General features: G+C 41.6%; 42 protein-coding genes. 21 read left to right on the forward strand and 21 right to left on the reverse strand.

Going from position 1 to position 51,384, the window contains the following annotated elements; genetic code table 11:
• Nucleotides 1-234 precede the first annotated feature (234 nt).
• The gene (locus ACT3QP_RS05850) at nucleotides 235-540 is read left to right on the forward strand and encodes a hypothetical protein (protein ID WP_444524811.1); all 306 of its coding nucleotides are present in this window, start codon (nucleotides 235-237) and stop codon (nucleotides 538-540) included.
• A gap of 346 nt (nucleotides 541-886) precedes the next feature.
• Here ACT3QP_RS05850 and ACT3QP_RS05855 read toward each other — a convergent pair whose 3' ends face one another.
• Nucleotides 887-1,291, reverse strand: a complete 405-nt coding sequence (locus ACT3QP_RS05855) for a YkvA family protein (RefSeq protein ID WP_444524812.1) — start codon at nucleotides 1,289-1,291, stop codon at nucleotides 887-889.
• Between the two features lie 244 nt (nucleotides 1,292-1,535).
• Between ACT3QP_RS05855 and ACT3QP_RS05860 the strand changes: the two genes are divergently transcribed.
• Nucleotides 1,536-2,834 carry an LD-carboxypeptidase gene (locus ACT3QP_RS05860; RefSeq protein ID WP_444524813.1) on the forward strand — a complete coding sequence of 433 codons (1,299 nt, stop codon included), beginning with the start codon at nucleotides 1,536-1,538 and terminating at the stop codon, nucleotides 2,832-2,834.
• Between the two features lie 33 nt (nucleotides 2,835-2,867).
• Here the strand turns inward: ACT3QP_RS05860 and ACT3QP_RS05865 are convergent, their stop codons facing one another.
• On the reverse strand, nucleotides 2,868-3,890 hold the full coding sequence (locus tag ACT3QP_RS05865; RefSeq protein ID WP_444524814.1) for a GlxA family transcriptional regulator: 1,023 nt from the start codon (nucleotides 3,888-3,890) through the stop codon (nucleotides 2,868-2,870).
• Between the two features lie 173 nt (nucleotides 3,891-4,063).
• Between ACT3QP_RS05865 and ACT3QP_RS05870 the strand changes: the two genes are divergently transcribed.
• The 8 genes from ACT3QP_RS05870 to ACT3QP_RS05905 all read left to right on the forward strand — a co-directional run bounded on the left by ACT3QP_RS05870 (nucleotide 4,064) and on the right by ACT3QP_RS05905 (nucleotide 13,248).
• Nucleotides 4,064-5,869, forward strand: a complete 1,806-nt coding sequence (locus ACT3QP_RS05870) for an acyl-CoA dehydrogenase (protein WP_444524815.1) — start codon at nucleotides 4,064-4,066, stop codon at nucleotides 5,867-5,869.
• Nucleotides 5,870-5,903: 34 nt separating this feature from the next.
• On the forward strand, nucleotides 5,904-6,911 hold the full coding sequence (locus tag ACT3QP_RS05875; protein ID WP_444524816.1) for an NADP-dependent oxidoreductase: 1,008 nt from the start codon (nucleotides 5,904-5,906) through the stop codon (nucleotides 6,909-6,911).
• Nucleotides 6,912-6,914: 3 nt separating this feature from the next.
• Entirely contained in the window at nucleotides 6,915-7,697 is a 783-nt protein-coding gene (locus ACT3QP_RS05880) for an SDR family NAD(P)-dependent oxidoreductase (RefSeq protein ID WP_444524817.1), read from the forward strand.
• Nucleotides 7,698-7,909: 212 nt separating this feature from the next.
• A complete protein-coding gene (locus tag ACT3QP_RS05885) occupies nucleotides 7,910-8,674 on the forward strand; it encodes an SDR family oxidoreductase (protein ID WP_444524818.1) in 765 nt (254 codons plus the stop codon).
• Between the two features lie 265 nt (nucleotides 8,675-8,939).
• Nucleotides 8,940-9,800 carry an HpcH/HpaI aldolase/citrate lyase family protein gene (locus ACT3QP_RS05890; protein ID WP_444524819.1) on the forward strand — a complete coding sequence of 287 codons (861 nt, stop codon included), beginning with the start codon at nucleotides 8,940-8,942 and terminating at the stop codon, nucleotides 9,798-9,800.
• A 205-nt stretch (nucleotides 9,801-10,005) separates the two neighbouring features.
• Entirely contained in the window at nucleotides 10,006-11,310 is a 1,305-nt protein-coding gene (locus ACT3QP_RS05895; protein ID WP_444524820.1) for an efflux RND transporter periplasmic adaptor subunit, read from the forward strand.
• A complete protein-coding gene (locus ACT3QP_RS05900) occupies nucleotides 11,307-12,530 on the forward strand; it encodes an ABC transporter permease (RefSeq protein WP_192518963.1) in 1,224 nt (407 codons plus the stop codon). The genes ACT3QP_RS05895 and ACT3QP_RS05900 overlap by 4 nt, the downstream gene beginning before the upstream one ends.
• The gene (locus ACT3QP_RS05905) at nucleotides 12,523-13,248 is read left to right on the forward strand and encodes an ABC transporter ATP-binding protein (protein ID WP_192518964.1); all 726 of its coding nucleotides are present in this window, start codon (nucleotides 12,523-12,525) and stop codon (nucleotides 13,246-13,248) included. Before ACT3QP_RS05900 ends, ACT3QP_RS05905 begins: the two co-directional genes overlap by 8 nt.
• Before the next feature lie 15 nt (nucleotides 13,249-13,263).
• On the opposite strand, the gene ACT3QP_RS05910 is transcribed toward ACT3QP_RS05905, so the two are convergent.
• The 7 genes from ACT3QP_RS05910 to ACT3QP_RS05940 form a co-directional block, all read right to left on the reverse strand.
• Nucleotides 13,264-13,848, reverse strand: a complete 585-nt coding sequence (locus ACT3QP_RS05910; RefSeq protein ID WP_192518965.1) for a TetR/AcrR family transcriptional regulator — start codon at nucleotides 13,846-13,848, stop codon at nucleotides 13,264-13,266.
• Nucleotides 13,849-14,128: 280 nt separating this feature from the next.
• On the reverse strand, nucleotides 14,129-14,986 hold the full coding sequence (yghU, locus tag ACT3QP_RS05915) for a glutathione-dependent disulfide-bond oxidoreductase (RefSeq protein WP_442069844.1): 858 nt from the start codon (nucleotides 14,984-14,986) through the stop codon (nucleotides 14,129-14,131).
• 20 nt (nucleotides 14,987-15,006) lie between these two features.
• On the reverse strand, nucleotides 15,007-15,687 hold the full coding sequence (locus ACT3QP_RS05920; protein WP_192518967.1) for a glutathione S-transferase family protein: 681 nt from the start codon (nucleotides 15,685-15,687) through the stop codon (nucleotides 15,007-15,009).
• Nucleotides 15,688-15,876: 189 nt separating this feature from the next.
• A complete protein-coding gene (locus ACT3QP_RS05925; RefSeq protein ID WP_444524821.1) occupies nucleotides 15,877-17,076 on the reverse strand; it encodes a sugar transporter in 1,200 nt (399 codons plus the stop codon).
• A 215-nt stretch (nucleotides 17,077-17,291) separates the two neighbouring features.
• Nucleotides 17,292-19,964 (reverse strand): DUF2357 domain-containing protein, encoded by a 2,673-nt coding sequence (locus tag ACT3QP_RS05930; RefSeq protein ID WP_444524822.1) that lies wholly within the window; start codon nucleotides 19,962-19,964, stop codon nucleotides 17,292-17,294.
• A 30-nt stretch (nucleotides 19,965-19,994) separates the two neighbouring features.
• Nucleotides 19,995-22,139 (reverse strand): McrB family protein, encoded by a 2,145-nt coding sequence (locus ACT3QP_RS05935; protein WP_444524823.1) that lies wholly within the window; start codon nucleotides 22,137-22,139, stop codon nucleotides 19,995-19,997.
• Nucleotides 22,140-22,144: 5 nt separating this feature from the next.
• On the reverse strand, nucleotides 22,145-23,398 hold the full coding sequence (locus ACT3QP_RS05940) for a DNA cytosine methyltransferase (protein WP_444524824.1): 1,254 nt from the start codon (nucleotides 23,396-23,398) through the stop codon (nucleotides 22,145-22,147).
• A gap of 441 nt (nucleotides 23,399-23,839) precedes the next feature.
• Between ACT3QP_RS05940 and ACT3QP_RS05945 the strand changes: the two genes are divergently transcribed.
• The 4 genes from ACT3QP_RS05945 (at nucleotide 23,840) to ACT3QP_RS05960 (ending at nucleotide 28,425) form a co-directional block, all read left to right on the forward strand.
• A complete protein-coding gene (locus ACT3QP_RS05945) occupies nucleotides 23,840-24,442 on the forward strand; it encodes a hypothetical protein (RefSeq protein ID WP_444524825.1) in 603 nt (200 codons plus the stop codon).
• Between the two features lie 544 nt (nucleotides 24,443-24,986).
• A complete protein-coding gene (locus tag ACT3QP_RS05950; protein WP_444524826.1) occupies nucleotides 24,987-25,901 on the forward strand; it encodes a hypothetical protein in 915 nt (304 codons plus the stop codon).
• A gap of 57 nt (nucleotides 25,902-25,958) precedes the next feature.
• A complete protein-coding gene (locus tag ACT3QP_RS05955) occupies nucleotides 25,959-26,543 on the forward strand; it encodes a YqiA/YcfP family alpha/beta fold hydrolase (protein WP_444524827.1) in 585 nt (194 codons plus the stop codon).
• A gap of 976 nt (nucleotides 26,544-27,519) precedes the next feature.
• Nucleotides 27,520-28,425, forward strand: coding sequence for a tetratricopeptide repeat protein (locus ACT3QP_RS05960; protein WP_444524828.1), 906 nt, complete (start codon nucleotides 27,520-27,522; stop codon nucleotides 28,423-28,425).
• A gap of 178 nt (nucleotides 28,426-28,603) precedes the next feature.
• Here ACT3QP_RS05960 and ACT3QP_RS05965 read toward each other — a convergent pair whose 3' ends face one another.
• The 6 genes from ACT3QP_RS05965 to ppsA form a co-directional block, all read right to left on the reverse strand.
• Nucleotides 28,604-29,740, reverse strand: a complete 1,137-nt coding sequence (locus ACT3QP_RS05965) for a glycerate kinase (protein WP_444524829.1) — start codon at nucleotides 29,738-29,740, stop codon at nucleotides 28,604-28,606.
• A 201-nt stretch (nucleotides 29,741-29,941) separates the two neighbouring features.
• The gene (rplI, locus tag ACT3QP_RS05970) at nucleotides 29,942-30,448 is read right to left on the reverse strand and encodes a 50S ribosomal protein L9 (RefSeq protein ID WP_444524830.1); all 507 of its coding nucleotides are present in this window, start codon (nucleotides 30,446-30,448) and stop codon (nucleotides 29,942-29,944) included.
• A 24-nt stretch (nucleotides 30,449-30,472) separates the two neighbouring features.
• Nucleotides 30,473-30,703, reverse strand: a complete 231-nt coding sequence (gene rpsR / locus ACT3QP_RS05975; protein ID WP_010198808.1) for a 30S ribosomal protein S18 — start codon at nucleotides 30,701-30,703, stop codon at nucleotides 30,473-30,475.
• Between the two features lie 16 nt (nucleotides 30,704-30,719).
• Nucleotides 30,720-31,124, reverse strand: a complete 405-nt coding sequence (gene rpsF / locus ACT3QP_RS05980; protein WP_057759380.1) for a 30S ribosomal protein S6 — start codon at nucleotides 31,122-31,124, stop codon at nucleotides 30,720-30,722.
• A gap of 294 nt (nucleotides 31,125-31,418) precedes the next feature.
• On the reverse strand, nucleotides 31,419-32,381 hold the full coding sequence (locus ACT3QP_RS05985; RefSeq protein ID WP_444524831.1) for an RDD family protein: 963 nt from the start codon (nucleotides 32,379-32,381) through the stop codon (nucleotides 31,419-31,421).
• 141 nt (nucleotides 32,382-32,522) lie between these two features.
• Entirely contained in the window at nucleotides 32,523-34,907 is a 2,385-nt protein-coding gene (gene ppsA / locus ACT3QP_RS05990; RefSeq protein WP_444524832.1) for a phosphoenolpyruvate synthase, read from the reverse strand.
• 910 nt (nucleotides 34,908-35,817) lie between these two features.
• Between ppsA and ppsR the strand changes: the two genes are divergently transcribed.
• From ppsR to sthA, 3 genes are all read left to right on the forward strand, one after another.
• Nucleotides 35,818-36,714: a posphoenolpyruvate synthetase regulatory kinase/phosphorylase PpsR gene (gene ppsR, locus ACT3QP_RS05995; RefSeq protein WP_225739221.1), complete on the forward strand. Its 897-nt coding sequence runs from the start codon at nucleotides 35,818-35,820 to the stop codon at nucleotides 36,712-36,714.
• Nucleotides 36,715-36,821: 107 nt separating this feature from the next.
• Nucleotides 36,822-37,217: a DUF4377 domain-containing protein gene (locus ACT3QP_RS06000; protein ID WP_444524833.1), complete on the forward strand. Its 396-nt coding sequence runs from the start codon at nucleotides 36,822-36,824 to the stop codon at nucleotides 37,215-37,217.
• An 81-nt stretch (nucleotides 37,218-37,298) separates the two neighbouring features.
• On the forward strand, nucleotides 37,299-38,948 hold the full coding sequence (gene sthA / locus ACT3QP_RS06005; RefSeq protein ID WP_192519843.1) for a Si-specific NAD(P)(+) transhydrogenase: 1,650 nt from the start codon (nucleotides 37,299-37,301) through the stop codon (nucleotides 38,946-38,948).
• Nucleotides 38,949-39,063: 115 nt separating this feature from the next.
• Here sthA and ACT3QP_RS06010 read toward each other — a convergent pair whose 3' ends face one another.
• The 5 genes from ACT3QP_RS06010 to ACT3QP_RS06030 all read right to left on the reverse strand — a co-directional run bounded on the left by ACT3QP_RS06010 (nucleotide 39,064) and on the right by ACT3QP_RS06030 (nucleotide 45,389).
• Nucleotides 39,064-40,266: an ABC transporter permease gene (locus ACT3QP_RS06010; protein WP_444524834.1), complete on the reverse strand. Its 1,203-nt coding sequence runs from the start codon at nucleotides 40,264-40,266 to the stop codon at nucleotides 39,064-39,066.
• A complete protein-coding gene (locus tag ACT3QP_RS06015; RefSeq protein ID WP_444524835.1) occupies nucleotides 40,266-41,504 on the reverse strand; it encodes an ABC transporter permease in 1,239 nt (412 codons plus the stop codon). The genes ACT3QP_RS06010 and ACT3QP_RS06015 overlap by 1 nt, the downstream gene beginning before the upstream one ends.
• Before the next feature lie 3 nt (nucleotides 41,505-41,507).
• Complete coding sequence (locus tag ACT3QP_RS06020; RefSeq protein ID WP_444524836.1) at nucleotides 41,508-42,719, reverse strand: HlyD family secretion protein; 1,212 nt, start codon at nucleotides 42,717-42,719, stop codon at nucleotides 41,508-41,510.
• A 66-nt stretch (nucleotides 42,720-42,785) separates the two neighbouring features.
• Entirely contained in the window at nucleotides 42,786-43,652 is an 867-nt protein-coding gene (locus ACT3QP_RS06025; protein WP_444524837.1) for a YihY/virulence factor BrkB family protein, read from the reverse strand.
• A gap of 99 nt (nucleotides 43,653-43,751) precedes the next feature.
• The gene (locus tag ACT3QP_RS06030; protein ID WP_192519849.1) at nucleotides 43,752-45,389 is read right to left on the reverse strand and encodes a TolC family protein; all 1,638 of its coding nucleotides are present in this window, start codon (nucleotides 45,387-45,389) and stop codon (nucleotides 43,752-43,754) included.
• 425 nt (nucleotides 45,390-45,814) lie between these two features.
• On the opposite strand from ACT3QP_RS06030, the gene glpK reads away from it, so the two are divergent.
• The 4 genes from glpK (at nucleotide 45,815) to ACT3QP_RS06050 (ending at nucleotide 50,410) form a co-directional block, all read left to right on the forward strand.
• Nucleotides 45,815-47,398, forward strand: a complete 1,584-nt coding sequence (gene glpK / locus ACT3QP_RS06035) for a glycerol kinase GlpK (protein WP_444524838.1) — start codon at nucleotides 45,815-45,817, stop codon at nucleotides 47,396-47,398.
• Nucleotides 47,399-47,649: 251 nt separating this feature from the next.
• Entirely contained in the window at nucleotides 47,650-48,162 is a 513-nt protein-coding gene (locus ACT3QP_RS06040; protein WP_444524839.1) for a hypothetical protein, read from the forward strand.
• 269 nt (nucleotides 48,163-48,431) lie between these two features.
• Nucleotides 48,432-49,451, forward strand: coding sequence for an endonuclease/exonuclease/phosphatase family protein (locus ACT3QP_RS06045; RefSeq protein ID WP_444524840.1), 1,020 nt, complete (start codon nucleotides 48,432-48,434; stop codon nucleotides 49,449-49,451).
• 260 nt (nucleotides 49,452-49,711) lie between these two features.
• A complete protein-coding gene (locus ACT3QP_RS06050) occupies nucleotides 49,712-50,410 on the forward strand; it encodes a TetR/AcrR family transcriptional regulator (RefSeq protein ID WP_192520790.1) in 699 nt (232 codons plus the stop codon).
• Nucleotides 50,411-50,644: 234 nt separating this feature from the next.
• On the opposite strand, the gene ACT3QP_RS06055 is transcribed toward ACT3QP_RS06050, so the two are convergent.
• Nucleotides 50,645-51,109 carry a hypothetical protein gene (locus tag ACT3QP_RS06055; RefSeq protein WP_444524841.1) on the reverse strand — a complete coding sequence of 155 codons (465 nt, stop codon included), beginning with the start codon at nucleotides 51,107-51,109 and terminating at the stop codon, nucleotides 50,645-50,647.
• Nucleotides 51,110-51,384 lie beyond the last annotated feature (275 nt).

Below are 51,384 nucleotides of genomic sequence, written 5' to 3' on the forward strand. Positions count from 1 at the left end.
ATTGATAATGTAAATGAGAGCCGCTAAGGTGTGCTATTAACCATTAATCAGATTTTCCGTCGTAAAAGTCAATAACAAGCGATTTGTTATAGTCGGTTCAACATGATTTTGGGACAAGGAAGCCGAGTGAAAGTACTACAAACAGTAGACTAAGCGAGACTGACACCGTACCCAATTTATAGAGGATTGACTATATAAACAGTCATGTGATCCATGTCATTAGAGTTAGGAAATATGAATTTTTTTAGTTATGTGGTGTTGGGTGGGTTTTCTTATGCAGCAGGCTGGGCGATAAGGACATATGTACTCGAAAAAAAGGCTCAACCTGAGCAAAGCTATAATTTAAAGCATCCAACTATTTTAGCGTATTTAGGCGGGTTTTTTATTATCATGCTGATGGTCTCATGGCTTATCGGTCGTTATGCATTGGGACACGCCACTATAGATTTGCCTTTTATTATTATCAATAGCCTGGTTGCCACCTTTGTCTGCTCGTTTGGTCTTAACCCAGAAAAAGCCAATTATGACGTACCTGATTGAAGTCTATTAGGGCGTGTTGAACATTCAAATGTGGTGCTGGCAGCAACTATTTTTCAGACAATATGCAGTGAAATTTTTGATGCCTAGTCATTCTAGGTGAAACAATTTCGCCATATATTGGCAAAAAAGAGTACTGCCCCGAAGGGCTGATGCTAAAATCACCCCAAACGTCGTTACAAGCCTAGTTAAGGTCTCGACATTATCGTCGGCTTGCGCCTAGTTTGGTGCAATTTTAGCAATCAGCAGCCCTAATATTTGAATGTTCAACACGCCCTAATCAGCTCCCCCGAAAAAAAAGCCACGACTGATGACTCATTTCTTCAGTCGTGGCTTTTTTGATTGTGGTTTATTTTTTCACATTAGCATTGGTTTTGGTGGTTGACTGGCTGGCTTTCCACACTTGATATTTTTGCAAATCTTTTTCGACCAGCTTTAAGCAAAAAGCCAGTACCAATGCATCATCGATGTGGCCAATGAAAGGTATAAAGTCTGGAATTAGGTCAATAGGGTTGAGTGTATAGAGTAAGCCGACGATGCCTGCTGATAAGGTTTTGTACGGAATTTTGCGATAGTTACCCTTATAATAGTCTTTGATAAGACTCATGAATAACAGTAAATCTTTAGCAAAGCGTTCAAGATGGCTACTGTCTTTTACCTTTGCTTTAAGTTTATCTTCATCACGGAGGATATGCTTGATATCAGCATCCAATACATCTTCTTTTTTCTGTTTGCTAGTCGCTTTGTCAGCCATTATTGTTGTCCTTATTTAACCAAAATAGAAGTTTCCATACTATAGCAAAGTCATGGTATCTGTACCAATATAGCAACATAGTGATTTGTGAATACCAAATAGTTGCGAGTACTTTTTCGCATGACGATAGCGAAAAAGTAAATATCGGGCAACTATCATTGTTATGAAACAGTTTACAATGTCATTCTGAAAATTAATTCGTGAATATATAGTAAAAATAAAAACGATAAGGTAGTAGCGAGATATGAGCGCCAAAATACAGTCACTAACAGATGATGACAATAAAAATAATCATACGGCGATTGAAACGAAATCTGGATTGAACCGTCGCCAGTTTTTACGTCAAGCTGGCGTGAGTACAGGGGTGGGGTTGTTAGCGACTCATAGTATCACTCAGGCACTGGCCTCTAGTGCTATGTCTTCTAGTACTAGGGTTGCAAGTAGTACACAGCTCACTAAAGATGATCTGCCCACTGCGCTGATGGATGAAAGTTCATTATCACCAACGCCACAGGCATCATTAACGCAGACCACTTGTATCATGCCTACGATTGAGACACGCCTGTTTGCCAGCTCAAACGTCGGTGGTAGTGAAGACCGTATCCAATTGGCTTTAGAACGTATGGCGTGTGCAGGATTTAAAGTCAATAATCCAGCGATTACCAATCGTCAGTACTTGCGTTTTGCTGGTACGGATTCGCAGCGAGCCAGTGATCTGCAAAACATCGCGACTGGTGCTATTGCGGCACCTAAGCTACTACTGGGCGTCCGTGGTGGCTATGGTGCCATGCGCATATTACCCATGGTAGATTGGTCGACACTTGGGCGTATCATGTCGGAGCGCGGTACGATACTCGCAGGCTTTAGTGATGTGACCGCTATTCAATGCGCATTATTGGCAAAGGGAAACATGAGTTCGCTTGCGGCACCGATGCTCTATAGCGAGTTTGGCAAGACCAAACCTGACCAAGTCAGCTGTCGACAATTTGTTGAAGCGCTCACCAATCCCAAGCTAACTATCAATATATCAGACGCGTCTCTAACCAGTCAGCAACTCCCTAGCATTTTGACAAGTACTGAACCAAAAATCACAACTGGCAAGATTTGGGGTGGCAATCTAAGTGTGGTGTCAGCACTGGCAGGTAGTGAATATTTGCCGCGTATTGATGGCGGTATCGTATTTTTAGAAGACGTAGGCGAGCAGGCCTATCGTATTGAGCGCATGCTATATGATTTGTATTTGGCTGGCGTGTTTGAAAACCAACAAGCGATTGTGTTTGGTGCATTATCGGGTACAGGGGAAGATAGCTATGACAAGCGCTATGATGCTGCCACTGTGGTTCGTCAGCTGCATAAGTTAACAGGATTGCCTATTTATAGCGGTATGAGCTTTGGTCATATTGGACAAAAGAGTAGCTTTCCATTGGGAGTAACTTGTCAGTTAATACCTAAGACCGATGGTGGCTATAAGTTGGTATTTACCAATTATCCAACCATTAAGGCTGATGCTATCCATGTCGAAGGGTTATGGCAAAATGCTTAAATGCTAATCTCTAACTACTATGCATTGCCATGACTAAATTGCCAACCGAGAAAACTTTTCTTGATATTCTTTTGGTGTCAGCTCAGTTGCGCGCTTAAATAAGCGGGTGAATGAAGAGATATCATCGTAGCCGACTTGGTCAGCCAGTGATTTTATCGTCACATCCCCCAACTCTAGTAAGCGTTTTGCTTGTTCAATTCTGACGGCTTGAATATATTCAATGGGTCTCATGGTGACAGCAGACTGAAAGCGCCGGTTCAATGTGCGTGGCGTGATATTAGCCATTGCCGCTAAGCTACTGATTTGAAGCGGCTGCTGGAAGTTTTGCTCAATGAATTCTTGTACCTGCTTAACCAGTTGATCTGAATGTGGTTTGTGTAACGTCACATTGGTATAACTGTTTTGATTGCCTCTTTTGCTATCGATAATCTGAGTCTTTGCTACTTGAGTAGACACCTCACGCCCACAGTATCGTTCAATCAATAACAATGCTAAATCATAAAAAGCGCTACCGCCTGCCGCACAAAATATATTGCCTGATTGGTCTGCTGACTGGCCTTTTGATTGGGTGACAAACTGATTTTCCTGCAAATCAACCAACGGAAAGTCTGCCTTAAATTTACTCGCATAGCCCCAGTGAGTGGTCGCTACCTTATTATCTAATAACCCAGCAGCAGCTAGAAAAAAAGCACCGCTACAGTTGCTAGCAATATCTGACTTAGTGTCTGCCAATCGTTTTAAATGCGGTATTAACGTTGCATTTCGGCTCAATACTTTATCGATTGAATCACCAATAGTCGGAATTAATAATAAATCGCATTCAGTTATGTTTTGAATGTCGCAATGTGCTTGCATGATTAAGCGATTACTACACCTGATATCAGCACCCCCTAAGCTTGCAATCTGCACATCAAATCTGGGCTCTACAGGTTCATCCAAGAATCGCTGCCAACTGACTCCAGTAAATGAAAAGATATCTAAGGCACCTGTCAAGGCGCTGCCAAGCACACCATCAAATCCAATAATGATGACTTTAAATGGTTTGAAGTAAGGCATGGGCGTTTGCGACTCCTGTGATGGGTTTTGTCCAAAAAAGGTGTTTGTCTGCTAAATATTTCTAGTTGTATGTCTTATTTGGCCATAATTATGTCATAAATGACAATACGGTAAGGCGTTAAATTAGATTAATATCGATTGATAACCAAATTTAATCAGTTAATGAGAATATTATGGCCGCAGATACCCTCCTCAATGATTTTGAATTACCCTTTCAGTTGTATGATGTACTAGGCACAGAATCACTCACTGAGCATGCAAAGTTTTCAGAGCACAACCGCGAGACATTTGATGCTGTGCTAGAAACAGCAAACAAGATAGCAACTGATTTGTTTTTGCCACACAACCATGTTGCTGATAAAAACGAGCCACAGTTTGACGGCAAAAAGGTCAGCATGATAGATGATGTCAAAGTCGCTTTTGATGCGTTCCGTGAGTCTGGTTTTATCGCTGGTCGTTATCGCTTTGAAGATGGCGGCATGCAGCTACCTGAAACAGTAATGACGGCAGTGGCAGGCTACTTTATGGCAGCCAACCCATCAACCACTGCTTATCCATTCTTGACCACTGCTGCGATTAATGTCATTTCACACTTTGCCAGTGATGAGATTAAAACTGCTTTTATGCCGCGTATGTTGATAGGTGAGTTTACGGGCACGATGGCATTAACAGAGCCGCACGCTGGCTCATCGCTTGCTGATATCAAAACCACGGCGGTAAAACAAGACGATGGTACATACCGCGTAAAAGGCAGCAAGATTTATATCTCAGGTGGCGATCACGAGCTGTCTGATAATATCGTCCACTTAGTATTGGCCAAGATTCCGGGTGGTCCTGGCGGTGTTAAAGGCATCTCTTTATTTGCCGTCCCAAAGTATCGTTTAAACGAAGATGCATCAGTCGGCGAACGCAACGATGTACATCTAACAGGGCTGATTCATAAGCTAGGCTATAGAGGTACGACCTCTACGGCACTGAGCTTTGGTGACGAAGGTGACTGCCATGGTTACCTGATCGGAGAAGCACATTTCGGCTTGCGCTATATGTTTAAAATGATGAACGAGGCACGTATCGCAGTTGGTTTTGGCGCGTCGATGGTTGGCTATCGTGGTTATCAGTACTCACTTGATTATGCTAAAGACAGAACTCAAGGTCGAATTGCCCCGAACAATAAACCTGAAGATGCGGCCACCGCCATCATCAATCATGGTGATGTAAAGCGCATGCTATTGGCGCAAAAAGCCTACTCTGAAGGTGGTATCTCATTGTGCTTATACGGCTCAAACCTAATTGACCGTATCAATACTTGTGAAGACGAAACACTAAAAAATGAGCTAACTGAACTATTAGATTTGCTAACCCCAGTATTAAAGGCGTGGCCATCTGAGTATGGTCCAAAAGCCAATGACTTAGGTATTCAAGTATTGGGCGGCGCGGGCTATACGCGTGAATATCACGCCGAGCAGTTTTGGCGCGACAATCGCCTAAACCCTATCCATGAAGGCACAAACGGTGTGCAGGCATTAGATTTGTCATTTCGTAAATTATGGCAAAAAGGTGGTCTTGGTATTCAAATTCTAAAACGTGAGATTACGCAAGATTTAGAACGTATCACTACGCCTGAGAGCGCACAGCTTGCAGGTAAGCTGATGCCTTATATGGATCAGTTACATGAAGTGCTCGTGCATTTAGGCAAAGTTCTACAGACAGAAGAAGCTCTAACTTTAACTGGTAATGCTCAAGCGCTGATGAACATTTTTGCTTCAATTGTACTGAGCTGGATTTGGATTCGCCAAGCCAGTAAAGCTGAACAGCTATTAAGTACGACGCAAGATATTGAGCAGCAGAATTTTTATAAAGGCAAAATACAAGCGGCTAAATACTTCATCGATTGGGAACTACCGTTAGTTAAACGTGACATTGAAATTTTAACCAACACCAACTCGGTTTGCACTGATATGCAAACAGATTGGTTCTAAAGACGACTCTAAAAGCAACTCTAAGGAAAGAGACATGACAATGATAAATAAACAATGGCGACTCAAAGCAAGACCTGTTGGCGCGCCAAGCGCTGAAACTTGGGACTATACCGAGACGGAAATACCGACGATTACCGATGGTCAGCTACTGATCAAGGTCGAATACATCTCTATCGATCCGGCGATGCGTGGTTGGCTAAACGATGCCAAATCTTATATCGCACCGGTACAGATTGGTGACGTCATGCGCGCTGGTACTGTGGGCGAAGTGATTGAAAGTAAGCATGAGAAATTTGCCGTGGGTGACTATGTCGCAGGTCACGATGGCGTGCAGTCCTATGCCGTCAGTGATGGTGCTAATCTGTATAAAGTTGATCCAAAACTGGCGCCTTTGCCTTATTACTTGGGCGTACTCGGTATGCCAGGTATGACAGGATATTTCGGTCTGCTAAAAACAGGTCAGCCAAAAGCAGGCGAGACCGTGGTCGTCTCTGGCGCTGCTGGTGCGGTGGGTAGTTTGGTCGGTCAGATTGCCAAAATTAAAGGCTGCCGAGTCATTGGTATCGCGGGCGGCGCTGAGAAATGCAAATTTTTAGTCGATGAGCTTGGGTTTGATGCGACGATTGATTACAAAAATGAAGATGTCAAAAAAGCATTGAAGAAAACCTGTCCAGACGGCGTCGATGTGTATTTCGACAATGTAGGCGGTGATATCCTAAATGACGTACTGACTCAGATTAATCTGCATGCACGTATCGTTATTTGCGGTGCGATTAGTCAGTATAACAACACCTCAGAAGTAAAAGGCCCATCGAATTATTTATCATTACTCGTAAACCGTGCCCGTATGGAAGGCATTGTTGTCTTTGATAATATCAAAGAATATCCAATCGCTATGAAAGACATCGCTGGCTGGATTCAATCAGGTGATATGAAAGTGAAAGATCATATCGTTGAAGGTATCGAGAGGTTCCCTGATACTCTAATGATGCTCTTTAACGGTGAAAATTTTGGCAAACTGGTACTTAAGGTAGAGGGATAGATCATGACACTGAATACAAATGGAATTGCATCAGATGTGGCGGGCAAACGAATTTTAATCACGGGCGGCGCCTCGGGTATCGGCGCAGCAAGCGCGTTATTACTAGCCAGTCGCGGCGCACAAGTCGTGATCGGTGATATGGCAGAAAAGATGGGAGAGGCGGTTGCCAAACAAGGCCAAGACGCTGGCAATAGTGTCGTCTTCAAAAAGGTAGACGTGACCTGTGGTGATGAAGTGCGTGCGCTGTTCGACTATGCAGTAGAAACGCTTGGCGGTCTGGATGTGGTGGTGAACAACGCTGGTATCGATCACAAGCCATCCCCAATGCATGAGCTGAGTGAAGAAGAGTTTGATCGCAATATCGCTGTGAATTTAAAAGGTGTTTGGCATTGTATGCGTGCCGCCGTCAATTGTATGCTACCTAATGGTGGTGGTCATGTGATCAATGTGGCGTCTATTGCAGGTCTGCGTTCAGCGCCGATGATTTCAGCTTATAGTGCGGCCAAACATGGGGTGATGGGTCTTACTAAATCTGCTGCCCATGAATATGCCCGCGCCAATATCCGTTTCAATGCGGTATGCCCAAGCTTTATCGATACCCCTATGGTACGCAATACGATGGCAACGATGGATGAGCGTACGCAGCAAGCAACGATCAAAGCCAGCCCGTTACGCCGATTAGGAAATGTCAATGAGATCTCTAATGCGATTGCATGGCTTGCTAGCGATGAGAGCAGCTTTATGAACGGTCATGCCTTTACCTTAGATGGTGGTATGTTGGCCTAATAGTCAGTCATGAGTTATTTACTTATGAGCGTAGGTAATCATTGTGGTATATCATAATGATTACCTATGTTTAAACCTAAATAGTTGAGACCTAAACAGATTTTATCTTTTATACATATTGTTTCTGCATAATAGGTGATGCGTATCAAAGATAAAAATCCGAACTTCACACTTGAATCGTATACAAGCCGTTTTTTAAAACATAAGGAATGATGATGAAAGATTTATTTGATTTAACTGGTAAGATTGCTCTAGTGACTGGTGCTAGCCGTGGTATTGGTGAGTCGATTGCACGTTTGCTTGCCTCAAGAGGTGCGCATGTGATTGTCTCTAGTCGTAAGATTCACGCCTGTCAAGCAGTAGCTGATAGCATCATTGCTGAGGGTCATAAAGCCAGCGCCTTTGCTTGCCATGTGGGTGATATGGATCAGATTGACGCTGTTTTTGAGCATATCAAAAGCGAGTTTGGTCAAATCGATATCCTAGTGAATAATGCCGCTGCAAATCCTTATTACGGCCATATCTTAGATACGGATTTAGCCGCTTTTGATAAGACTGTGGAAGTAAATATTCGCGGTTATTTCTTTATGTCGACTGCTGCTGGCAAAATGATGCGCGAGCAGGGTGGTGGGGTGATCTTGAATACCGCATCGGTTAACGGTTTGGTCGCAGGTGACAAGCAAGGTATTTATTCAATTACCAAAGCAGCCGTCATCAGTATGACCAAAGCCTTTGCAAAAGAATGCGGCCCATTAAACATTCGAGTCAATGCGCTCTTACCAGGATTAACCGATACTAAGTTTGCCTCAGCTTTGACCACCAATGATACCGTGTTAAAAATGGCATTACATGCGATACCTCTAGGGCGTGTGGCTGACCCAGATGAAATGGCTGGTACGGTATTGTATTTAGTCTCTGATGCTTCGAGTTATACCACAGGTGCAACAATCGTTGTGGATGGCGGTATGCTGGCTTAATCAGTCAGCTATCGAAGATAAGCTTAAAAAAAAGTTGCTGTTAAAAACCGCAAGTAACAACCGAATATAAGAGCCGCATATAAAAACTGCAAGTAAGAACCGCATAAGATTAGTTTCTATGCGGTTTTTTTATTTAGTTTTGTGATGAGGTATCTCAGTAATTTTGGTTTTGCACTAATAAATGGCTAATTTTAAATGAGCATCAGCTCTATAGTGGCATAATAAATATGCTAGTAGCTATTTGGACAATATAATGGAGTGACGCATGGACTCAGTGATTAATAATAAAATAAATACAATTTCTCAAAATAAAACTTGGCTATTCGTGCCAGCAACTCGCATTGATAGAGTCGTAAAAGCATTTAACAGCGGTGCAGATGCGGTTATCGTCGATTTAGAAGATGCTGTGGCAGCAGAAGATAAAGTACAAGCTCGCAAAGCATTGCAACAATATCATGACAGTGCTGACTATCAGCCAGTTTGGCTACGTATTAATAAAACAGGCAGTGATGCATTTATACAAGATATTCAGCTTTGCCAACAGCTGCCTAATCTTGCAGGGATTGTGCTTGCAAAATGTGAGACTCCATTAGATATTGAGCAAGCCCATCAGGGTACTGGGTTACCTGTGATCGCACTAATAGAAAGCGCGCGTGGTCTGTATCAGATCGATGCAATGGCCAAAATATCAGGATTAGCCGCGTTTAGTTATGGGTTTTTGGACTTGTGCAATGATTTGCGAGTACAAGTAGATACCCCTGCCGCCGATATCGTCGCCAATCAGATTCGCTATCAGTTGGTACTGACCTCTAAAGTGCATCAGCTAGCACCACCGATCGATACGGTCTATCCTGACTTTCATGACGATGAAGGCCTGAACGATCGAGTACAGTTATGGTCACAGATGGGTATGTCGGGGATGCTTTGTATCCACCCTAAACAGGTGGTGGTTGTGCAACAAACGTTACGACCAACAGATGAAGCAGTGTTATTTGCTCAGCAAGTGGTAACGGAGTACGAGCGTAGCGGACAGGCTGTATTTAAAATAGATGGTCAAATGGTAGACGCCCCCGTTATTCAGCGTTGCCTACAATTATTGAGTAAGAATGAGCAGGATAAGTACTAAAAATTAAGTACTAAAAATAGTGCGATAGCACGCCTTTTATTTATAAAAGTATCTGAAAGGTATATTATATAAATATTAATATTGTTGGTACAATGATTTTTATATTTGCATTGTGGTTGTCTTTAATAGGCTACCGCTGGGCGTAAAATATTTTATACTTGATTCCTCATTATAAGACGCTGTTCATCAAAATCGGAGAAGTTCATTGCGCGCTATCAACTATAAGTATTTGATTGTGATCTTACTGCTGATAGTTGCAGTGGGCTTTGTTGTATTTCGTACATGGCGAGGCCCACTATTACCTAGCTATACCATCACCCCTATGCCGCTCGTGCAAACAGTGGTTGCAACTGGACGTGTCGTGACGACATCACGCACGCAAATCGGTAGTGAGGTGAGCGGAGTGGTGCTTGAGCGCTTGGTACAAGAAGGTGATCAAGTAGCAAAAGGGGACTTATTATTGCTACTCAGCTCGGATGATGTGGCTGCACAAGTACGTCAAGTAGAGGCCGAACTGACTGAGCTAGTGAGCAGTAGACGCCCACAGGCCGCGGTAGAGCTATCCAAAGCTGAAGTACAGCTGGCACAAGCGACTCGTGATGTGGCACGTCGCCGTGAGTTGGCAGCGATTTCAGCCATCTCGGATGAAGAGTTGGAGCAAGCAGAACAGGCACAAAGCCAAGCAGGTAACGACCTAAAAGCTGCGCGTCTAAGAGTTAAGGCATTAGCCGCTGGCGGTGTTGAAGAAGTGCTAATACGTGAGCGTATCGCGGTATTGCAAGCTCAGCTCGATAAGACTGAAGTACGCAGCAAGGTCGCTGGCACGGTACTCACACGTGATGTCGAACCAGGTGACTTGGTACAGCCAGGCAAAACATTATTTACCATCGCGCTTGCTGGCAATACAGAAATTCATGTGCCGCTTGATGAGCGCAACTTATCACGTTTGGCATTAGAGCAAGAGGCAGTCGCTCTTGCCGATGCTTATCCGGATCAGCCTTTTCCTACCCGTATTGATTTTATAGCGCCAAGTATTGATTCTGAGCGTGGTACGGTTGAAGTTAGACTGTCAGTTGATCCAGTGCCTGAGTTCTTACGGCAAGACATGACCGTTTCTGTGAATATCGAAACAGGTCGACGCGCACAAGCGTTGGTCATTCCGAATGATGCTTTAACAAATATTCAAAAAGATACAGCTCAAGTACGATTACTACGTGATGGTAAAGTACAGCGTCAAAAAATAACGTTAGGGCTACGCGGCTTGGCAATGTCCGAAGTGGTTTCAGGATTAAGTGAGGGCGATCAAGTATTGGCTGATGCGACCTCGTCATTAGCCGATGGTGAGCGAGTACGCACGGAATCGAAAGAGATGCCGCTTGTTAGTAGTAGCAATCTGACTAGCAGCGATTCGTCTAACAATCCTTCAAACAGCAATGCTTCTAAAGATAAGGCTTCGAACAACCATGACGACTCAGCGGCTAGCGATAAAGCATCGGTGGCCACAACGTGAAAATATTTTTTGGGCGACTATGGATCAACGCGGTCATTGCGCTCAGTTTTTTGCGTGAAGGGCGGGTACAGTCACTGATGATCACTGTGGGTGTGGCCATTGGTGTGGCTGTTATTGTGTTTATCACAGCCTTGATTCAAGGTTTACAGACCAATCTGATTGATAGCACGCTTGGTAGTCAATCCCACATTCAATTGGTATCGCCAGATGAAACCAACTTAATGGCACCAGTAGCAGCGGGTACCGTACAGCTGGTGCAAGAAGACAAACGTCCTCAGCGGTTACGATCTATCAATAACTGGCAGCAGATTACCGATACTCTTGATCAACTGCCATTTTTGACGGCAGTTTCACCTGTGGTATCAGGGCCTGCGTTTGTTCGGCGAGGAGAAGCCTTAGAGTCGGTGGTATTGATCGGTACTGAGCTTGAGCGTTACCAAAAAATCATACCGCTTGATGAGTATCTAATCAGTGGCGATCTGCGAATCGGTGCTGATAATGTGCTCATCGGTAGCGAGCTTGCCAAAAACCTCGGTGTGCAAGTGGGTAGCAAGCTGCGATTAGATACAGGTCAGCAGGACAATACTGTGGTAAATGTGGCTGGTATATTTGAATTGGGTGTTCGAGAGCTAGACGCGCGTTATGTCTATTTAGATTTAAAACAAGCACAATCATTATTAAGCCTACCAGGCGGCGTTACGGTGATAGATTTGACGGTTGCAGATATTTTTGAGGCAGACAATATCGCTGAACAAGTAGGGCGATTGACATCGTTACAGGCAGAGAGTTGGATCGAGACCAACGCCCAATTAATGAGTGGTCTTTCAGCGCAAAGCTTGTCTACCAATATGATTATTGTGTTTGTGGGTATTTCGGTCGCCTTTGGCATTGCGAGCGTACTATCCGTCAGTGTGGTACAGCGTACTCGAGAAATTGGGATTTTGCGTGCAACTGGTGCCACTCGTCAGCAGATATTATGGATATTTTTGATTCAGGGCGCTGTGTTTGGTTTGCTAGGGTCTGTTTTGGGTAGTGCGGTGAGTTATGTGCTGGTGTGGGCATTTAACACTTTTGGCCCAAGTTTGTTTTATATTCCAGTGTCTATAGAGCTTGTCTTGCTGGCTATGTTGCTAGCGACGTTAACCGGTATATTGGCAGCGGCGATACCAGCGCGCCGAGCTGCCGCATTGGATCCAGTAGTGGCTATTCGTTATGTCTAATAATAACTCTCATGAAGTGCTGCGTTTAGAGGCACTAAAAAAATCTTATAATATCGGTCAGCCCAATGAGATTGAGGTGCTACATGGTATCGATTTACGTATCGATAATGATGATTTTGCGGCGCTAATTGGGCCTTCGGGCTCTGGCAAAAGCACCTTGTTGAATGTGCTTGGCTTGCTAGATACGCCTACTAGTGGTGAGCTGTATCTGCTCGGGCAGCCGACGAGCAAGATGGATGATGCTGGTCGTACGGCACTACGAGGTAATAGTATTGGCTTTGTCTTTCAGTTTCATCACCTTATTCAGGCATTTACGGCGTTGGACAATATATTAATGCCATTAATGCTGACCAAGGGTCGCCCAAATCATTCTGCAATACAGAAGGCACGCGAGTTACTGGAGGCGGTGGGTTTGGAGAAGTTTGCCGACACTAAGCCAAATGAGCTTTCAGGTGGTCAACAGCAACGAGTGGCTATTGCTCGCGCACTGATAACTGAGCCTGCATTATTATTAGCGGATGAACCGACTGGCAATCTAGATACGGTAACCGCTGCTGAGGTGTTTGAACTGTTTCGTCAGGTCAACCGTGAGCGTGATTGTGGGGTATTGCTAGTGACTCATGACCCACGTCTATCAGCATCCTGTGATCGTACCATTAATCTGGTAGACGGTCTTATCGAAAGTGATGCGCTAAATGTTAAAAGATTTGAGTCCTAATATCACAAAGTAGTTTTACAAAAACGTCTCGAACATTCTGTCAATATACTGTTCGACCGCTTGTTTATCATCGGTTACTTGCGCATAGGTTCTCAAGCCCATCATCTGAATTTGGAAATAGCGCCCCAGCTCAGTGGCGTCCTTACTAGCATCAATCTCACCATTATCAATGGCTTGTTGAAAAACTTTGACAAAAGAGGCTTCGACATTTTCCAAAATACTTGTCGCATGGTCGAGCAGGTCGGGGCTGTCGTTTTTCGTTAGCTCACTGACTGTTTTGACAATCATGCACATGCCACTCGGAGACGTACTTTTATTACAGACAGTCACGCTATGGATGAAGCGTTTTAGACCCTCAAGCTTGGTTTTTTCTTGTGCAATACTATTGGCAAGGTTTGTAGCGCCTTGCTCAGCATAGCGATTTAACGCCTCTTTAAACAGGCTGTCTTTATTGCCAAAAGCGGCATAAATGCTGCCAGGACGCATATCGACTACGTCTTGTAGGTTTCTCATAGACGTGGCGTGATAGCCTTTTTCCCAGTACAGGTCTTTGGCTTTTTCGATGACCTCATCACGGTCAAACTTGGCATGTGCACTCATCATTTTCACCTTAAAAGCAGTTATAGCCAATCCGTTATAAATTGGATACGGTGGCAGTCTCGTTCAGTCTACTATTCGTAGCACTTTTACTCGGCTTCCTTGTATTCCAACTATATTGCACCGACTATGTTTTAAAACTATCTGATTAATAATCAGAAAACAATAATCAGAAAACCAAGTAACACTATTATCGTTTGCATTGATAATGATGTCACTTGGTTTTTATGTGTTATCCGTATTCAAACGGATGTTTTAGTCAGAATAAATTTAGTAGGTAAGTCTACTCTGGTTTTAATGCTAATACATCATCGATATCTTGGGCACTATGGCGGTTTGCTAACTGTTCCCACGCTTCGCCCCAAGTGCGGTTGACGATACGACCACGTTGTACGGCTGGTCTTGCCAAAATAGCGTTTGCCCAACGTTGTACATGAGGGTAGTCATCAACCTGCAAAAACTCTTGTGCGTCGTACTGAGTGCCCACGACCAAGTTGCCGTACCATGGCCAAGTCGCGATATCGGCAATACTGTACTCATCACCAGCCAGAAACTCATTGTTTGCCAACTGCTTATCTAATACATCTAATTGGCGCTTGGTTTCCATGGTAAAGCGATTGATCGCATATTCGAATTTTTCGGGCGCATAAGCATAAAAATGACCGAAACCGCCACCTAAGTAAGGTGCAGAACCGTGTAACCAAAATAACCAGTTAAATACTTGGGTCCGCGCGCTACCTTTTTCAGGCAGTAGTACTCCAAATTTTTCAGCAAGATGTACCAAAATAGAGGCAGATTCAAATACAGACTCATTATCTTCGCCACTTCGATCAACCAAAGCGGGAATTTTTGAGTTGGGATTGACATCTACAAACCCTGATCCGAACTGGTCGCCTTCACCAATCTGGATCATATGCGCATCATATTCTGCCGCTTTGCCCAGTGCCAGTAACTCTTCTAACATGATCGTTACTTTTTGGCCATTAGGCGTGGCGATAGAGTAAAGCTGTAAGTCATGTTCACCTACTGGTAGCGCTTGCTCATGAGTAGCGCCTGAAACAGGGCGATTGACACTGGCCCATCTGCCGCCACTCTCTGCATCATGCGTCCAGACTTTTGGTGGTACGTATTGGTCCGTCATTTTTATAACTCCTCGCGCGATTATGCGTCTTTTGCGAAGTTTTGTGGATATAGAGCACGTGCAGCAACTTCATCAAACTCAGACTTAAACTCGATATCTTTGGCAATGTTACGCGCTTTCTCTACTGCAGGGCGATTATTAATGCTAGTAAACCAACGCTTTAGGTTAGGATAGTTATCTAAACCTGGCTCGCCTAATATAAACGCCGCCTTATCAATCCAGCCCCAAGCTGAGATATCAGCGATAGAGTAGTCATCACCAACCAAGTACTCACGGCCTTCCATATGCTTGTCTAGCACTTCGTAATGACGCTCTGCTTCACGAAGGTAGCGATTAATAGCGTAAGGAATTTTTTCTGGTGCTTTATGACTAAAGTGTACTGATTGACCAGAAAAAGGTCCTAGACCAGTCGCTATAAACATGAGCCATGACAGCATTTCACCACGATCTTCAGGCTTGCCTGCTAGTTGACCTGTTTTTTCGGCCAAGTACATCAGGATAGCAGTCGAATCAAAGACGCGCTTACCATCGTCTTCAATCGCTGGCGTTTTACCATTAGGGTTGATAGCACGGTATTCAGGAGTATGCTGTTCACCCTTCATCGTATCCACTGCGACTAACTCATATGGTAGGCCTGTCTCCATTAAATAGAGTGCTACTTTCATCGGGTTAGGGGTTTGGTGAAAATAAAACTTTAACATTATAATATCCTTATGCGTTTTAGATATTGATCTGAACGGATTGAACAGCCTGTGAACTATATTTTGTAGAACCACTATAAACAAAAATGAACGACCGTTCAAGTGTATTTTGAGCAGTCGTTCATTTTATTACCAAATATAAGGATAAAATAACGCATGAGGGCGCATCGTTATTTTGAAAATAGTCAGTTAACCGAGTCTTTCGCTCAATTCAGAAAAGCGTTTTATCATAAAAATCAGTAATAGCAAGGCAACACCAGCGATAACTGCACCGACATACCCGACACTAGATAGTGAAATATGCATCACCGCATAACCACCAAATAGCGCACCTGTACCAATACCTAAATTAATAATGCCTGAGAACATCGACATCAGCATGTCTTGTGCATTGACATCGATCATAATCACTTTGGCTTGCATAGAGATAATGAGTAGCATTAGTGCTGCGCCCCAGAGCATCGCAATCAAGCTGAGCGCCCATACCGAGGTGACCGCTAGCGACAGAACAAGCATCGATACCAGCATCAATATAGTAGATATCAGCATCAACCTAGTGTTGAATTTATCGCCCCAACGACTGAATATAACACTACCGACAATCCCTGCGATACCGAATAAAAGTAACACGAAAGTCGCTGCATTTTCACTGACTGCGCCGACCTGTCGCATGAATGGCTCGATATAAGAGTAAGCGGTATAGTGAGCGGTGAAGACAAGCAGAATCAGGAGATAAAGACAGACCAATAATGGGTTTTTGAGTAATTCTGGTACTTTTCTAAAAGAACCTTGAAACATACTGGGCAGGATAGGCAAGAGCCTCGCTTGTAATATAAATACAATTGAGGCGACCACACCAATACTGCCAAATGTCGCGCGCCACCCAAACCATTGCCCGATCAAACGCCCCAAAGGCACACCTAATACCATCGCCAATGAAGTACCTGTCGCCAGCACACTGAGCGCCAATGCTTTTTTGCCTTCAGGTGCTATGCGTATGGCTATAGCCGCTGTGATGGACCAAAATATCGAATGCGATAAGGCAATACCAACGCGGCTGATGAGTAGCACATCAAAGCTCCATGCAAACACTGATAGCGCATGACTGGCGATAAATACCGCAAAGATTCCCAAGAGCAAACGTTTGCGTTCAAACTGGCTGGTTAGTAGCATCAGCGGCAATGACATAGCAGCGACAATCCATGCATACAATGTCAGCATCCAGCCAGTCTCTGCCGTCGTGATAGAGAAGTCTTGGGCGATGTCACTTAATAATGCGACGGGTACAAACTCTGTAGTATTCATGATAAAGGCACTAACACCCATCAAAAATACTTGAAAATACTGAGTTCGGCGAGCATCTGAGCTCACCTTAAGGTTGTGTTTCATAATATCCAATATAAAGCAGATGTTAATACTACGGGCGATAGGTCACAGTGGGGCAGACTTTCTTAGAATACAAGGGCCGCGAGGCAAGATAACAAGTGAAAATAAGTCGTGGAAGGTGCTTTTTACTAAAGATTGTTAATGAGCTATTTATTTAAAATTTTTGAAAGACATAGTATGAGTCGTTATAGCCTGTCTATAAGCAAGTCTAAGGCTGGTTAGATTAATGCTTGTTGATAGACTGTCTGTAGCTCATCAAAACTGGCTGCTTGTTGTAAGTGCTCTAGGGTGGTGAGCTTCATTGAGTTTTTGAAATCACGCAAGGGCACATTATCAACCGTGTCTCTTATAGTTAGGGGCTTGCCTAGTCTAAATAAGTAGTATGGTTTCGTATCTTTAGAGCTCTTACCAGATTGTTCAGCAGTTATTGATCTTCTAGGGACAAGAGTAACACTTTCAATTGGCCATAATTTGCTTATTTGTTTACTCGTTAGTTGAGCGTCATTGGTCGTAGCAATAGCTAAATAGCGTATTTCATTGACGATATGTTGTTTGTATTTATCTAAAAATGTAGTTTGAGGTAAGTGATACCACTGAGCGGTACTGTGTTTGAAGCCATCTATATACTCTTTATGACGTCCCGCTTTTGGTGCTAGTGCAATGGTCAAGGTCAAATCTGGATAGAGGATTTGCTCCATGCCTGAGTATGGTATACGTGTTGCTTCTTGCAAATACAAACGCTCTTCGAGTTGATGGTTATGTTTAGCAACTTTATCAACCTGATGGCTATTAGCTTGATAAGCGACAGCCTTGCTGTTCACCTCATTGTTTCTTATTGTATTATTGGTCAACGCGATAGTGCTTGATTGTGTATCATTAGATTGAGAGTTGATGCCATTACCAAGCTGTTGGCGCAGAAAACTTAATAGCCAGTAATGTCCAGCATTGCTTTTTGAATTCGTTTTTAGGGCGTTTGGCAATAGTGCAAATGCACCAATACTGACCTCGTCAATGGAATTGAGATAAGGGTTTTTAGTATCTAACTGGTTGAAATAACCTGGGTATAGCGCAAATGCGCCAAATATCGGACGGCTTTTTTGCGTTTTGGCTGTTTCTTTATTGCTACCTTTTTCATTAAGAGAGTTTTTATCTCGTTCAATACGAATCAAGGCATCACGATAACGGTGCATTTGATTGATGGCATCATCCGGTACAAAATCCATAGTATCAATGTTTTGTTCAGGATCATCATAGCGACTTTTAAGTGTCTTGATACGGTATTTAGCATCGAACAACCAAATAAAGCGTTTGTTATTGGGTAGAGTAACTTCTAAGACGATATCAGGTTTTTGGCTAACTGAATAAGTTCGAATATCTTTGGTTGTTTTATTAAATGGTGGTTCATGTGCTAACCTTGCTGTAATACCATCATTACGTTCAAACTCAAATGCACCAGCGAAGCCATCTTGGAGCTGATATTCAAAAAAGTCTTTAAGTTTTAACGCTTGCTTACTGGCAGATACTTCCTTAAAGCCCAACTCATCTATCAAGATGTTTCTAATGGTCAAAAAACACCAGACTTCGTAGATTTCCGCGACTGACTTCATAGAGATGCTAGATTGGTTGTCAAAGACATCTAGATAAAATTTTAACTCTTGCCAAATTCGATATACAGAGCTATAGCCGGCTTTTTGCTGCAATACTAATGATTCACGGTTACGACCATTATAATCGCCCACATCGGTCATAAAACCTTGTCTCAGCGTTTTCTGTAGGGGCTGTTGCCACTGATGCAGCTCATCTAAAAAGGTATCAGATAGCCGTTGCTTATCTGGTGCTGCATTGCTTTGCCTAAGTTTATATTCAAAGTCAGCCAGTCGTTTCTTAGAGGTAGCTACTACCATTTTGATAAATCGGTTTTCTGGTGTATCGACACTTAGCCGCTTTTTGGTGACTTGATAACGCTGATCATACAGACCATTCGCGAAGTCCTCTTTTATTTTTGCTCCCAGTCGTGCAGGGATATTACCTTTTAGCCGTGTTGCTTTGTTATAAGAGATATGAGCCTGCAAACGGCTATGCGGTGCTTGATTAATGACTTTTAGTGCATACGCTAGTTGGCTGCGTAAATGACTAAAGTTAGCAAGCCAAAGCAAGGGAAACTGATGTCGCTGTTTGGTTTGTGCGCTATCCAGTTCGGTTTTCTCTACCAGACTAAAGCGCCAAAGAGGAAAGACGGTATCAATCACTTGATACATCGCTGGCAAGTCATCGTGCAGACTCATCTTGGTGGGCAAAACTTCAAAGGCGATGTTGCTTTGATAGGTGTGGTTTGATTTGACGTAATTGAGAGGCAGGCGCAGCCAACCGACATCGTTTGCGGTATTGATAGTACCTGTTAGATGCGCAGGCATTCGAGAGCGAGACTGACTAAACCGAAAACTCTCATTAATTAAATGACTACGATGAGTTAGATAAGCTCGCTCAACGTCAATAACATCACTAATATTATTGATATTGTCTGTAGCTCGGCTTTTAATGGCTTGATTAGACTCATCTATACTTGTTTCATTAATGCGCTTATTATTCAAAAAAATCCATTCAAAGTGATATTGGATATTTTCAAAGAAAATAAAATTATCTAACTCAAGTGCTTCTACTAATCCAGAATGAGTGACGACGCCTTTTATGTCTATGGGCTGATCCATAAAGGTAGCTTCAGTAATCGCTAAGGGCGGAGAGAAACGTATGATAGGTTGCTCAGTGTTGTGGTTACTGGTAGCTTGCCGCTTAGCTAAGGTCGCCTCATAAGCGGCTTGGCGTTTGCTGATATCGTTACACCAAATCGACAGCTCAAAATCAGCGGTTTGTATCCTTAATAGATCTGGCATGGTCGCTCCGTTAGGTCAGCTGTCTGCATTTTAAGGCCAAAAACTGGTGAAACCTGAATGTTCTAGGCGCTGCTGCATCCAAGCTAATTTAGCCTTGCTACGACAATTGATAGACAAAGCGCTACCATCTACATTTTTGCGATATAAGTCAGTGCGTAGCTTATTCACATCATTCGTGGTAGTCCATATGTTACTCAACTCTCGCTCTAAGATGGTGGCTAATTTTGTGAGTAATGACTGCTCATTGCTAGTAGTAGCCTTATCTATAAGCGCTAATTTGTCGTAATCGCCTTCGATACGCGGCAATACCTTGCACATTAAGAAGTCATCCCAAGCTGCTTGTAGCTGCTGTTCATCTTTAGGTTGGGCACTAATAACGGCTAGTAGTAGCTCGTTGAGAGCTCTAAAAGCCAGCTTAAATGGTGTATTGTCCAACACTTGGTTAACTGCTTTTAAAAACTCGATACTTTTGTGACCATCACTGTCTATTACTGGTAGATTGTCAGCAGTGGCGTGAGAGTAGAGAGGATAACTCAACGTGTTATGAGTGACTTTTGATTCAAAGAAATGGTCAAAGTCATTGGGGAAAAAGTCTCCAAAGTCAAAACTCAAAGCACGGTCAATGACCTTGCGTGAGAATCCGTGGGTAGTTTCATCCATATTAACCGTACCAGCTACGATTAAATTAAAAGGCAAACTTAAACCATACGCACAAAATAACTTCCACTCCCTGTCATATTTAGCATCTACAAAGCCTAAGGCATTACGCAGTTCGTTTATGTCTTCTAGCTGCTTGATAGTCGCAGGTTTCAATAGCGGGTCGCAGTGATAATTAAAGTTGCCTTTATTCCATTGCCACTCGCGAGTTTCTAAAACAGATAGATAGTCTGCAAAGTACTGTTCAACAGGTGCTAAATTCATTTCATCCAAACATAGCCAATAGGGCAGCACCTGATTTAACTGGTCTTGATTACCGGTTACGGTGAGGCGACAGTCGTCATCAACTTTTAGTTCAAGTTCTGCATCGATAATCGCACGCCACGCTCTGGCAATGAATTGCAGCACATCAGTGGTGATATATTCAGCGTGACCATCTCTACCCAAGCGTGATATATAGCCAAGTATGTCACTAGGTTCGTGCCAGTCAGGACGTACGGAGGTTAGGCAGTAGGTATCGCTAAGGCTACCTGTGGCTTTGGCTTGCTCACGGACAAAACGAGTTTTACCAGTACCAGAGATACCAGCTAACAGTAGGAAGGGTTTTGATAGGGGAGTTACATCATTAGGAAGAGATTTTTGCTCTTCTTGTGGTACTTGGATTAGTACATAACATTCGTTCTCTTTAAGGATTTTATAATCATCATATAGCTCATTAAATATGGTAATTAATGTCTGTACATCTAATCGAGAGTCAGTACCATCTGTCCACTGATTAGACAAATAATATAAATTTTTCCCCACTTTAATAGGTTCAGCGAAGAAGCGTAGTTTATCCCCTCGCCTTAACTCGTTTTCATGAATAGGTTCATCTGACATTTTAAATATAGAGGTTAATCGATGACCGTTAAATTCAATGTTATAGCTTCTTAATTCTGAATTTTTTTCTATTAGGTATTGAAATAAAGGTGAGTCAAGATTTTTATTAACCAAGAACTCTATCAGCTCATAAGCAAAAATGCCTATGATGCTTTTAGATATTATTGTAGTGGTCTGAATTTTTGGTGATAATTGACTAGCATTAGTAGGAGTGAATTCATGGGATAGCGCTTTAATCTTAGCAATAGCATTTTTTAGAGAGACGACTCTAAGGTCCATGATGTTATCATCGTGTTCTAACGGATCAACATCGTTTGCCCAGCTTATGACTTTTGAGAAAGTAGCGAAACAAGGCTTAGTTTGAACAGTTATCATTGATTGTAAAACAAGATCAGTAAAATATTTAGACCCTAAGTCTCTCCAGTCTTTCTCTACATAAATGCTATGGTTTTCAAAAGCATTCATGTTGTCTATTATGTCTTGAAGGCCAGTCAATATAGACTTCAGAGATACGGTAAACTCTTTTAAACCACGTTGCCCGCTATTGGTAAAGTTTATGAAGCCACCCAATTCGCCTAGTTTGCATTGAAAATTAGACGCTGAAGAAACCGATGAAAAATAACCATTTAAATCTTGCAATTGAATCACTCCATTTTAAGTAGTATTCTTTCAGCTAAAGCATTTATGACGCTTACAGTCACGCTATTTCCCAACTGCTTGTAGGCTTGTGTATTAGAGCCACTGACCTGAAATTCATCAGGAAATCCCTGTAATCGAGCAGCTTCCCTTGGACTTACTTTTCTTGGGTTTTGATTAGGCTGTTCGATAAGAATCTCACTACCATCTTTGTAGTATCTAGCCGAGATTGTATTAGTATAAGGTGATTCTGGAGATACTAAACCATAACCAAAACCTTTACCGTTTTTCTTGTTTTGTATTTTTCGGCGCTGATGACCAGCCCATAAACGATCAGAGATAGTTAGCTTAGGGTCTGGGTTTTCTTCCAATATATCACCTAAACGAGTATCTAATCCAAGGCTCTCTGGATATAAGAACTCATCAATTTCGCCGTCTTTCCAAAGCACAATATAAATTCTTTGTCTATTCTGAGGGATGCCAAAATCAACAGATTTTAGTACCATTTTCTTGGCTAAAGTTTGAATCTCTTTAGTAGTCCCTTCCTCGATAACTTCTTTTGGGATATTACAGCTATAACCGATTTGTGTCAGCGTATTTAAAATGACTTTGAGAGTGTGACCTTTATCATGACTAATCAAACCTTTAACATTCTCCAATACAGCAAATCTAGGTCTTTTTTGATCAATAATATTTGCAATATCATGGAATAACGTACCCCTAGTATCTTCGATTCCTAGTTTCAGACCTGCATGAGAAAAGGGCTGACAAGGAAATCCTGCAAGCAAAATATCATGTTTAGGTATGTTGTTTGGGTCAATTAAAGTAATGTCACCAAATGGATATTCTCCATGGTTTTTTTGATAGGTTTGTTGAGCGTGTTTGTCAAATTCAGAAGAGAAAACACAGACTCCACCAGTATTTTGAAACCCGAGTCTCATACCACCAATACCAGCAAACAAATCAATAAATGTGAACTTTGCTTCTTCGTTTGGTTTTAACTGCAAACCACCAAAAACTATTTTAAAAAAATCAGCTCTACTTTTATAGACATTGCTGTCTTTAAGTATAGAGATTACATCATTTTCAAGAGTTTCTGGCTGAGCAAGGCTTGAATTACAAAAGAGGTGACTATTTGTAGCTACTGCATGTAACCACTGGTCAATCACTGCTTGCATTTCTGTTCCATCAGGTATGTGAGGTTCTGCTAATGGTCGAATTAGTTCCTCTGCTTTACAAAGAAGTTCAGATTTATCTTTCATGGTTATTCACAACTATTATTTTCAATGACATGTTAATACTGAGGCTTCAGTTCTGAGCGATATTATATAGTATCTAGGTGCTAAACTATGAGCTATCTAGTCACTTTGTTTTTCTAGCTAACCACTATAATTTTTTGTGGTTTGTGCTTGGCTACAGCTTTAGTCTACGGAGTAACCGCTTATAGCATAGCCTTCTGCTAGAGTAGAGAAATAACTATAAGCGACATCAGCTGTCGTATTATATCATCACATATCTATACAGATAGTATCACCCTTGCTACTATGTAAGCATATCGTGGGTTTAACGCTACTTCCAGCACGATGAAAAACAATTACTGGTAAAACGCACAACACCTTATTGCTCTGCAACTCTCAGCAAAGTAACTGTGCTTTTACCTTTATAAGTACAGTTAAATACGCCAGAGCATAAGGAAACATTTCATGACTTATTCTAGTCAATATACAAGCAGGTTGCAGGCTTTAATCCTCAATCGGATTGAGCAAAAAAATCTATCACACGCCCAAATTATCCAGTCTATGGGCTATCAGACAACGGTCAAAACTCAAACGAAAGCTATAAAGCGTCTAGAGCATATCTTATTATCAGCAGAGTTAGAACTGACCAAAACTGGTTATGACTTTAAATACTCATCAACTGAGTTTATTCATGCTCTGTGCGAAGTGTTAAATATTGATAAAAGTACATATTTACCACTTTTACAACAGTTGGAACGATACGCTCACAAGGTGCTCAGCGCCACTACGCCCACTGTCTATGCGGATATCGTTTTTAGCGAGGATTTCCACCCTTCGTTTATGAGTATGATGGCGGTTTCTAAGTTTGCCAGAGTGTGGTTGGAGGATAAGGTACGCCTACTGGATAGATGCCAACAGCGACAAGTGATTAAGCAGTTGATTAGAGCGCATTATACGACTATGACAGGAAACATCCCATTTGATGGGATTATCAATGGCTATCGAGTGTCGTTTAACAATAATGATGGTCAGCAGGAGTACCTTTATATTCCTGCTGATTTTGCTTAGTTGCTTTCATAGTAGACAAGTATAAGCTCCGAGTATGGTGAGTAACTATTAAGTAAGATAAGCGACATCAGTTGTCGCCTATAATATCAAAACCCTTTATTTTTCTATAAGTTTATAATATAGTTATTGAGTCAGGCAAAATAACAAGACAAACAGTTAACCCTCAGGGCGCAATGCTTCACTTCTTAACTGAGTTGTCTTTAATACGCTATCTTAGCGATGTTTTTCGAGTGGTATTATTTACGTTTCGTTCAATGCTTCTCAATCTGTATAAATTCAAAAAATATATTTATTAATAAACAAAAAACTTAGTAGAAAAAAGCTCGTTAGCGTTGAGAAACGACTAGCGATGCGATAGCGAAGAGCTGTGGCTAAAAATCCTTACAATACGAGATTAAACCAAGCCGATTAATTTACTTATCTCCATAGATAATGACGTCATTTAAATAATGGCGAATAGACTCGGCTGGCTTGAAATCAGTAATTAGAATATAACAACAGCAAAAAACAGCGACAAAGCAATCAAAATAATAAGGATATGACTATGATGACATCAACCAGTCAATTTGAGAAAAAACGATTAGATAACTTTCAATGGTTAGCTGGTGACAAGCTATCTGGTATAACGGCACTAGCAAATGATGAAAAAGATCGAGTACGAAAACAGCCATTATTTTACCTCGAAACGGTTTCTGTAGACAGTTATGAAGATGACATTTACTTTGTGAACAATACTAATGAAACGCTCAGATGGGTAGCGCCTTTTAAACCCTATCAAAATATAGAACAAGCAAGGGCGAAGTTGGGTGATGTTAGTGATGAAAACTTACGTAAAGTGACGCTCTATAGTGATGATATCGACAGTTTATACACGGACATACTTCCCAAGCAGGGGGTGCGTATTGGCAGTGTTGATATTCTTTATGACAGTGATGCGCTGATGCAATGGTTTATACATGTGCCCTATAAAGGGCCAGATACTCATTATGCGATTTGGCAATTTAATGTCGTGGAGAAGGGCGGGATTCGAGGAACTTATTCATTGCTAGGGGAGGATTTTAGCAAGCCTTCGCATATGGTGAGTTGTGACTGTCTGTTTGAGCGAGCGGATATGCCAATCGAGGCCAGTGTATATAAAGAACGCTGTGAATTGTTAGAGCGCTTTATTGGTTCATTTGGTGTCTCAAATGCCATATTTGTATTGGCGATTAATGACGTACTTTATCGTTACTGTGTGGGTTGGAGTGCGCCCTATAGTGAATCGGATATACAGGCACATGACATTGCGATGAAATTACAAGAGAAAAAGCCAAAAGATGCAGAAGCGGTGAGAACCATTGTCCAGGCAGTTTATGATTTTTGGTTTAATGAGGGCTTTGCAAAAAATATCTCAATGCAGGCTTGTGAAGAGATTTTGAGCCTGTATCAAGCGCAGGTTGCTAGCCAAAAACCAGTTTAATTGATAAGCCAAGTTATCAAGAATAAGCCTAAATAATAATTAAAAAAGGAGAACCTTATGATGTTTCCTATCGAAAATAACGACACGTTTTTACTGTTTTTTCATGGTCTTGATTCAAGCAATGAGACCAGCAAATATACCTGTATTACACGTGAGCCTAAATACTGTCAAACGGTCAATTATCGAGACAATTTTGCAGAAATATTTGAGATTTACGATGATCTAATTCGTGAGAAAATGACACAGTATCCGCGAGTGGTATTGGCAGGGCATTCACTTGGCGGCTGGTTTGCCAATCATTTTGCCCATAAATATAACTTACGGGCATTATTGATTGCGCCCTGTATCTATCCTAGTGAGGTCTTAGCCGATCGTATTTTGGCAGTGGCAGATATGAAACTATCGTTCTCCACGTCGAACACTGAGATGGTGCGGGTTATGGTAGAAGTAGATGATGAAAGTCTTGATGTGGCAGTCGCTAGACGAACCTTAGTCAATCTCCCTGATAGTTGGGAAGTCGATTACTTTGCAGGTGGTCATCATCGCATCGCTCGTAGCAGTGATATCTGGTATCACTTAATGCATTTGTGTGAAGATCCCCTCGTGTGGATGGATGAGGCGACGTATCATGGTGAAGATTAGGGTATAGTCAATCCACTATGAAATAAGCACAGCGATGGTGTGCTACTTATATAATCTGTAGCCAGCTGTCTTTACTCATTTTAGATTTATGTGACTATAAAACGAAGTTAATAAAATTTATCCAACATATGTCTTATAAAGTTATGTATTTTCCACGTTACCTGTTACTATACGCCAGCAACAATTCTGAGATAATATACAATATTTTAAAGTTTTAGTATTTTTAGCGCTGATAGTTCAGAGAACTGATAATAGATATATTGTGAATGTCCTTTTTTAAGCTGATTATAGTGTATTTTTTTATTAAAAATTTAGGGGAAGTGACGTGGAAACTATAGGTCTTGTTTTATTTGTTATTGGTTTAATTGTTTCTTTTATTTATGGCATTAAATTGATAATTATAGCCTTTCAAGATTCGGTACTGTGGGGGCTATTATATCTGTTCCTTCCATTTGCAAACTTATACTTTATTATCACTCGCTGGCCAGATTGTAGTTCGCCATTTTTGAGATCACTGGTAGGCGCTGTATTTATGATAATAGGAGCTGTAATGGCTTCACCGTCGTTATAGTGCTAAAGCCTCAATAGGGAATAAAGCAGTTAGATAGTTGCAATGGCTTACTGCTCGAAGTGATGGTAATACATAAAAATAGCGTACTCATAATCTGAGTACGCTATTTGTTTATCATCTAAATGTAGGCTACATTCATACTGATCTTAGTATGCACCTTTGCTATAGATAAGCTCATAGCTGTGGCTGTAAATCTCGACGATGTTGCCAAACCGATCTTCTATATGACATTGTCACATGCGTATCAACGTTGCATCTTGTTCATAACAAAGATCAGTTAGTAGCAGTACCTATATATAAATGTTAAACACGCCATACTCTATTTATATATATTTCAATTTATTCTGTATCTATGGACTAATGATGAATATAAAGCTATTAAGAAATATCTGTCTTAAGATTATAATGACTTATATGATCGTTGGATTAACCATTTCCGCTACTGCGGAAGAGTCGATATCGATAAGAGATTTGACTACCATTGAGTCGCTAGCACAGCAAGGGAATGCCATTGCCCAGTATAATTTGGGTATCATGTATGCAGCAGGCTTAGATGTTGAGAAAAATAGTACAAAGGCTTTTGAGTGGTTGAATAAATCTGCCAATCAAGGGTTGGCTGAAGCACAATATAATATTGGTGTTATGTACAATGAAGGCATAGGCGTACCACAAAACTATGAAAAAGCCTTTGCCTACTATAGTAAGTCTGCTAAGCAAGGCTATGGTAGAGCTCAATACAATCTTGGTAATCTATATTCTACAGGTGAAGGTGTCGTTCAAAACGATATTAGAGCACTGAAGTATTGGCGGCAGGCAGCTGAACAAAATAACAAGTTAGCACAGTTTAATTTGGGCATTGCTTATGCCAATGCTAAAGGAGTTCCTAAAAATAATGCAACAGCGTTTAAGTGGTATCAAAAATCTGCTGAACAAGGAGTTGCTGACGCTCAATTTAATTTAGGTGTCCTGTATCAGCAGGGGCAAGGGGTTCATAAAAATAATACAAAAGCGGCTGAATGGTTCGAAAAAGCAGCTAAGCAAGGTATGGCACATGCTCAGTTTAACCTTGGCTCTATGTACTATAAAGGCGAGGGTGTAAAACTAGACTATAGCAAAGCGGCACATTGGTTTGAAAGCTATAGCCAGCTAGGTTATGAAGACGCGCAAAACCAATTAGCAAAAATTTATATTCTCAGTGACGGTGCCTATGGCGATAGAGTAGGCGGGCTAGCAGGGTTGAAGCGTATCTGTGACACTGGTATCCAAAAATATTGTGATATGTATACAGAATGGAGCCAAAAAACAAATTAAACGGTTTGGCTCTGTTCTGCTTGGAAGTAGGGTGTGTCACCAATGTACTAATTGATGATACGCCCTAGTGTAGTCGATACAATTTAAAAATAGTACAAGGTAACTGAGTGTAGGTGTATACGTGATACCTCAATAGGGACGCTGTAATACTTTTATAGTCGAGCTATTATAAGAATATCTAACTCATCTCAATACCTAAGCGCATAGCCGAAGCAATATTAGCAGCAGTAGTCTCAATGTTATTGTAAGCAGAACCTAACACGTTATCGATCGTGTCTACTTTTTGGATACTTGGCATAACCACATCGAACTGACTGGTCTGAGCAGGTTTTAGTCCATCGACGCTGCCGCAGATAGCGATAACAGGTGTACGGCTAGCCTTAGCAATTTGGCTTATACCACCAGCGACTTTGCCCATGGCTGTTTGTGCATCGAGCTTGCCTTCGCCAGTGGTAACCAAGTCCGCATCGGCAATATGTTGTGATAAGTTAGTCACTTCAGCAACCGTATCAAAACCAGATTTCAGATGGGCATCACAAAAGCTCATTAACGCATAGCCAAGACCGCCAGCTGCGCCAGCACCTGCCACCTCTTCACACTCCTGATAACCATGTTGGCCACAAATAGTCGCAAAGTGGCTTAATGCGTTGTCCAAGATATTAACTTGCTCTGGACAAGCGCCTTTTTGCGGGCCAAACACGGCGCTGGCACCTAGCAGACCGCATAATGGATTGGTCACATCACAAGCAACCTCAAATACCGTGTCTGATATCTTTGCGTGAAGGTTTGTATTATCGAGCTTATGTAGACTGGCAAGTGCACCGCCGCCCTGAGCTAATGAATGACCATCGACGTCATGAAAATCCATACCTAACGCAGTTAGCATACCAAGACCTGCATCATTGGTGGCACTACCACCCAGCCCAATAATGATACGCTTGGCGCCTTCTTCTAACGCATCTTCGATCAGCTCTCCAACACCATAACTGCTCGCAATCACAGGATTACGTTCATCGGCTGTTAGTAGATGTAATCCGCAGGCTTGAGCGATTTCGATGACAGCTGTGGCATCAGGCAATAATAAGTACTTTGCGGTGATAGGTCTCATCAGTGGGTCATGCACTCTGATTTTTTTCCAGCGCCCACCCAATACATAAGACAATACGGCAGAGGTGCCTTCACCACCATCAGCCATTGGCAGCAGCTTATAATCAGCGTCTGGAAACACTTGGCTAAAGCCGGACTGGATTGCATGACACACATCCAATGCCTCTAAACTTTCTTTAAACGAGTCAGGGGCGATCAAAATTTTCATGGATATTTCTCTGGGTGTTTTTTGAATGTCTTTTGGTATATGTTAGCGAATGTGTATCACCTTTTTTTAATGAGGACACGCTTCAATATTCTGGCAGCTCTTACTTAAACAAAATAGGGGGTAACAATAAAACATAGACAAAAAAAGCCAGCAACCTTAGGTTGCTGGCTTTTTATAGACCGAGTCTAACTATATAGAAGATTACTCTTCAGAATAGTCTTCGTCAGCAGCTTCTTCGTCAGCTGAATCTTCGTTGTTACCATCTTCAGAAAGAATGGTAACCAAGATGCTAGCAGTAACGTCATGGTGTAGCTGAATATCAACATTGTATTCGCCAACTTGACGTAGAGTGCCTTCAGGTAGCTTGATTTCAGCACGGTCTACTTCTAGACCTGAGTTAGTCAATGCTTCAGCGATATCGCGAGTACCGATAGAACCGAATAGCTTGCCTTCGTCACCTGATTTAGCACGCATGATGACATTAACATCAGTTAAAGCATCAGCACGCTCTTGAGCACTAGCGATTTCTTTTGCTTCTTCAGCTTCAAGCTCAGCACGACGTGCTTCGAACTTTTCAATGTTAGCTTTAGTAGCAGGTAGTGCTTTACCCAAAGGGATAAGAAAGTTACGTCCGTAACCTGGTTTTACATCGACAGTTTCACCGAGTTTACCAAGGTTGACGATACGCTGTAACAAAATAATTTGCATGAGTCATTCCTAGTTAATTAACGGTTAACCCTGATGGTTATCAGTGTATGGAAGTAGCGATAAGTAACGAGCTTGCTTGATAGCAGTAGCTAGTTGACGCTGATATTTAGTAGATGTACCGGTAATGCGGCTTGGTACGATTTTACCATTATCACTGATGTACTGTTTTAGCAATTCAACATCTTTATAGTCGATGTGAGTGATGCCTTCAGCAGTGAAACGGCAGAATTTGCGACGGCGATAGAAACGTGCCATGAGTATTCTCCTTTAATTAGTCTTCACTGTTGTCGTTGTCGTCGCTATCGTTTTCACGATTGTCTGGACGACGAGTAGTTGCTTTGCGTGCGCGTTTTTCATCGGCATTCTTGGCTAACTGCGACTCTTCAGTGACAGCTTCGTCACGGCGCATAACTAGACTACGAATGATCGCGTCGTTATAGCGGAATAATTCTTCAAGTTCAGCCAAAGTTTCACCGTCAGTTTCAATATTGAAAAGAACGTAGTGAGCTTTGTGAATCTTGTTGATTGGATATGCCAATTGACGGCGGCCCCAATCTTCTAAACGATGGATAACACCGTTATTGTCTTGAACTAACTTGATGTAGCGCTCAACCATGCCGACCACTTGGTCGCTTTGGTCTGGGTGTACAAGTAACACCAGTTCGTAATGTCGCATTATGACTCCTTACGGATTAGTAGCTATTAACCCTATGTTAATAGCAAGGAGATTTATAAGGTAAGCCCAATTCTGACCAGTTTTTATAAAAAACAATCTAGAATAAGCTTAGGATATAAAGCGCCGTATTATAGCAGTACTCAATCATTAACACAAAGGTTAATCGCTGAGATACTGCTAATAAACTATAAATTTCATAAATTGCTTTCTAATAACAAAAAAAAGCAACGATAATACGCTGCTTTTTTATAAGGGTTATCAGACACGTTGCTCATAACCAAACTTAACGAATGGTTATTTTATTTTTGGTTCTTTTGCTAACTGATTACTCTCTGCTTTCACTACCAATGTGTTGGCCAGTTTGTCATGCCAACCAATGTTTTGAGGGCTTTTTGAAGCCATGTAATAATGAATAGCTAAAGGTATGAATACTATAAATGAAGTAGAAAGAGGGATGTAGATTAGTGCTAATACAAGCGTGCGTATCACAACCAATTTGACAAAAGAAGGCAAACGATGAGTTGTTTGGTCGACCACACGAATACCAGTAATTAGTTTGCCTAACGACTGACCTCGTAAGATAATAAAAAGTAATTGCAAAGCGATAAGACCAAAAACCATAGCATTTGATATGAGCTGCGTAGCATGAGGAATACTTTCAGCAACACTTAAAGAATATTTAACCATCTCATCCATATTCTGTAAGTCTGTAGGTATGCCATCCAACTTGTTTATAGCTAGCATTAATGGCAAAAATGACATGATTAAAAGTAGCCAATCAAGTGCCGTTGCTAATACTCGCGACATGATAGGCGCAAGAACAACATTACCAAGAACTTTATCTTGAGCTGAAATATTCTTACTGCTAGCCTTTTTATTTAATGACACATTATGATGCGGTGTGTGATGACGGTTGGTTGTCATATTCGCATCTTTATCAGTGACTTTTGGACGTTCAGGCTTGCCATACAGTCTATCTAACGATACAGATTGTCTGTCCTCACCATCACTGGCTTTATCTTCAGGAAATACAGTGACGTTATTGATAATAGAGTCATTGGCATCTGGGCGGCTAATGGTAGCGGGTCGATAAACCGTTTGGTTGTTGGTCAAGTTGCCGACACGCTGCCATTGGTCTAAGCCTTCATGCCACATTAAATCATCTAGCAGTACTTCACCAGATGCCAACATAATATTAAGCTGATCCAAACTGTATGGACCGGCTTGTACGTTATTTCGAGCAAGGAAAATCTGCATAATTGCCTACATAGTTAGTCATGTCTTAAATCACATTTTATAATACATAATATTAGGGTCTATTTAATATTTTTCAAATAGACCCTAATAAGTGTATCTTTAATAATGGTGTGAATTACCGCTGTGACTTGACGTTACGGCTTATTTGGTTTCTTCACCAGCTAAAAAGAACCAAGTATCTAGTACTGAGTCAGGGTTTAATGACACTGAGTTGATACCTTGTTCCATCAACCAATAAGCAAGATCTGGATGGTCTGATGGACCTTGACCACAGATACCGACATATTTGTTTTGCTTACGGCAGGCATCGATTGCCATAGTTAACAGCTTCTTAACAGCAGGATCACGTTCATCAAATAGATGTGAGACGATACCTGAGTCACGATCTAGACCAAGGGTCAACTGAGTCAAATCGTTAGAACCGATTGAGAAACCATCGAAGTACTCTAGGAATTCATCTGCCAATAGTGCATTGGTTGGTAGTTCACACATCATGATAACACGCAAACCGTTTTCGCCACGCTTTAGACCATTTTTCTCTAGTAGCTCGATGACTTCTTTGGCTTCGCCAATCGTACGCACGAATGGAATCATAATCTCGACGTTGGTCAGTCCCATGTCATCACGGACACGCTTTAGTGCTTTACACTCAAGTTCAAAGCAATCGCGGAAGTTGTCAGATACATAACGACTTGCACCACGGAAACCAAGCATTGGGTTTTCTTCTGATGGCTCGTATAATTTACCGCCCAACAAGTTAGCGTATTCGTTTGATTTGAAATCTGACATACGAACGATAACTGGCTGATTCATAAAGGCAACCGCTAAGGTTGAGATACCTTCGACCAATTTATCAACATAGAAGTCAACAGGTGAGGCATAACCGGCGATACGCTCTTGGATGGCTTGTGATATTTCACGTGGCAAGGTATTCATGTTCAATAGTGCTTTTGGATGCACACCAATCATACGGTTGATGATGAACTCAAGGCGAGCAAGACCAATGCCTTCGTTTGGCATTTGGGTGAATGAGAAAGCGCGATCTGGGTTACCGACGTTCATCATTACTTTAAATGCTAGCTCTGGCATCGTTTCAACAGAGTTGGTTTGCACTTCAAAGTCAATTTGGCTTTCATAAATAAAACCAGTATCACCTTCGGCACAAGAAGCAGTCACATCTTGACCGTCAACCAATAGCTCAGTTGCGTTACCACAACCAACGATAGCTGGAACACCTAGTTCACGTGCGATAATAGCCGCGTGACAAGTACGACCACCACGGTTGGTGATGATGGCAGAGGCACGTTTCATGACTGGCTCCCAGTCAGGATCCGTCATGTCTGATACGAGGATATCGCCGTCTTGTACTTTGTCCATCTCGTTTAGGTTGCTAACGATACGCACTTTACCTGAACCGATACGTTGACCGATTGAGCGGCCTTCGCATAGTATTTTTGCGTCGGTAGTATCAATGATGTAACGCTCCATGACATTGCTGTCTTGGCGGCTCTTAACCGTTTCAGGGCGTGCCTGAACGATAAATATCTCATTGGTGTCGCCGTCTTTAGCCCATTCGATATCCATCGCTTGGCCATAATGTTTTTCGATCGTTACCGCTTGTTTAGCAAGAGAGGTTAGCTCTTCAGTAGATAGTGAGAATTGCATGCGATCTTGTTTTTCAACATCGACAGTTTTCACAGATTTAGCTGTACTCCCTTCGTCACCATAAATCATTTTCTTATGCTTGCTGCCTAGATTACGGCGAATAACTGACGGCTTACCATTGGCTAACAACTGCTTTGATATATAAAATTCATCTGGATTAACCGCGCCCTGAACGACCATTTCACCTAGGCCGTAGCTTGATGTGATAAATACCACTTGATCAAAACCACTTTCGGTATCTAGCGTGAACATTACACCAGCCGCACCAGTTTCTGAGCGAACCATGCGTTGTACAGCGGCAGATAGTGCAACACCTTCGTGCTCAAAGCCTTTGTGTACACGATAAGAGATTGCGCGATCATTGTATAAAGAAGCAAACACTTCTTTGATAGCGATTAGGACGTTATCAATACCGCGAATGTTTAGGAATGTCTCTTGCTGACCTGCGAATGAAGCATCTGGTAAATCTTCAGCAGTTGCAGAAGAACGTACGGCAACAGCGATGTCTTCGCCGCCGCTCATTGCTTCAAATGACTCACGAACTTCTTGTTCAAGATCTTTTGGTAGTTCTTGCTCAATAATCCAAGTACGAATTTTTTTGCCAGTCTCTGCAAGCTTGTTAACATCATCTACGTCTAATGTTTTTAGCTCATTATTGATTTTTTCTAGCAAACCTGTTTCGTTCAAAAAGCGGTTAAACGCATTTGAAGTGGTGGCAAAACCGCCTGGAACACTGACACCTAAATCAGATAAATGGCTGATCATTTCGCCTAATGAGGCGTTTTTACCACCGACCATATCAATATCGTCTTTTCCTAGCTGATCTAGATTGATTACAAGTGCTGTAGATTGCGCTGCCATGATAACTCCAGAAAATAAGGTTATTTAGTAAGGATTATAACGGTGGATTATACCGCTATATTAGGACAATTTCGAGGGGTTAAATCAAAAAAATTGTTAAAAACAGACAAATTATGGAGTTTACTACATAATTTTGAGCAGCTTTTCGAAAAACTTACTTTCTACGCTAGCGTAAAAATATCGAAAAAAGCCAATATATCCCCGTCTGACAACCCTAAATGAGACTATAAATAGCCAATTCAAGGACTATTACAGATAGATGGTGTGTGTTTTAGAAACTTCGTGCTTATATAGGTGTGTAATAGTCATTTTTAGTTCAATCGAACAGGGTATGAATATCGTTTTGTTTAGGACGTGTTAAACATTCACAAATACTTTCTGTCAGTGCCATGATCGAATATCAAACACATCTTACTATTTATAGAGTGTTTATTCGCTCGCTTTATTGGTATGAAACAGACTCTAAATATTGAAGTTATGCAATTACCAAGGTGTCATAACAGGCTTGGTGAAAGAGTCGCTAATCTCAGTATGTCCTAGAGATATAGTTGGCTTTTATATTGGTTTCTAAGTACGCATCTGTAACATTAATTTCTATTAGGCCGCTATTATGCGTATAATATAGAGCATAAATAATGTAGGTCTGTTATTGCATATATATTGAATATCAAGGCTGATTTATATAGGCGCTAAATATGTCTAGGGGATGGCTTCAATTCACTCGACAGCCATCTAAACGGAATAAATATCGTCAAATAGCCGGTTCATATCCCGATACTATCTGCGCGATTTTCCTTGTTTGACGATCATTTTTATCACTATTTTTAAAATGAAGACACGTCCTAGAGTAGTATGAAAAATATAAGCCAAAAAAAGATTATCATTGTGTTTCCAATTGAGGTGCCAACGTATGTACTCAAACAACCCTACTGAACAAGTGAAGTCCACTATTCAAAACCGGCATGCATTAAACTTAGACAGCTCACAAGCTGTTAGAACCGCATTTTTTATCTCAGATGGGACAGCAATTACGGCTGAGACATTGGGCCGTGCTATTTTGAGTCAGTTTGCTTCGGTACCTTTTGAAACCAGAGTGTTGCCTTATGTGGACAGCCTTGAGCGTGCGGAAGATACGGTTGAGCAAATCAATATGGCCTATCAACGAGATGGTTTACTACCTTTGGTGTTTGATACGATAGTCAACCCTGAGATTCGTGAAAAAATCAACGCAGCACAAAGTTGTAACTTGGATATGTATGAGGGTTTGATTGGGCGAGTCGCGGAAGAGACCGGTGTAGAGCCTGATGGGCACTCAGGTCATGCCCATGATAATGTTGATTCTGAGACCTATAAAGAGCGTATTGACGCAGTGCATTTTGCTTTAGATAACGATGATGGCGCACGTACCCGTCATTATAATGCGGCGGATATCATTTTGGTTGGGGTGTCACGCTCTGGTAAAACCCCAACGTCACTATACTTAGCGTTACAGTTTGGTATTCGAGCAGCCAATTATCCTTTGACTGAAGATGATTTGTACGACAATCAATTACCAAAAGCATTGCGTGAGCATAAAGACAAATTGTTTGGTCTGCTTATTGATACAGATCGTTTGGTGAAAATCCGCCAAGAGCGCCGCGCGGGTAGTCGTTATTCTAGTTATCAGCAATGCCAGCAGGAGCAGCGTGCGATACAAGGGATTTATATCACTCATGGCATCCCCAGCTTGGATGTATCCGAGATGTCTGTTGAAGAAATTGCCACTCGTATTCTACAAATGACAGGTCTGAAACGTCGTATTGGTTAAAGATTGATAAAACTCAATTAAACATTAACTGTTTAACCCTTGAAGATTGTTTATACCATTATTAATATCGTCATTTAATACAACCTCATTATCCTATAGAGAATATTATGAGTTTAGCTTATAAGTCTAGCAAGACCCCTTTATTATTAACCAGTTTTTTAAGCGTAGCGACATTATTGACAGCCTGTCAGACGTCACGTCAACCAGTCCCTGAGCCGCGCTATGTACCAACCATTGTCTTAGGTGACGCGCAAATGCTAACCATCATGCCAAACCGTGTGGCCTGTGCTTCGGAATTACCGATGCAGTGTTTGCTTGCCAAATCTAGCAAAGACGGTAGCATGTTTGAAGTTCCTTATGATTGGATTGAGGGTTTTGAGCCAACGCTTGGTACTGAATACGTGATCAGTGCCCGCCCGCAAATCGATGAAGCAGAACAAAGTCCTAATGGCTATTGGACATTGCAAAACATTGTCTCACAACGTATGGTAGGAATGCCTTAGTACGGTGATACTAACTCACTCAAATTTTGATTCGTTCATGACCTAAATATCAAACCAATAAGTACATATAAAGAGGATACGATGGGAACTAAAAAACCAAGCGATGCAACTAATGATATCGGTGAAGAAAGCCATACTGAAGTATCTAATAAAGCAAGTAGTCACGCGCCTAATCCTGAGCACACTGTCGGAAAAAACAAACAACAAAAAATTGAACAAACCCATGAGCAAGTCACTGATGATGTGATGCATCACCCTGATCTTGTGAATCCTCTCGATGACACACGAATTGATATCAAATCTGGTTTTACCAAAGATTCACGTCGTCTAAAAAGCGACAACCATGCATACGAATATGACGCAGTTGTTTTAGGAGCAGGTCCTGCTGGTGAAGCGGCTGCTATGAAACTGACTAAGTCTGGCAAAAGAGTAGCGGTCGTTGATCCACGTGATCAAGTAGGTGGTAACTCTACTCATGTAGGCACGATTCCAAGTAAAGCGCTACGCCAATCAGTATTTAACTTAATTAACTTCCGCCGTGACCCGATGTTTACTAAGGCGATGGAATATAAGCAAGTACCCCTAAATGAAGTGTTGGCCAAGGCGCGTCAAGTAATACGTCGTCAAGTTAATACGCACACGCGTTTTTATGAGCGCAACCGCATTGAAGTGATTCACGGTTGGGCCAGCTTTATCGATGCCCATACATTACGTATTGAAACCGATGACAATGTGTTTGAAACCATTACTTTTAACAAAGCGATTATTACCGTTGGTAGCCGTCCTTACCGTCCTGATATTCTAGACTTTGATCATCCACGCGTTTTTGATTCTGATAAAATTCTGCAAATGGATTATGTGGTCAAAAAAATCATCATTTATGGTGCAGGCGTAATTGGTTGTGAGTATGCGTCTATCTTTACTGGTTTGGGTTACAAGGTTGATTTAATCAATAACCAAGATCAGCTGCTCAATTATTTGGACAGCGAAATCAGCGATGCTATCGCTCATGATTTTAGACAATTTGGTGTGCTGATCCGTAGTAATGAAGAGATTGATCATCTTGAAACGCACGATGATTATGTGGTCTTACATCTAAAGAGTGGTAAGAGAATCAAATCTGATGCCATTCTATGGTCCAATGGTCGCTCAGGTAATACCGAAGGTCTGAACTTAGAAGCGGTTGGTCTGAAAGCCAATAGCCGCGGTCAGTTGAAAGTTGACGACACATATTGCACTGATATTAAAAACATCTACGCTGCTGGTGACGTGATTGGTTGGCCATCTCTGGCATCTGCCGCTTATGACCAAGGTCGCTGTGCTGCTGCCTTTATGGTAGGTGATGATGATGCCGAGCCAGTATCTAGTGTGCCGACTGGTATCTATACCATTCCTGAAATCTCTTGTATTGGTAAAACAGAGCAAGAGCTGACGGATGAAAAAGTTCCTTATGAAGTGGGTCAGGCGTTCTTTAAGCATTTAGCACGTGCGCAAATTATTGGTGAGCGTTCAGGCGTACTAAAGATTTTGTTCCATCGTGATACGCTAGAGATCTTGGGTATCCATTGCTACGGCAATCATGCGTCAGAGATTATTCATATTGGTCAAGCCGTTATGAAGTGTAAGAGTAATAATACGCTTGAGTATTTTGTGAACACCACTTTTAACTACCCAACGATGGCCGAAGCGTACCGTGTCGCGGCATTGAATGGTTTGAATCGAGTTTTTTAAATCATCGCCTATTTATATTGTATAAATCAAAAAAGCGCCTGCTAATATTAGCAGGCGCTTTTTTGATAGCTGGTTTATCAATATAAAACAGGCCTATTAAACCACTTACTCCATGTTATGAAATGGTTTTATGCTGCTTCATAGTGGTATACCAGCGAATGAGCAAGAGTAATATAAAGTAGAATATCCATAAAGCGGCGAGTGCATACAGCCCAGTAGAGATTTGGGATACACTGGCACCCATTTGGTTTAGCTGTACAGAAGTGTTGATGGCTGGTGTCGTCGGTATTAACCAACGAATGATCTGTAAAAATTCTGGCAATTGGTTTGCAGGCCACGGATAGCCACTGATAAAAAACATCGGCAATGAGCTAAAAATAAGAATTTGCATACCGCGTTCACGTTGACGGAACCATAAGCCTAGTACGCAGCCGAGAGTTGCAACTGTTGGGCAGAATATTAGTAGAAATAACAAGCTGCCGAGCATGTTTTGTCCGCGCGGATAGTGATGAAGCTCAAACGCCCAGCCATAATAAAAGCAGCCGATCACAAAGCTACACGCACTTAGCGCTGAAATACGACCAAGCCAGCCACGGATGCTACTCATGTGCCGACGCTGCTCATACCATGTTCCAATCAGCATCGTCGTCGACATTAAAAGTGTTTGCTGTAAAATTAGAATAGAAACCGCTGGCACGATGTACGCGCCATAGCCTTCTGTTTGATTGTATAAAGGAATGATTTGTAAGGGTACCGCTTGAGTGTTTGCTTTTGCGGTTACTGGATACACACCTTGTGCTACGTTCTTCTTAATCTCGATACCAGCTGATACGGTGCTAACGGCTTTCAAAAATCCCATCTGAACATTTTTATTCAATAGAAAATAACCACCATTGCCTAATACACTGACGCTCGCTGATTTTCCAGAGAGTACTTGCTGTTCAAGGCCGCTCGGAATCACCATATACCCAGCGATTTCATCTGCCCAAATGGCCCGTTTGGCATCTTGTTCATTGAGAAACCGCTTAGTATCTAACTGCGGACTGGCACTGGCATAGCGTACGACAGTCTGTGATAAGTTACTGTTGTCATAGTCAATGATACCAACGGGCACATGATCGATTACCTCGGTCGAATATGGCCAAGGATAAAAAAAGCCATAAATAATAGGCGCAATCATTAATAGTAACAGCACACCTTTATCAGAAAATATGCCTTTAAAAGTCTCCAAGAACCCACCCCAAAATGTTGGGGATGTTGCTTGCAGTGTTGAGTGTTCAGCCATAGAAGACGGATTTTGTTTTGGTAACAATGACATTAGCGTGCTCCCCAGCGTTCTGGATGTGCCAATGCACGTTTGGTCAATAGCGTCGTCAAGATCATCGTAATGGTCGTCGCAATTGTGAGGCCATAGACAATCGGTAATGACACAGCCACAGGGGCGTTCATCTGTAATTGTGCAATGTGTAGCTTTAAATAATGTGTGAGTGGTAGCACGTCTGACCAATGCTTGGCATTGTCACTGATAGCAATATACGGAAAAGTGACACCTGCAAAGGCATAAGAAGGGGCAGAAATAAAACCAGTAGACGATAAGCCCATGCGTAAAGAAAACGAATTTAGGGTTAAGATGGCACCAATAAGAAATGACAGCATCATTAGTAAAAGCAGACCGACATAAGTAGCAATCACTGAGCCAATAGCAATAACGTCTTGTGGTGCAGCGAACCAAACAGCAAGCATTGACCAGATGCTATAAGCCATCATGGGCCAAAAATACTTGCCCAATAAACCGAATAACAGTACAGAAAATCTAGCCTGTCTAGGTTGAGTATCTTCATCAACTGTATCTGTTTTTTTATTAGTAATAAAGTCGTACCAATGGCCTATGTTTTTATCACGCAGCTCACGTCCTATCGTCGTTGCTCCGATGACCATTGCTAAAATATGTAGTAGTGCGGGAATTACCGTTGAGGCCAAAAACTGCTGATAGTTAGTTGCAGTGTTGAATAGACTGATACGCTGTATACTAATCGGCGAATAGGCAATCACTGCTTGTGATGGTGCCATGCCTTGCTTGACCAAACGCTGTATCTCAACACCAGCCGATAACGTGCCAGTAACGGCTTGAACACCAGTTTGGATGATGCCTGAATGTGTACCGTACTGAGCATTCACTTGCAATATTAAAGGGGCAGGCTTGCCAGATAAAATATTACGAGAGAAATCTTCAGGAATAATAACAACGGCATAGATATTACGCTGCAAAATGGCTTTTTCTGCCACAGCTTCTGAAGTATAAAGCTGCTTGACCATCAAGGTAGGACTGGCTTCTAAATAACGCACAACAGTATTGGCAACAGGACCATTGTCTTGGTCGATCACTCCGATAGGCAAGTCTGTAATTTGCGTATGAGAAAATATCCACCAAATCAATAGCACAGTTGCTAATGGTATCCAAATCACCATCGCCAAGTCCCACGAGTTTTTGGACAAAAATCGTCGCTCGTACGCAGCACTACGAAAAAAAGCCTCACTTAACTTGGTCAGGCTCATGGCTTACTCTTGATTCTTAGTGTTAGTAGACGCTGAATCAATGCTCACAACCACGCTCATGCCCGAACGAATACGGGCGTCTGGAGTGGTAGGACGCGCTTTCACCTCAAAGGTACGCACATCAAAGCCGTCATCATTGTTGGTTGGGCGCCAAGTTGCAAAGTCAGATAAGGTTGACGTGGCATAGACGGTAAACTCTTTAGTATAAGGCTTATTCACTGATGACAATGCTGGAATCGTACCTGTGAATTTTTGCCCGATTGCTAGTTGGTTTAAATAGGTTTCTGTGACATTGAGTACGACCCACTGATCACTGGTATCGACCAACGTCAGTAGAGGAACACCTTCTCCAATGACTTCACCGGCATTGACAATAACGTCATCCACGATACCAGCGATAGGGCTTTTTAAGTTGGCTTCTTCTTTTGCGACCAGTGCTTCGTCCAGTTTTGCATCGACTTGCGCGACTTGCGCTGTGGCGGCTGATTTATCTTCAGTGCGTGCGCCTTCTAATGCTAGGTCATATTGCAATAGCGCCGCTTCAGTTTGGTCTTGGGTGGCCAGATATTGGGCATAAGCTTCATCGCGTTTTTGCCGTGCCATTAGTCCTTCTTCATACAGACGATTGACCCGTCGATAGGTGTTTTCTGCCAAATCAGAACCTGCTTTGTTGGCTTGCCATGCTGCCTTTGCTTGAGCAATTTCTTGTGGGCGAGCACCGTTTTCTGCTTTATCTAACTGACTCTGTGCCATCTGTTTGCCAGCACGTGCTTGATTAATTTTGGCATTAATCTCAGGTGAGTCCATTTGAATCAGCTGCTGACCGATGGTAACAGTATCGCCTTCAGTGACTAAGATTTTTGATATGCGTCCAGGTACTTTTGCAGCGATAGAGGTTTGCTGCATTTGCATTTGCCCTTGCAAGGTAATGGCCTCGGGCTCACTGTGTTGATTGCTCTTATACAAACCATAAGCAACCATACCCAGCACAATGAGAATAATCAGTGCTAGGATGGCTTTTTTGATTAGGGCAGATTTGTCAGTTTTTATTGCCTCGCGTTTATAAGGCGGCACGGTTTGCTCTGCGTTAGCACTCGCGTTGTCAATATTAGAATCAATCGGTGTTTGCTCATGCTGACCATTATTTGATTCAGTAGAGCTATCTGAGTCGTTTACTTTGCGTGAGTCGCCTGATTCGTTGGTAGATTCAGTCATGACGGTGAGGTTCCTAAAGCAATAAAGCGAAGAGTAGAGGTAAAAAATTGATGACTAGGACACGCCCTAGTACACTCGAGTAGCATAAGGTTTGGCATCTTCTATGGCTTCAGAGTTAAAGATAGCTCCAAAAGCGACAATAAATGCTGAATAATAAAGCCACAGCATAATGACCACGGCAGCTGATAGTGCGCCAAACTCAGCACTATAGTTGTTAAAGTTTTGGACATAAATTGAAAATAGTACAGACAATATAATCCAAAGAATGGTTGCTAGCGCTGAGCCTGGCACTAGTTTCTTTAGTGCGACTGCGCCACGGTTAGGGGCTAGGCGATAAAAGCCCAAAAAGCTTAAAAAGATGATACCAGTCAATATAGGCCACCTGCTCCAAAGTGCAATTGTCTTAGCAATTTGAGGGAAGGGAAAGTAGGCTGCCGCTAATGGAATGATAGCGATAGAGGAGATTGTTATAATTAATATTACAACTGCGGCGAAGGTCAAGCCAATTGATCGAATGGTACTTTGTATAAAGCCACGCTCTTGCGTGATATGAAAAGCAAGATTGACAAGAACGATTAACGATTTGATGCCTTTAGAGCCAGCATAAAGAGCAAATGAAGTCGATACAATAAGACTGACAGTCAGTGTAGATGCAGTACTAGAAACCAGATCGCTTAGGCGTGAATTGAGGACTTCGTATACCGTATCAGGTACAAACGGACGCAAAATTGCAATCTGTTCTTGCATCTCAGTGAGCGAAAAGGCCAGACCATATAGCAGCACAAATACTGCCATTACTGGAAAAATTGATAAAAACCCAAAAAAACCTACGCTCGCGCAGTGTGCCCAAACATTAGAAGTGTTTGCGATACGCCACGTTTTCAATAAAGGCTGTAGCCAGCCAACTACAGATTTAAACGTCAGTTTTTTCATAAAATATTTTATTTGTTCACAGTAAGATGAGTGTATCAATTGGCAGCTTTATGATAATCAGTATAAATATTTATCAGTATGCCTTATGACGTTAAATCATTACTCAGTATATAAAGTTGGCAATTGAATATCAGCTGCGTTGAGATAGGTGTTAAAAGCTAATGGCGTGCCACAGCTTTGCATCAGCGCAGCCAGTGATTGCACGTAACTATTTGCTGCTTGTGCTTGTTCAGTACGGGCTTTTAGTGACTGCGTTTGTGCTTGTACGACCTCAATCGGCGTGTTGACACCTTCTTGTAGCCCTAACTGTCGCAAGCGTAATACTTCAGCCGCTAGATCAACATTGCTTTGTAACGCCTGATAACGTGACTGAGCATTATTGACGTCGTGCCAGTTTTTTTCGACCAGTAATAATAGGTTGTCACTGACTTCGATCTCAGAAAGATCAGCTTGGCGTATTTTGGCATTACTTGATGCCAGCGATGCCGTTTTGTCTAGCCCGCCCCATAGCTTCCAGCTTGCGGAGATACCGGCGACCCAACTGGGATCCTTCTCGACTTGTCCATAACCATACAACATCACTGTAGGCTTATAACCAGTATCAGATAATGCATGTAACTGCTCTGCTTGTTTACGTTTGGCAGCGACTTTTTGTAGGCCTGGATGATTGGCAAGCGCTAAATCTTGAAAGTACGTGACATCTGGCAGAGGACGACTAGAAACGAATAGTGGTGTTGTGGGTTTGATACGGTATTCCGTACGCAATAGGCGCTGCAAAGCCATCATTGCAAGTCGTGCATCGTTATTAGCATTGACAGATTCGCTTTTTGCATCTGCCAGTGCAGACTGTGCTTCTAGACGATCCACACGCGAGATAAAGCCTTCTTCAAACAGTCGCTGAGCCATATGATCCGTTTGCTGAAGTGTGTCATAAGCATCTTCGCGCAGATAAGCGGCAATGATGGCCAATTGCGCTTTGAAGTATCGTTCAATTAAGGTGTTATATAGCTCGTTCTTATCTAATAAGCTGTCTGCGATGGCTTCTTGGGTACGTGCCTCAGAAGCACTAGTCAATGCTGTGGTGCGTCCGGCAGTATAAATAGGCCATAATACGCCGACTCCTGCACCCGATGTTGAACCTGAACGTTTTAACTCATAAGAATCAGGGATGCGCTCATCAGCCAATTCGCCCAAATTCGGCAGATTTGGAAAATAAGGTGCTAGGCTGTCAGCCTCATTGACAACACCGCTTTTGAGTGACGATAAATCAAGATCGGTGTCCAAGTTGTAAGCCGTAGCTGACACTCGTGCAAATACAAGCGGGTTGTCTAACGTATCGAGAGCATCTGTTTGATATTCACTTGAAGCAATCGCAGCTTGATTGGCTGCTAATTTGGGTGAGACTTGCAGTAAAATATTCTGTGCTTGTTCAAGACTCAATAAGCTAGGTACTTCTAATGAATAGCTACTATCGATATTTTTATGAGTGGTTGGGTCCACTAGCGTTTTTAAATTAGGCTGTTGCTGAGATATTTCTATTTCGCTATTGGTGGCAATGGTTTTATTTTTGGCATAGCTTTTTTGAATATTGCTTTGGTTGTCAGCATCATTGATTGGCGTTACTTGGTTTGGGGACTCAATATCATTTTCGTTTGCACTTGCAAGATTAGAAGCAGCCAAGGCCATGAGTGTAAACATCATGACTGAATTAGACAGAGTCGATAGAGCAAATTTCATAAGTCACATAAGCCATTAATTAGAATGCAAGGTTTTTGATATCATATAACGTCTTAAATATTTCAATAACAATAACCGTTTATTTATCGCTATCTACTGATAAATCGAGGACAAAATACAGTCTTCTTAACAGAGATATAAAGTGCGTTATCGACAACAAAGCGTACACTGTAGTGCCACAATAGTGACGGGTCAATAGTCAATACTCTCCTGTTTTCTATTGTATAGTCAATAGTAGTATGCTAGTAGATAGATTTATTTTAAAAATATTCGTTTATAAGTAATGCTGTAGCGAATACTACGAATGGCTATTTTTGGGGTATGAACGGTTCATTATTGAATAATTATTATGTTGCATGGTGTTATTAAACAAGATGAACCATTACAAAATACAGAATAAAAAATATTAAAAAAAGGTACTCGTTATGTCAGGATATATTTTGGCGCTAGATCAAGGAACTACATCAAGTCGAGCGATACTGTATGACGATCTCGCACGGTCGATAAAAATGGTTCAGCAGCCCACGACTTTGCAAACGCCAAAAGCGGGGTATGTCGAGCAAGATGCGCTACAAATTTGGCAGACACAGATTAGCTGTGCACATGATGTGATTAATCGCGCAGGACTACTAGCCACTGATGTTGCCAGTATTGCGATTACCAACCAACGTGAATCTATTGTCATGTGGGATAGGCAAACAGGTAAACCTTTAGCTCCTGCTATCATTTGGCAAGACCGCCGTACCGAGGATTATTGTAGAACATTGGCTGCTGAAAGCGTCGCTAAAGACAGCAATGACGACATGGTAAGCGAAGTACAACGTATTACAGGGTTGCGTTTAGATCCGTATTTTAGTGCCAGCAAAATTGCTTGGATGCTCGAAAATAACCCCAAATTGAGTGTACGTGCCCATAAAGGTGAAATAGCTGTCGGAACCATAGACAGTTGGCTTATTTATAAGTTGACTGGTGGTGAGCATGTCATTGATGTAACCAATGCGTCTCGTACCTTGTTGTTTGATATCCATAAGCTGACTTGGTCAGAAGCGTTGTGTGCGCGTTTTTCGATACCTATGAATATTTTGCCCAAAGTGGTTGCTTCTGATGGTGACTTTGGAAAAACCAAAAAAGGACTGTTTGCCAAACAAATCCCTATTCATGCTGTATTAGGTGACCAACAAGCCGCGCTTTTTGGACAAGGCTGTCTTGATTCAGGCATGGCAAAAAACACTTATGGTACAGGGTGTTTTATGCTGATGAATATTGGTCAAATACCAAAGTTAAGCGAGCATAAGCTGTTGACGACGATTGCGTGGCAACGACGACCTATATCGGCTCGTCCAGACAGTTTATCGTTTGATCAGATCGTGCAGTCTGGTAAGCGTATGTTGCAGCCACCCAAAAAAGAAGTCACTTATGCTTTAGAGGGTAGTGTGTTTATGGCGGGCGCGATCGTCCAATGGTTACGTGATAATTTAGGCATGATTCAAAAAAGTAGCGATATTGAAGATTTAGCACGGCAAGTGGAGAGTAGTGAAGACGTAGTGTTACTGCCTGCATTTACAGGGTTAGGTGCTCCTTATTGGCGTTCGGACATCAGTGCAAGTATTACGGGAATGAGCCGTGGCACGACCAAAGCACACATTGCCAGAGCAGCCCTAGAAGCAGTGGCTTATCAAACGTATGACGTTCTTATCGCTATGCAAAAAGACAGTCCTCATCCACTAACTGAGTTAAGAGTGGATGGTGGCGCTGCAAATAATGATTTGCTTATGCAGTTCCAAGCCGACTTACTAGACGTGCCAGTACTGCGCCCGAGAGATACAGAAATCACTGCCAAAGGTGCTGCATTACTTGCAGGATTAAAAACTGGATTGTATGACGACACAACGATGCAAGCGTCATGGCAAGTTGATCGGGTTTTTGAACCTACAATGTCCAATGATGAGCGAGATCAGCACCTTAATAAGTGGCGTCAGGCGATCGATAGAGCGTTGAAAGTATTATAAATTCTAAAATAATCTCATCAATTAGCTGGATCACTTAATCGAAAATTACTTAAAGTACTCTGCTTTCCTACAAAAACGTTGTAAAGATACAGGCTGTAACGCAAGATAATCGTAACTTGGACATAGTTTACATAACCGGTCTATCTGTCATTACCCATAAATTCTTATACTTTAGATGGATTAAGCGGAATATGCTAATTCTTTATTAAAAAATAAATCTAATATATAACAAATAATTTAAGGATAATAATATGAGTAACTATGATGATATTGATCGCAGTGAAGTAAAACATATGACAAAAGAGAGTAAGCAAGACTTAAATGCTGACATCATCACAGGTGAACCAGGTTCTCACCCATTAGGAACGGGTATTGGTGGCGTGGGCGGTGCGGCCGCAGGTGCTGCTATTGGTACGATGGCAGGTCCACTAGGAACATTGATTGGTGGTGCTATTGGTGCAGTTGTTGGTGGCGGAGCAGGTCATGCAGCAGCAGAGGCTATTGATCCTACTCACGAAGAAGCTTACTGGCGTGCAGAATATGCAAACATGGACTACTATAAAGAAGGTTACGATTTTGATCGTGACTTACATCCAGCGTACGCAGTAGGTTATGCTAATCGTGCTAACTATCCTGTAGATGCTCGTTTTGAAGATCATGAGGCAGATTTAGAACGCTCATGGCACGAAGTCAAGGGCGAGTCACGTATGGAGTGGAAAGATGCACGTAAAGCTTCACGTGATGCATGGAATCGCGTGTCTTAATTGAGATTATTCTTGAGTATTAGATGATGAGGTTAATCTAACAGTAAGATTAACTGACAGTAAGTAAATAGTAGATAAGCTTACTACCTCATTACCAAATTTAGTGTGGTTGTAGAATTTACTATACTGACAATCAAGATAAATAAGATTTATGTTATTTTATCGCTCCTAAAGTTATCTTTGGGAGCTTTTTTGTTGTATATTATTAACTATAAATATATTTTATGATGTATGAAGAAATTGATAATAATTAGAATGGTGAGTAATTTATGGTTAATAATGACAGTGACAAACAGTTTTATATAGCCACTGCTAATTTACTTAATTTTGCTAATCCAAATCGAATTTATTATGACAATGCGCCTGCTTACAGTGATGATGAATACGAGCACAAGTTAGGTGGTATTAGTAGCCTTTTAGCAAAGGCAAACGCTGATATCATTGCAGTACAAGAGGTATGGGACAGCCAAGCGTTAACAGATTTAGCTGTTTCATTGGGGTTTAAGCGCGAGCATGTTGTCGCGCCACTAGCCAGTAATGATGTTTCTAGTCCTCATACGCAGGGTAAAGGTGCGCAAAATACCCCTGCTGTTGGTATTATTAGTCGTTTTAAACATTTAGAAAGCAGTTTATTAACAGACATTGAGCCAAAAGCGGTGATTGATATTCCTGATATTGGTCCTCATCAGCACTTTAATCGTCCACCGTTGATTTTGCGTGTTGATGCGTATGGACAACCGATTACGATTGTTACTGCACATTTAAAAAGTAAGCGTGCTTTTTTTCTACGTGATGATAAAGGTCACTTACTAGAAGATATGGATGACCCAAACATTCGAGTTCGTGCCAAACTGCGTAGTTTATGTATGCGTGCTGCAGAAGCTGCTTCTATCCGCATGTCTGTCATTGAAAGACTACATCATACTCAGGAGCCATTGATTCTGTTAGGTGATATGAATGACGTTACGGGTAGTGTGACCACTCAGTTGATGGCGGAGACTGGGGAAGTCAATTATGATAAGAGCATGCGTGATGTTGCACTATTCGATGCCGCTCGTATTCAAGCGCGTTATGGTTGGATGAAAGATGTGGCATATACCCATATATATCAAGGTATGCCAGAAATAATTGACCAGCTATTTGTTTCAGAAGAGTTTTTGCCTGACAGCAAGTATTCGCTAGGTCAGGTTGAACGGGTGGACTATTTTAATGATCATTTGAAGTGGGATTATGCAGATAGAGTCATCGATCATGGTATTATAAGAGCAAAAATTAAACTTAATGATTAAACCTAATCATTAAGTTTGATATATTGAATTGCATTAAATGGTTAACTCTATTAGATTGTTGACCTATACTTTACTATTACTTAACTTATTTATCTTCCTTGCTTGATGGTGTACAAGCGTTTATGATGCCTCTCCGTTAGAGATGGTGCGCATATTAGCGTGACATTGTTAGTTAACATAGCTTAATTTTTAAATAAAAATTAATATTATCTAATGAAGTTTGTATCTATAAAACAGGGTGTAATATTAAGAGGCCTATGATGAGCGAAAATAAAGACGAAAAGATTGAAGATGTGTTGGTAGACTCGGAGCTAGCAAAAAAGCTTGTACCGAATAAATTTAAGTTTACGAGTCAGCAAGGTCGAGCACGTCGCCAAAAGTTGTTGGCGGGTGCCAAAAAATTGAGTGAAACACTGCCCATTAATGATATCACTTTGGCCGCTGTGTGTGAAGAAGCAGGTATCCCACGAGCTTCTGCCTATCACTTCTTTCCTAATATCGAAGCAATATTTTTAGCATTACGCTTTTTAAATGCTATTGAAATATTAGAGATCGTAGAAACAGTTGATATTGGTAATTATGATAGATGGCAGGGTTATCTGACGGCACTCATCGATCAGTGTGTGACGATATTCCATAATGATGAAACCAAAGCTAAGCTTATTTATGATACCAATACGCCTGATTTCGAAGGTGATAGCTTCGGTGAAGATATCAACTATCAAATCATTGATTTGGTTTATAAGCGTTTGTCAGAGCGTTATGAAATGCCAGGTTTCCATGATATCCAAGATACGTTGTTGATTGCTTATAGCATTATCAACTCTATATTTACGTTATCTTATCGTCGTCATCAAAAAATTACTGATGAGTATATCCAAGAAGCGAATATTGCATTCATCGCTTACTTACGTTGCTATCTACCAGAAAAGCTACCACGTAAAAAATCATCAGTGTAGAGCGTTAAAGAATATTGAAGCTATGTAAACACAAAAAAGCCAACATGACATGTTGGCTTTTTTGTGTTTACTGTTTTTAGCGATGTTTTTGTCGATAGATCTGGCCGTGATTGTTTTACAGAGTCGGTGTCGACATTTGCTTATGGCACGTATCACGACTATATCTCTGTAGGAGGGTGTTATTAGTAAGTCGTTTCTCTTACTATGCGCATATTTATGAAGGTTATAAGTGTTTTAATCTACCATGGTATTAAATGCAACGGCTGCTGATTTTTTCGCTGGTAATAACTTTATATCCCAACGTAAGGTGCGATATTCAGATAAAGGGATTTTAATCATCTTGCCATTTATTTTTCGCATCAAAGGTATATGGCCGTAATTTTTGCTATCAATACTGGCAAGTGCGCTAGCCGGGTAAGCTTCACCCGTAAAGACCATATTGGCGGGAATAGGTAGTATCACCGCCATATCCCTAATGTCTTTGTCTAGTGCATTGGTATAAGTTGCTTTGTATTGAACGATGGTGCCAGTGGGTGCGGTGCGTATCGGTATATAGCTGGTTTGACCTTCAGCATCTTTCATCACTTTGGTTGCTGTTAGTGTCATCTTTAATGCATTATTAGCCTGAGCAGTATTTAATAAAAATATCGATGCTAAACTTGTTAATACAGCACCACGTAAAATATCAAAACCTTTCATATCGTGTTCCTTGCATAACATACATTGTTACTATTCATACAATCCCGTTTTGTGCATCTTAATATAGGTATTTGTAGTTCAGCAATAGGGCGCTAGTCTAGGGCATGTCCTTAATTCAATCGATAGTTATCTAAATGGGTTAAAAATAGCTAAATCTTGCCAAACGGCGTCAAATAGCTGACTAATATCTCGATATTATCTGCGCTATTTTCCTTGTTTGACGGCAATTTATCTCATTTTTATCACCATTTCTAAAATGAGGACACGCCCTAGTA

This window comes from Psychrobacter sp. AOP7-B1-24 (assembly GCF_052376215.1).
Taxonomy (GTDB): domain Bacteria; phylum Pseudomonadota; class Gammaproteobacteria; order Pseudomonadales; family Moraxellaceae; genus Psychrobacter.

Excerpts from the sequence above, each read along its gene's own strand:
- ACT3QP_RS05940 (WP_444524824.1), bottom strand. The coding sequence starts at position 23,398 with ATGAAAGATAAATCTGAACTTCTTTGTAAAGCAGAGGAACTAATTCGA.
- ACT3QP_RS05920 (WP_192518967.1), bottom strand. The coding sequence starts at position 15,687 with ATGTTAAAGTTTTATTTTCACCAAACCCCTAACCCGATGAAAGTAGCA.
- ACT3QP_RS06050 (WP_192520790.1), top strand. The coding sequence starts at position 49,712 with ATGAGCGAAAATAAAGACGAAAAGATTGAAGATGTGTTGGTAGACTCG.
- ACT3QP_RS05850 (WP_444524811.1), top strand. The coding sequence starts at position 235 with ATGAATTTTTTTAGTTATGTGGTGTTGGGTGGGTTTTCTTATGCAGCA.
- ACT3QP_RS05865 (WP_444524814.1), bottom strand. The coding sequence starts at position 3,890 with ATGCCTTACTTCAAACCATTTAAAGTCATCATTATTGGATTTGATGGT.
- ACT3QP_RS05930 (WP_444524822.1), bottom strand. The coding sequence starts at position 19,964 with ATGCCAGATCTATTAAGGATACAAACCGCTGATTTTGAGCTGTCGATT.
- ppsA (WP_444524832.1), bottom strand. The coding sequence starts at position 34,907 with ATGGCAGCGCAATCTACAGCACTTGTAATCAATCTAGATCAGCTAGGA.
- ACT3QP_RS06025 (WP_444524837.1), bottom strand. The coding sequence starts at position 43,652 with ATGAAAAAACTGACGTTTAAATCTGTAGTTGGCTGGCTACAGCCTTTA.
- ACT3QP_RS06020 (WP_444524836.1), bottom strand. The coding sequence starts at position 42,719 with ATGACTGAATCTACCAACGAATCAGGCGACTCACGCAAAGTAAACGAC.
- ACT3QP_RS05945 (WP_444524825.1), top strand. The coding sequence starts at position 23,840 with ATGACTTATTCTAGTCAATATACAAGCAGGTTGCAGGCTTTAATCCTC.
- ACT3QP_RS05870 (WP_444524815.1), top strand. The coding sequence starts at position 4,064 with ATGGCCGCAGATACCCTCCTCAATGATTTTGAATTACCCTTTCAGTTG.
- sthA (WP_192519843.1), top strand. The coding sequence starts at position 37,299 with ATGGGAACTAAAAAACCAAGCGATGCAACTAATGATATCGGTGAAGAA.
- ACT3QP_RS05965 (WP_444524829.1), bottom strand. The coding sequence starts at position 29,740 with ATGAAAATTTTGATCGCCCCTGACTCGTTTAAAGAAAGTTTAGAGGCA.
- ACT3QP_RS05875 (WP_444524816.1), top strand. The coding sequence starts at position 5,904 with ATGACAATGATAAATAAACAATGGCGACTCAAAGCAAGACCTGTTGGC.
- rplI (WP_444524830.1), bottom strand. The coding sequence starts at position 30,448 with ATGCAAATTATTTTGTTACAGCGTATCGTCAACCTTGGTAAACTCGGT.
- ACT3QP_RS05960 (WP_444524828.1), top strand. The coding sequence starts at position 27,520 with ATGACTTATATGATCGTTGGATTAACCATTTCCGCTACTGCGGAAGAG.
- ACT3QP_RS05985 (WP_444524831.1), bottom strand. The coding sequence starts at position 32,381 with ATGCAGATTTTCCTTGCTCGAAATAACGTACAAGCCGGTCCATACAGT.
- ACT3QP_RS06015 (WP_444524835.1), bottom strand. The coding sequence starts at position 41,504 with ATGAGCCTGACCAAGTTAAGTGAGGCTTTTTTTCGTAGTGCTGCGTAC.
- ACT3QP_RS05880 (WP_444524817.1), top strand. The coding sequence starts at position 6,915 with ATGACACTGAATACAAATGGAATTGCATCAGATGTGGCGGGCAAACGA.
- ACT3QP_RS05925 (WP_444524821.1), bottom strand. The coding sequence starts at position 17,076 with ATGAAACACAACCTTAAGGTGAGCTCAGATGCTCGCCGAACTCAGTAT.
- ACT3QP_RS06010 (WP_444524834.1), bottom strand. The coding sequence starts at position 40,266 with ATGTCATTGTTACCAAAACAAAATCCGTCTTCTATGGCTGAACACTCA.
- ACT3QP_RS05905 (WP_192518964.1), top strand. The coding sequence starts at position 12,523 with ATGTCTAATAATAACTCTCATGAAGTGCTGCGTTTAGAGGCACTAAAA.
- ACT3QP_RS05855 (WP_444524812.1), bottom strand. The coding sequence starts at position 1,291 with ATGGCTGACAAAGCGACTAGCAAACAGAAAAAAGAAGATGTATTGGAT.
- yghU (WP_442069844.1), bottom strand. The coding sequence starts at position 14,986 with ATGACGGACCAATACGTACCACCAAAAGTCTGGACGCATGATGCAGAG.
- rpsR (WP_010198808.1), bottom strand. The coding sequence starts at position 30,703 with ATGGCACGTTTCTATCGCCGTCGCAAATTCTGCCGTTTCACTGCTGAA.
- ACT3QP_RS05955 (WP_444524827.1), top strand. The coding sequence starts at position 25,959 with ATGATGTTTCCTATCGAAAATAACGACACGTTTTTACTGTTTTTTCAT.
- ACT3QP_RS05890 (WP_444524819.1), top strand. The coding sequence starts at position 8,940 with ATGGACTCAGTGATTAATAATAAAATAAATACAATTTCTCAAAATAAA.
- ACT3QP_RS06030 (WP_192519849.1), bottom strand. The coding sequence starts at position 45,389 with ATGAAATTTGCTCTATCGACTCTGTCTAATTCAGTCATGATGTTTACA.
- ACT3QP_RS06040 (WP_444524839.1), top strand. The coding sequence starts at position 47,650 with ATGAGTAACTATGATGATATTGATCGCAGTGAAGTAAAACATATGACA.
- ACT3QP_RS06055 (WP_444524841.1), bottom strand. The coding sequence starts at position 51,109 with ATGAAAGGTTTTGATATTTTACGTGGTGCTGTATTAACAAGTTTAGCA.
- rpsF (WP_057759380.1), bottom strand. The coding sequence starts at position 31,124 with ATGCGACATTACGAACTGGTGTTACTTGTACACCCAGACCAAAGCGAC.
- ACT3QP_RS05885 (WP_444524818.1), top strand. The coding sequence starts at position 7,910 with ATGATGAAAGATTTATTTGATTTAACTGGTAAGATTGCTCTAGTGACT.
- ACT3QP_RS05860 (WP_444524813.1), top strand. The coding sequence starts at position 1,536 with ATGAGCGCCAAAATACAGTCACTAACAGATGATGACAATAAAAATAAT.
- ACT3QP_RS05910 (WP_192518965.1), bottom strand. The coding sequence starts at position 13,848 with ATGAGTGCACATGCCAAGTTTGACCGTGATGAGGTCATCGAAAAAGCC.
- glpK (WP_444524838.1), top strand. The coding sequence starts at position 45,815 with ATGTCAGGATATATTTTGGCGCTAGATCAAGGAACTACATCAAGTCGA.
- ACT3QP_RS06045 (WP_444524840.1), top strand. The coding sequence starts at position 48,432 with ATGGTTAATAATGACAGTGACAAACAGTTTTATATAGCCACTGCTAAT.
- ACT3QP_RS05950 (WP_444524826.1), top strand. The coding sequence starts at position 24,987 with ATGATGACATCAACCAGTCAATTTGAGAAAAAACGATTAGATAACTTT.
- ACT3QP_RS06000 (WP_444524833.1), top strand. The coding sequence starts at position 36,822 with ATGAGTTTAGCTTATAAGTCTAGCAAGACCCCTTTATTATTAACCAGT.
- ppsR (WP_225739221.1), top strand. The coding sequence starts at position 35,818 with ATGTACTCAAACAACCCTACTGAACAAGTGAAGTCCACTATTCAAAAC.